Origin of the sequence: Rhodococcus sp. AB351 (genome assembly GCF_049538275.1) — a bacterium.
Classification (GTDB): Bacteria; Actinomycetota; Actinomycetes; order Mycobacteriales; family Mycobacteriaceae; genus Rhodococcus.
Map to the genome: position 1 here is coordinate 170,451 of NZ_JBMVFW010000005.1, position 56,181 is coordinate 226,631.

The 56,181-nt window shown below is 69.5% G+C and carries 54 protein-coding genes, 1 tRNA gene and 1 pseudogene (1 of these 56 cut by a window edge); 27 read left to right on the forward strand and 29 right to left on the reverse strand.

Going from position 1 to position 56,181, the window contains the following annotated elements; translation table 11 throughout:
- The 3 genes in view from ACPCXD_RS13180 to ACPCXD_RS13190 are tightly spaced (at most 32 nt apart) and all read left to right on the forward strand, a layout consistent with a single transcriptional unit that may run on beyond the window.
- Positions 1-271: the 3' end of an AEC family transporter gene (locus tag ACPCXD_RS13180; protein WP_026061586.1), read on the forward strand. Its footprint begins 656 nt before the window's first position; 271 of the gene's 927 nt are visible here — the last part of the coding sequence; its start codon lies beyond the left edge, outside the window; its stop codon occupies positions 269-271.
- A 32-nt stretch (positions 272-303) separates the two neighbouring features.
- Entirely contained in the window at positions 304-726 is a 423-nt protein-coding gene (locus ACPCXD_RS13185; RefSeq protein ID WP_160873859.1) for a hypothetical protein, read from the forward strand.
- 3 nt (positions 727-729) lie between these two features.
- Entirely contained in the window at positions 730-1,902 is a 1,173-nt protein-coding gene (locus tag ACPCXD_RS13190) for an MFS transporter (protein ID WP_160873858.1), read from the forward strand.
- Positions 1,903-1,908: 6 nt separating this feature from the next.
- On the opposite strand, the gene ACPCXD_RS13195 is transcribed toward ACPCXD_RS13190, so the two are convergent.
- Positions 1,909-3,846 carry a vWA domain-containing protein gene (locus ACPCXD_RS13195; protein ID WP_423659879.1) on the reverse strand — a complete coding sequence of 646 codons (1,938 nt, stop codon included), beginning with the start codon at positions 3,844-3,846 and terminating at the stop codon, positions 1,909-1,911.
- Positions 3,843-5,231 (reverse strand): ATP-binding protein, encoded by a 1,389-nt coding sequence (locus ACPCXD_RS13200; RefSeq protein ID WP_088899247.1) that lies wholly within the window; start codon positions 5,229-5,231, stop codon positions 3,843-3,845. Before ACPCXD_RS13200 ends, ACPCXD_RS13195 begins: the two co-directional genes overlap by 4 nt.
- A 72-nt stretch (positions 5,232-5,303) precedes the next feature.
- On the opposite strand from ACPCXD_RS13200, the gene ACPCXD_RS13205 reads away from it, so the two are divergent.
- The 3 genes from ACPCXD_RS13205 (at position 5,304) to ACPCXD_RS13215 (ending at position 7,462) form a co-directional block, all read left to right on the forward strand.
- Complete coding sequence (locus tag ACPCXD_RS13205; RefSeq protein ID WP_016693416.1) at positions 5,304-5,933, forward strand: DUF4126 domain-containing protein; 630 nt, start codon at positions 5,304-5,306, stop codon at positions 5,931-5,933.
- Between the two features lie 12 nt (positions 5,934-5,945).
- Positions 5,946-6,911, forward strand: coding sequence for an alpha/beta hydrolase (locus tag ACPCXD_RS13210; RefSeq protein ID WP_160873855.1), 966 nt, complete (start codon positions 5,946-5,948; stop codon positions 6,909-6,911).
- A 308-nt stretch (positions 6,912-7,219) separates the two neighbouring features.
- Positions 7,220-7,462, forward strand: coding sequence for a hypothetical protein (locus ACPCXD_RS13215; RefSeq protein WP_016693414.1), 243 nt, complete (start codon positions 7,220-7,222; stop codon positions 7,460-7,462).
- Between the two features lie 35 nt (positions 7,463-7,497).
- On the opposite strand, the gene purH is transcribed toward ACPCXD_RS13215, so the two are convergent.
- The 4 genes from purH to ACPCXD_RS13235 are packed head-to-tail and all read right to left on the reverse strand — an operon-like array spanning position 7,498 to position 12,549.
- Entirely contained in the window at positions 7,498-9,060 is a 1,563-nt protein-coding gene (gene purH / locus ACPCXD_RS13220; protein WP_064255721.1) for a bifunctional phosphoribosylaminoimidazolecarboxamide formyltransferase/IMP cyclohydrolase, read from the reverse strand.
- Positions 9,047-9,694 carry a phosphoribosylglycinamide formyltransferase gene (gene purN / locus ACPCXD_RS13225; RefSeq protein WP_024103172.1) on the reverse strand — a complete coding sequence of 216 codons (648 nt, stop codon included), beginning with the start codon at positions 9,692-9,694 and terminating at the stop codon, positions 9,047-9,049. The genes purH and purN overlap by 14 nt, the downstream gene beginning before the upstream one ends.
- A gap of 55 nt (positions 9,695-9,749) precedes the next feature.
- The gene (locus ACPCXD_RS13230; protein WP_160873854.1) at positions 9,750-11,408 is read right to left on the reverse strand and encodes a cell division protein PerM; all 1,659 of its coding nucleotides are present in this window, start codon (positions 11,406-11,408) and stop codon (positions 9,750-9,752) included.
- A gap of 49 nt (positions 11,409-11,457) precedes the next feature.
- Complete coding sequence (locus ACPCXD_RS13235; protein WP_160873853.1) at positions 11,458-12,549, reverse strand: DUF5336 domain-containing protein; 1,092 nt, start codon at positions 12,547-12,549, stop codon at positions 11,458-11,460.
- Between the two features lie 83 nt (positions 12,550-12,632).
- Between ACPCXD_RS13235 and ACPCXD_RS13240 the strand changes: the two genes are divergently transcribed.
- Complete coding sequence (locus ACPCXD_RS13240; protein ID WP_160873852.1) at positions 12,633-13,256, forward strand: IMPACT family protein; 624 nt, start codon at positions 12,633-12,635, stop codon at positions 13,254-13,256.
- An 83-nt stretch (positions 13,257-13,339) separates the two neighbouring features.
- Here ACPCXD_RS13240 and sucD read toward each other — a convergent pair whose 3' ends face one another.
- Together sucD and sucC are read right to left on the reverse strand one after the other, a co-directional pair.
- On the reverse strand, positions 13,340-14,242 hold the full coding sequence (gene sucD, locus ACPCXD_RS13245) for a succinate--CoA ligase subunit alpha (RefSeq protein WP_006553762.1): 903 nt from the start codon (positions 14,240-14,242) through the stop codon (positions 13,340-13,342).
- A 16-nt stretch (positions 14,243-14,258) separates the two neighbouring features.
- On the reverse strand, positions 14,259-15,428 hold the full coding sequence (sucC, locus tag ACPCXD_RS13250; protein ID WP_016693408.1) for an ADP-forming succinate--CoA ligase subunit beta: 1,170 nt from the start codon (positions 15,426-15,428) through the stop codon (positions 14,259-14,261).
- Between the two features lie 442 nt (positions 15,429-15,870).
- On the opposite strand from sucC, the gene ACPCXD_RS13255 reads away from it, so the two are divergent.
- Positions 15,871-16,860 (forward strand): M23 family metallopeptidase, encoded by a 990-nt coding sequence (locus ACPCXD_RS13255; RefSeq protein WP_390889806.1) that lies wholly within the window; start codon positions 15,871-15,873, stop codon positions 16,858-16,860.
- 111 nt (positions 16,861-16,971) lie between these two features.
- Here ACPCXD_RS13255 and pcrA read toward each other — a convergent pair whose 3' ends face one another.
- Complete coding sequence (pcrA, locus tag ACPCXD_RS13260) at positions 16,972-19,350, reverse strand: DNA helicase PcrA (RefSeq protein WP_160873851.1); 2,379 nt, start codon at positions 19,348-19,350, stop codon at positions 16,972-16,974.
- Between the two features lie 234 nt (positions 19,351-19,584).
- Here pcrA and ACPCXD_RS13265 point away from each other — a divergent pair, with 234 nt between their 5' ends.
- A complete protein-coding gene (locus tag ACPCXD_RS13265; protein ID WP_016693405.1) occupies positions 19,585-19,920 on the forward strand; it encodes a chorismate mutase in 336 nt (111 codons plus the stop codon).
- 56 nt (positions 19,921-19,976) lie between these two features.
- Here the strand turns inward: ACPCXD_RS13265 and ACPCXD_RS13270 are convergent, their stop codons facing one another.
- Positions 19,977-21,428, reverse strand: a complete 1,452-nt coding sequence (locus tag ACPCXD_RS13270) for an NAD-dependent succinate-semialdehyde dehydrogenase (protein ID WP_026061403.1) — start codon at positions 21,426-21,428, stop codon at positions 19,977-19,979.
- Positions 21,429-21,577: 149 nt separating this feature from the next.
- Here ACPCXD_RS13270 and pgi point away from each other — a divergent pair, with 149 nt between their 5' ends.
- On the forward strand, positions 21,578-23,215 hold the full coding sequence (gene pgi, locus ACPCXD_RS13275; protein WP_423659886.1) for a glucose-6-phosphate isomerase: 1,638 nt from the start codon (positions 21,578-21,580) through the stop codon (positions 23,213-23,215).
- A 19-nt stretch (positions 23,216-23,234) separates the two neighbouring features.
- Here pgi and ACPCXD_RS13280 read toward each other — a convergent pair whose 3' ends face one another.
- The 3 genes from ACPCXD_RS13280 to ACPCXD_RS13290 all read right to left on the reverse strand — a co-directional run bounded on the left by ACPCXD_RS13280 (position 23,235) and on the right by ACPCXD_RS13290 (position 26,385).
- Entirely contained in the window at positions 23,235-24,026 is a 792-nt protein-coding gene (locus ACPCXD_RS13280) for an FAD:protein FMN transferase (protein WP_423659888.1), read from the reverse strand.
- A 96-nt stretch (positions 24,027-24,122) separates the two neighbouring features.
- Positions 24,123-25,745 carry an acyl-CoA dehydrogenase family protein gene (locus tag ACPCXD_RS13285; protein ID WP_160873848.1) on the reverse strand — a complete coding sequence of 541 codons (1,623 nt, stop codon included), beginning with the start codon at positions 25,743-25,745 and terminating at the stop codon, positions 24,123-24,125.
- Positions 25,746-25,749: 4 nt separating this feature from the next.
- Entirely contained in the window at positions 25,750-26,385 is a 636-nt protein-coding gene (locus ACPCXD_RS13290; protein ID WP_160873847.1) for a TetR/AcrR family transcriptional regulator, read from the reverse strand.
- A 59-nt stretch (positions 26,386-26,444) separates the two neighbouring features.
- Here ACPCXD_RS13290 and ACPCXD_RS13295 point away from each other — a divergent pair, with 59 nt between their 5' ends.
- Positions 26,445-27,668, forward strand: coding sequence for a hypothetical protein (locus ACPCXD_RS13295; RefSeq protein ID WP_160873846.1), 1,224 nt, complete (start codon positions 26,445-26,447; stop codon positions 27,666-27,668).
- Between the two features lie 55 nt (positions 27,669-27,723).
- Positions 27,724-29,250 (forward strand): carboxylesterase/lipase family protein, encoded by a 1,527-nt coding sequence (locus tag ACPCXD_RS13300; protein WP_423659890.1) that lies wholly within the window; start codon positions 27,724-27,726, stop codon positions 29,248-29,250.
- A 32-nt stretch (positions 29,251-29,282) separates the two neighbouring features.
- Here ACPCXD_RS13300 and ACPCXD_RS13305 read toward each other — a convergent pair whose 3' ends face one another.
- Genes ACPCXD_RS13305 through ACPCXD_RS13315 form a run of 3 tightly spaced genes read right to left on the reverse strand, consistent with a single transcriptional unit; the run spans position 29,283 to position 30,930 of the window.
- Complete coding sequence (locus tag ACPCXD_RS13305; protein ID WP_016692188.1) at positions 29,283-29,609, reverse strand: cupin domain-containing protein; 327 nt, start codon at positions 29,607-29,609, stop codon at positions 29,283-29,285.
- Between the two features lie 35 nt (positions 29,610-29,644).
- On the reverse strand, positions 29,645-30,130 hold the full coding sequence (locus ACPCXD_RS13310; protein ID WP_301846197.1) for a dihydrofolate reductase: 486 nt from the start codon (positions 30,128-30,130) through the stop codon (positions 29,645-29,647).
- Complete coding sequence (locus ACPCXD_RS13315) at positions 30,130-30,930, reverse strand: thymidylate synthase (protein WP_301846196.1); 801 nt, start codon at positions 30,928-30,930, stop codon at positions 30,130-30,132. Before ACPCXD_RS13315 ends, ACPCXD_RS13310 begins: the two co-directional genes overlap by 1 nt.
- A gap of 73 nt (positions 30,931-31,003) precedes the next feature.
- Here ACPCXD_RS13315 and ACPCXD_RS13320 point away from each other — a divergent pair, with 73 nt between their 5' ends.
- Positions 31,004-31,870, forward strand: coding sequence for an Fpg/Nei family DNA glycosylase (locus ACPCXD_RS13320; RefSeq protein WP_088897741.1), 867 nt, complete (start codon positions 31,004-31,006; stop codon positions 31,868-31,870).
- Position 31,871: 1 nt separating this feature from the next.
- A complete protein-coding gene (locus ACPCXD_RS13325; protein WP_186455325.1) occupies positions 31,872-32,933 on the forward strand; it encodes a tellurite resistance/C4-dicarboxylate transporter family protein in 1,062 nt (353 codons plus the stop codon).
- Here ACPCXD_RS13325 and ACPCXD_RS13330 read toward each other — a convergent pair.
- Positions 32,902-33,756 (reverse strand): cytochrome c oxidase assembly protein, encoded by an 855-nt coding sequence (locus ACPCXD_RS13330; protein WP_145693419.1) that lies wholly within the window; start codon positions 33,754-33,756, stop codon positions 32,902-32,904. The genes ACPCXD_RS13325 and ACPCXD_RS13330 overlap by 32 nt on opposite strands.
- Before the next feature lie 9 nt (positions 33,757-33,765).
- The gene (locus tag ACPCXD_RS13335; protein WP_145693420.1) at positions 33,766-34,260 is read right to left on the reverse strand and encodes a DUF2243 domain-containing protein; all 495 of its coding nucleotides are present in this window, start codon (positions 34,258-34,260) and stop codon (positions 33,766-33,768) included.
- A gap of 81 nt (positions 34,261-34,341) precedes the next feature.
- Here ACPCXD_RS13335 and ACPCXD_RS13340 point away from each other — a divergent pair, with 81 nt between their 5' ends.
- From ACPCXD_RS13340 to ACPCXD_RS13350, 3 genes are all read left to right on the forward strand, one after another.
- Positions 34,342-34,875: a hypothetical protein gene (locus tag ACPCXD_RS13340; RefSeq protein ID WP_145693421.1), complete on the forward strand. Its 534-nt coding sequence runs from the start codon at positions 34,342-34,344 to the stop codon at positions 34,873-34,875.
- A 105-nt stretch (positions 34,876-34,980) separates the two neighbouring features.
- On the forward strand, positions 34,981-35,628 hold the full coding sequence (locus ACPCXD_RS13345; protein ID WP_145693422.1) for an alpha/beta hydrolase family protein: 648 nt from the start codon (positions 34,981-34,983) through the stop codon (positions 35,626-35,628).
- Complete coding sequence (locus ACPCXD_RS13350) at positions 35,625-37,283, forward strand: sensor histidine kinase (RefSeq protein ID WP_016692197.1); 1,659 nt, start codon at positions 35,625-35,627, stop codon at positions 37,281-37,283. Before ACPCXD_RS13345 ends, ACPCXD_RS13350 begins: the two co-directional genes overlap by 4 nt.
- A gap of 25 nt (positions 37,284-37,308) precedes the next feature.
- Here ACPCXD_RS13350 and ACPCXD_RS13355 read toward each other — a convergent pair whose 3' ends face one another.
- A complete protein-coding gene (locus ACPCXD_RS13355) occupies positions 37,309-37,956 on the reverse strand; it encodes a response regulator transcription factor (protein WP_033096942.1) in 648 nt (215 codons plus the stop codon).
- A 151-nt stretch (positions 37,957-38,107) separates the two neighbouring features.
- Between ACPCXD_RS13355 and ACPCXD_RS13360 the strand changes: the two genes are divergently transcribed.
- Entirely contained in the window at positions 38,108-39,064 is a 957-nt protein-coding gene (locus ACPCXD_RS13360) for a nitroreductase family protein (protein WP_051032983.1), read from the forward strand.
- A 17-nt stretch (positions 39,065-39,081) separates the two neighbouring features.
- Positions 39,082-39,351 (forward strand): hypothetical protein, encoded by a 270-nt coding sequence (locus ACPCXD_RS13365; RefSeq protein ID WP_016692199.1) that lies wholly within the window; start codon positions 39,082-39,084, stop codon positions 39,349-39,351.
- 42 nt (positions 39,352-39,393) lie between these two features.
- Here the strand turns inward: ACPCXD_RS13365 and ACPCXD_RS13370 are convergent, their stop codons facing one another.
- The 3 genes from ACPCXD_RS13370 to ACPCXD_RS13380 form a co-directional block, all read right to left on the reverse strand.
- On the reverse strand, positions 39,394-40,305 hold the full coding sequence (locus ACPCXD_RS13370) for a universal stress protein (RefSeq protein WP_016692200.1): 912 nt from the start codon (positions 40,303-40,305) through the stop codon (positions 39,394-39,396).
- A 25-nt stretch (positions 40,306-40,330) separates the two neighbouring features.
- A complete protein-coding gene (locus tag ACPCXD_RS13375; protein WP_088897747.1) occupies positions 40,331-41,371 on the reverse strand; it encodes an LLM class F420-dependent oxidoreductase in 1,041 nt (346 codons plus the stop codon).
- 71 nt (positions 41,372-41,442) lie between these two features.
- Complete coding sequence (locus tag ACPCXD_RS13380) at positions 41,443-42,351, reverse strand: universal stress protein (RefSeq protein WP_423659897.1); 909 nt, start codon at positions 42,349-42,351, stop codon at positions 41,443-41,445.
- Positions 42,352-42,497: 146 nt separating this feature from the next.
- Here ACPCXD_RS13380 and ACPCXD_RS13385 point away from each other — a divergent pair, with 146 nt between their 5' ends.
- The 3 genes from ACPCXD_RS13385 (at position 42,498) to ACPCXD_RS13395 (ending at position 46,585) form a co-directional block, all read left to right on the forward strand.
- Entirely contained in the window at positions 42,498-42,941 is a 444-nt protein-coding gene (locus ACPCXD_RS13385; RefSeq protein ID WP_026061139.1) for an RrF2 family transcriptional regulator, read from the forward strand.
- A gap of 54 nt (positions 42,942-42,995) precedes the next feature.
- Complete coding sequence (locus tag ACPCXD_RS13390; protein WP_423659900.1) at positions 42,996-44,219, forward strand: globin domain-containing protein; 1,224 nt, start codon at positions 42,996-42,998, stop codon at positions 44,217-44,219.
- A 74-nt stretch (positions 44,220-44,293) separates the two neighbouring features.
- Positions 44,294-46,585, forward strand: a complete 2,292-nt coding sequence (locus ACPCXD_RS13395) for a M28 family peptidase (protein WP_423659902.1) — start codon at positions 44,294-44,296, stop codon at positions 46,583-46,585.
- Positions 46,586-46,590: 5 nt separating this feature from the next.
- On the opposite strand, the gene ACPCXD_RS13400 is transcribed toward ACPCXD_RS13395, so the two are convergent.
- Both ACPCXD_RS13400 and ACPCXD_RS13405 read right to left on the reverse strand, forming a co-directional pair.
- The gene (locus ACPCXD_RS13400) at positions 46,591-48,099 is read right to left on the reverse strand and encodes a glutamate-cysteine ligase family protein (protein ID WP_172414911.1); all 1,509 of its coding nucleotides are present in this window, start codon (positions 48,097-48,099) and stop codon (positions 46,591-46,593) included.
- Positions 48,100-48,251: 152 nt separating this feature from the next.
- Positions 48,252-49,073: a M23 family metallopeptidase gene (locus tag ACPCXD_RS13405; RefSeq protein WP_160873835.1), complete on the reverse strand. Its 822-nt coding sequence runs from the start codon at positions 49,071-49,073 to the stop codon at positions 48,252-48,254.
- A gap of 235 nt (positions 49,074-49,308) precedes the next feature.
- Here ACPCXD_RS13405 and ACPCXD_RS13410 point away from each other — a divergent pair.
- Both ACPCXD_RS13410 and ACPCXD_RS13415 read left to right on the forward strand, forming a co-directional pair.
- A tRNA-Arg gene (locus tag ACPCXD_RS13410) sits at positions 49,309-49,381 on the forward strand.
- 171 nt (positions 49,382-49,552) lie between these two features.
- Entirely contained in the window at positions 49,553-50,368 is an 816-nt protein-coding gene (locus ACPCXD_RS13415; protein WP_229567351.1) for a DUF5602 domain-containing protein, read from the forward strand.
- A gap of 21 nt (positions 50,369-50,389) precedes the next feature.
- Here the strand turns inward: ACPCXD_RS13415 and ACPCXD_RS13420 are convergent, their stop codons facing one another.
- The gene (locus tag ACPCXD_RS13420) at positions 50,390-50,761 is read right to left on the reverse strand and encodes a VOC family protein (RefSeq protein ID WP_229567350.1); all 372 of its coding nucleotides are present in this window, start codon (positions 50,759-50,761) and stop codon (positions 50,390-50,392) included.
- Positions 50,762-50,860: 99 nt separating this feature from the next.
- Here ACPCXD_RS13420 and ACPCXD_RS13425 point away from each other — a divergent pair, with 99 nt between their 5' ends.
- The 3 genes and pseudogenes from ACPCXD_RS13425 (at position 50,861) to ACPCXD_RS13435 (ending at position 53,221) form a co-directional block, all read left to right on the forward strand.
- The gene (locus ACPCXD_RS13425; RefSeq protein WP_160873833.1) at positions 50,861-51,844 is read left to right on the forward strand and encodes a helix-turn-helix transcriptional regulator; all 984 of its coding nucleotides are present in this window, start codon (positions 50,861-50,863) and stop codon (positions 51,842-51,844) included.
- Positions 51,845-51,899: 55 nt separating this feature from the next.
- Positions 51,900-52,674, forward strand: a pseudogene (locus tag ACPCXD_RS13430) (amidohydrolase family protein).
- A 94-nt stretch (positions 52,675-52,768) separates the two neighbouring features.
- The gene (locus tag ACPCXD_RS13435) at positions 52,769-53,221 is read left to right on the forward strand and encodes a hypothetical protein (protein ID WP_159416534.1); all 453 of its coding nucleotides are present in this window, start codon (positions 52,769-52,771) and stop codon (positions 53,219-53,221) included.
- Positions 53,222-53,263: 42 nt separating this feature from the next.
- Here ACPCXD_RS13435 and ACPCXD_RS13440 read toward each other — a convergent pair whose 3' ends face one another.
- From ACPCXD_RS13440 to ACPCXD_RS13455, 4 genes are read right to left on the reverse strand one after another with little or no spacing between them, the layout of a single operon-like run.
- A complete protein-coding gene (locus ACPCXD_RS13440; RefSeq protein ID WP_006551592.1) occupies positions 53,264-53,593 on the reverse strand; it encodes a YnfA family protein in 330 nt (109 codons plus the stop codon).
- 11 nt (positions 53,594-53,604) lie between these two features.
- A complete protein-coding gene (locus tag ACPCXD_RS13445) occupies positions 53,605-54,618 on the reverse strand; it encodes a DUF8320 family protein (RefSeq protein ID WP_145693428.1) in 1,014 nt (337 codons plus the stop codon).
- Positions 54,615-55,781 (reverse strand): ATP-binding protein, encoded by a 1,167-nt coding sequence (locus ACPCXD_RS13450; protein ID WP_229567336.1) that lies wholly within the window; start codon positions 55,779-55,781, stop codon positions 54,615-54,617. Before ACPCXD_RS13450 ends, ACPCXD_RS13445 begins: the two co-directional genes overlap by 4 nt.
- Before the next feature lie 44 nt (positions 55,782-55,825).
- Positions 55,826-56,098 carry a LuxR C-terminal-related transcriptional regulator gene (locus ACPCXD_RS13455; RefSeq protein ID WP_016692216.1) on the reverse strand — a complete coding sequence of 91 codons (273 nt, stop codon included), beginning with the start codon at positions 56,096-56,098 and terminating at the stop codon, positions 55,826-55,828.
- Positions 56,099-56,181: the final 83 nt, after the last annotated feature.

Sequence of the window (56,181 nt, forward strand, 5' to 3'; positions counted from 1 at the left end):
GACGAGCCCGCGCCGCGACATCGCGCTCGCCTCGGTGCTCAAGATCCTCGCCCAGCCCGTGCTCGCGTACCTGATGGGGCGTTTCGTGTTCGGCCTCGACGGCCATGCGCTGTTCGCCGTCGTGGTGGTCGCGGCACTGCCGACCGCGCAGAACGTGTTCGTCTACGCCAGTGCCTACGGTCGCGGCACGGTGCTCGCCCGCGACGCCGCACTCGTCACCACCCTCGCCTCCATCCCTGCGATCGGCGTGACCGCCGCCCTGCTGGCATGAGGAACACACGACACGGGAATACCGTGGGAACCATGCGTTCCGTCGTCCGTGTCTGCCGGGGAATCACCGTCCTCGCGATGTACCTGATCATCGCGGCCTGCGGATCGAGTTCGGGTACACCGGACGTCCCTGCACTGCCCGAGGAACCGGTTCCGGCAGGGGCGACGGCGTTCTCGCCGCGACCCGACATCGTCGACGCACATCCGCTGACGATCCTGTCGTGGTCGCGGGTGAGCGACGACCGGATCGCCCTGCACTTCGAGACGGGCACCCCCGAGTGCTTCGGCGTCGACGCGACCGTCACCGAAACGGACGACGCGGTGACGGTGACGCTGCTCGGCGGCACGCTGCCGGAGATGCAGGACCGCATGTGCATCATGGTCGCCGTCGCCGGCACCCTCGAGGTCTCCTTGCAGTCGCCGCTCGGCGACCGGGTCGTGACGGCCGGCGTCTGACATATGCCGCATCCTCCGCGTCACTGGCTGCTGTACCTGTGCTTGTCCACAGCCCTGCTGCACGCGGCATTCCAGTCGATCCGCGTCCTGGTCTCCTACCGGATCCTCGCGCTCGGCGGTGACGCGACGACCATCGGTGCCGTCACCGCGCTCTACGCCATCGTCCCACTGATCGCGGCGGTGCGGATGGGACGCGCCGTGGACCGCGGCCACGCGACCGCCATTCTCCGTTCGGGCATCGTCGTCACCACGGTCGGCGCCGGGTTGATCGCTCTCAGTTCGGGATTGCCCGTGCTCGCCGCCGGCAACGTCGTGCTCGGTCTCGGGCAGTTGCTCGTCACGGTGTCGGGACAGGCGTTCGTGTCGATCCTGTCGCCGCCGGGTCAACTGGATCGCGGGTTCGCCGGTCTCACGCTGGGTGTATCGGTCGGGCAGGCCGTCGGTGTGCCGGTCTCCGGCGTGATCGCCGCGACCACCGGTGACGGCAACGGTTCCGTCGAGACCACCGGCGCACTGCTGGCCATGACGGTGGTCTCGCTGCTCTCCCTTCCACTCGTGCTGGGACTTCGTGAACCGCCCGGCTCCGGCCGCACCGCGGAGGACGGCGCGCCCCAGTCGATCCTGTCGATGCTCGGGACGAAGGGCATGAAGCCCGCGATGCTGTCGAGCCTGGTGGTCCTCGCCTCGGTCGACCTCGTCGTCGCCTACCTGCCGTTGCTCGGCGAGCAGTTCGGGTTCGGTGTGCTGCTGGTGTCGATCCTGCTCACCGCCCGCACCGTGGCGTCCATCGTCTCGCGTGCCCTGCTGCCGTGGGCGCTGCGCCGGATTCCGCGCAGGTGGCTGCTCGTCTCCGCGACCGCCGGGACCATCGTGCCCGTCGCGCTGCTGCCGCTCGTGCCGAACCCGTGGGTCATCGGCGCCTTGCTGGCCGTGTGCGGAATGTTCTGGGGCGTCGGCCAACCCCTGACCATGACGTGGGTGGTCGAACTCGTCGCACCGGCCGACCGCGCGTCGGCGCTGGCGGTGCGATTGACCGGCAACCGTCTCGGGCAGGTCGCGGTGCCCATGGTGGCCGGCGCGATCGCCGGGGTCGCCGGGGTCGCGTCGATCTTCTGGGTGACCGCCGCCCTGCTGTCCGCCGCCGCGACGACCACGTGGCGATCCGTGCGCCGCTGAGAGTTCCTACGACCGCCGACGGGCCCGCACGTAGTCGGCGACGACCGCCGCCCCGAGACCGTCGACGTCGGGCGCGACCACCCGTCCCCCGACGCGACGCGCCAGCACGTCGACGACCCGCGCGAGCCCCGGATCGCTGCCGAGCCGGAAGATCGTGACCTGGGCGCCGAGCCGCGCGATGTGGTCGAGTTCGCGCACCGTCAGCCCCAGAGTGCGTGCGCTCGGCGGGTAGTCGAAGGCCGCGAAGCCGTCCGGTTCGAGGTGGGCGGTGGGTTCACCGTCGGTGACGACGAAGACCACCGGTTGCGCGTTGGGATGTCGACGCAGGTGACGACCCGCGAGCATCAGGGCGTGGTGCAGGTTGGTGCCCTGCTCGTAGACGCCGTCGAGCCCGGCGAGTTCGGGCGCCGACACCACACGAGCGTGCCGGCCGAACGCGATGAGCTGCAGCGCATCCCCGCGGAAGCGCGTGGACACGAGATGGTTGAGCGCGAGGGCCGTGCGTTTCATCGGCACCCAGCGACCGTCCATGACCATCGAGAACGACGTGTCGACGAGTAGCGCGACGGCCGCCTGCGTCCGCTGTTCGGTCTCGATCACCTCGACGTCCTGCACCGACATCCGCACCGGCAGACCGGGACTGCGCAGGGTCGCGTTGGTGAGGGTCCGCACGACGTCCCACGGTTCGGTGTCGCCGAACTCCCATGTCTTCGACGCGCCGGTCGGTTCGCCGAGCACGCCCGCCCGCCGCGACTCGCGTTGCCCGGTGCGCGACGAGATGCGATTCACGACGTCGCGCAGAGCCGCCTCGCCGAGCCGGCGCATGGCTTTGGGCGACAGTCGCCACTGTCCGTCGGCACCCCGGTCGAAGAAGCCCTGCCGCTGCAGTTCCTTCTCGAGTTCGGCGAGGGTGCGTGCATCGGCCGCGGCCTCGGGCCCGAGATGACGGGCGAGCGCGTCGAGGTCGATGTCGTCGAGCGACGCCCCGGCGTACTGCTGCGACAGCTGCTCGGCGAGCTGGTCGAGTTCGGACAGCTCCTGCAGCGCCGAGGTGGCCTCACCGAGACCCATGCCCTGTTCGCCGCGCACCTGCTCGGAGCCGGTCCAGTCCTCGCCGGGACGCGCGGCACGCAGGTGGCCGTCGAGACGGTCGAGCTGGCTCATCAGATCCGGGGATCCGAAGGCCTGCTGCGCGAGGGCGTCGAGTTCGTCGCGCTGCTCGGGGGTGAGCGAGTTGCGCAGCCGCTGCGCAGCCGCGGCCCGCTGCGCGAGGGAGTCGAGCAGTTCCTCCACGTTCTGCGGGTTCTCCGGGAAGAACTCGCCGTGCTCGGCCATGAACTGCTCGAAGTCCTCCTCGGTGTCCTCACCGCGGGAGTGCTTGTCGAGCAGATCGTTGAGGTCGTTCAGCATCTCCGAGATGCGTTGCCGGTCTTCGTCGGTGGCCCCTTCGAGCGCCTGCTTCATCCCGGTGAAGCGCTGGTCGAGCATCTCGCGGCCGAGCAGGTCGCGGATCTTCTCGTAGTCCTGCCGGGCCTGCGCGCTGCGCCAGTCGTAGTCGGCCAGTTCCTGCACGGCCTGCGCCGTCGACGGCGGTAGTTCCTCGATCCGCATCTCCGCGAACCGCGCGTCGTCGTCGAGGGCACGGGCCAGCTCCTTGCGCTCCTCGAGCACGGCGCGGTCGAGGAGTTCGCGCACCTCGCGCAGGGTGCCGTCGAGGTTGGTGCGGTCGAGCAGCTGACGTCGACGCCGGTTCGCCTGCGCGGCAAGCTTGTCGAGGCCGCGCATACCGTCCTGTCCGCGGCGCAGCAACTCCCGCAGGGCGCGCTTGGGTGACGCGCCGGCCATGACGTCGTCGCCGATCGCGGCGAGCGCGTCGCGCAGGTCCACCGGCGGGGCGAGCGGATCGCCCCCGGCATACGGACCGTAGCGGGCCGACCTGCTCATCGGGAGTACACCGCCGATCCGTCGTCGCCGGTGTCCTTGGCGATGCGCCGCGCCAGGTACAGACCCTCGAGGGCGAGTTCCACTGCCGCGGCGCGGGTTCCGGTGTCGGTGGCGCCGAGCCGCTCGGCGACGGCGTCGAGGACGGGCAGTTCGGGCAGTTCGTCGAGCAGCACCTTCGCGGTGATCCGCTCACCGGTGACCACCGGATCACCCTGTTCGACGGCGGCGACCAGCGGCCCGAGGTCGACGCCCGCGAGCCGCGAGCGGGCGGTCTCGGCCGTGGCGCGCCGGAGGAGGTGATCGAGGATCTCGAATTCCCTTCCCTCCTCGCCGGATTCGAACTCCACCTTGCCGCGGAGCACCTCGACGACCGTGCCGAGGTCGACGGGACGCGCGACCGGATCGTCCTCACCGAGGACCGCACCGCGGTGCAGTGCCGCGGCCGAGACGGTCTCGGCGCCGGCGACGGCGAACCGTGCCGAGACACCCGAACGCTGGTCGACGGAGGTCGATTCGCGCAGCAGCCTGGTGAACCGGGCGAGGATCTCGAAGAGATAGTCGGGCACGCGGGACTGCAGGTGCGCCTCCTGCTCGATGACGGCGATCTCGTCCTCGAGCCGGGTCGGGTAGTGCGTGCGGATCTCCGCGCCGAAACGGTCCTTGAGCGGGGTGATGATGCGACCGCGGTTCGTGTAGTCCTCGGGGTTCGCGCTCGCGACGAGCAGCACGTCGAGGGGCAGGCGCAGCGTGTAGCCACGGACCTGGATGTCGCGTTCCTCCATGACGTTGAGCAGCGACACCTGGATGCGTTCGGCGAGGTCGGGCAGTTCGTTGACGGCGACGATGCCGCGGTGCGCGCGGGGCACGAGACCGAAGTGGATCGTCTCCGGGTCGCCGAGGCTGCGACCCTCCGCGACCTTCACGGGGTCGACGTCGCCGACGAGGTCGGCGACCGAGGTGTCGGGGGTCGCGAGCTTCTCGGCGTACCGCTCGCTGCGGTGCCGCCACGCGACGGGCAGGTCGTCGCCGAGTTCGGCGGCACGGCGGATCGACGCCGGGGTGATGGGTTCGTAGGGGTGCTCGCCGAGTTCGGAGCCGGCGATGACCGGGGTCCATTCGTCGAGCAGCAGCGGCAGGGTGCGCAGCAGGCGCGTCTTGCCCTGGCCGCGTTCGCCGAGCAGGACCACGTCGTGGCCGGCGATGAGGGCGCGTTCGAGCTGCGGGACGACGGTGTCCTCGAAACCGAGGATTCCGGGCCACGGATCGGTACCGTCGCGCAGCGCAGCGAGCAGGTTGTGCCGGATCTCGTCCTTGACGGACCGTTGCACGTGGCCGGAGGCGCGGAGCTCGCCGACCGTGGAGGGGCGCGGTGTGGGTGACGTCACCTCACCCAAGGTACGACCGAACCGCAGTTTCGGCATCCGTGATCCCGCGACCGGTCCGCCTACACTCGCCGCATGGACACCTGGATCCTGGCGGCCCTGCTCGGGCTGGGGCTCGCGGCCGCCACCGGGCTGCGCACCTTCCTGCCGCTGCTGCTCCTGTCGGCCGCGGTCCACTTCGAACTCTTCGGAGTCGTCCTCAACGAATCGATGCAGTGGCTCGGGTCCACCTCGGCGCTCGTCGCCCTGACGATCGCCACCGCCGTGGAGGTCGTCGCCGACCTCGTGCCGCTCGTGGACAACGCGCTGTCCGCCGTCGGCACGGTCACCCGGCCGGTCGCGGGTGCGCTCGCGGCGTGGGCGGCCTTCGCGAGCCTCGATCCGGCGATGGCGGCGCTCGCGGGCATCGTCATCGGCGCCCCGACCGCCCTGGCGGTGAGCACGGCGCAGACGGGTACGCGGGTCGCGAGCACCGCGACCACCGCCGGTTTCGGCAATCCGGTGCTGTCGATCGTCGAGAGCGTCACCTCGTTCGTCACATCGCTGATCGCGTTGCTCGCTCCCCTGCTCGTCATCCCCCTGCTGGCGCTGTTCGGGTGGCTCGGAGTGCGGGGTTACCGCCGGGTGCGCCGTGCCCGTTCGTCACGGACGAAACCGACGCCACACCGCGGCGCCCTCGATACGGGCCGGCCCGGCGACTTCTGATAGACACATGACATGTCGGACACCGAGATCACCTTTTCCAGCGGCGACGTCACCCTGCACGGCAGCCTGCGGGTCCCCGTCTCCATGAGGGGTCCGGTGCCCGCCGTCCTGCTGCTCGCCGGCAGCGGCCCCACCGACCGCAACGGTGACAGCGCACTGCTCCCGGGATCGATCGGGACCCTGCGGCACCTCGCCGACGTGCTCGAACGCAAGGGCTTCGCGAGCCTGCGCTACGACAAGTTCGGCAGCGGTGTCACCGGCCTCGGCCCGTACAGCGTCGAGGACGTCGCCGATCTCGGCTTCTCGACGTTCATCGACGGCGCCGCCGACGCGCTCGCCTTCCTCGGTTCGCAGCGCGGGGTCGACCCGGAGCGGCTCTACGTCGTCGGGCACAGCGAAGGCGCGCTGATCGCGCTGTCGCTCGCCCAGGACAACGACGCGGTCGCCGGACTCGGTCTGCTCGAACCGCTCGCCGTGCGCCTGCTCGACCTGCTGACCGCCCAGATCGACGCGCAGCTCGACGCCGTCGTCGCCGCGGGACAGCTCCCCGTCCAGATCGCCGACGAACTGCGGGTCGCGCTCACGGGTGCGGTCGAGTCGCTCCGCGCCGACGGCACCCTCAGCGACACCCTGCCCGAGCCGTTGCGCAATGCCGGGCTCGTCCCCGCCAACGCGAAGGCGCTCGCCGAGGAGGACGCGCTCGATCCGCGGATGCTCGCCGCACAGGTCGCCGGCGACCTGCCGGTGCTCACCGCGGTCTCCTCGAAGGACATCCAGGTGCGGGTCGAGGACGTCGACGCGCTCGACGCGGCACTCGTCCACACCCGCCTGACGTCGCTGCGCATGACGCGCACCAACCACGTGCTCAAGGACATCGGCGACCAGCAGTCGACGGGCGCCGATTACGTCGCCGACCTGCCCTTCTCCGACGAGTTCACGTCCGGTTTCGAGGCGTGGCTCGAGAAGCTGAGGGGCTGAGCACCCGACCCCACGCACGGACGACGCAGAAATAACAAATGTCCATTCCGCGTTGTTCGTGTATGGTCATCCGTTAACCAACTGGTTCACACGAGAAAGGTACGGTCCGATGCGATACAAGCACATGTACGTAGCCGGTTGTTCCGTACCGTTTTCTCACTTCTTCTTCCACTTCGCGGCGGAGCGATCCCGAGAATAGAAGTCACACGACGACTCGTTCTCGGGCACTCGGGGCACATACGCCCCGGGTGCCCTTTCTCTATCCCCGACCGCGACCCGTACAAGATCACCTCGACAGGAGAAACACCATGAAACTGCGAATCGAATCCGGCGGCACCGTGTCGACCGAACTGCCCGACGACCTCACCGGTCACGCCATCACCATCGACCTGAGCCGGGTCGGCGGTACCGAGAGCGGCGCCGCCTCCGCGGATCTCATCCGCGAGCTGCTCGACCGTGGCGCCGCCAAGCTCGTCATCTCCGAGGGCCGCGGCAAGCGCACCGTCGAACACACCGCACACGACAACGGCACCCACGCGCACGCCGCCTGAGCGACGGTGCGCGCGGGTGCCGCGCGTGGTCGTGACTAGTGCGCGAAGTGCCGCGCGCCGGTGAGGTACAGCGTCACGCCCGCCTCGCGAGCGGCCTCGATGACCTCGTTGTCGCGCACCGAGCCACCCGGCTGCACGATCGCCTTCACGCCGGCCTCGGTCAGCACCTGCAGACCGTCGGCGAACGGGAAGAAGGCATCCGACGCGGCCACCGACCCGGCGACACGATCACCCGCACGGGTCACGGCGAGTCGCGCCGAGTCGACGCGGTTGACCTGACCCATGCCGACACCGACGGTCGCGCCGCCCGAAGCCAGCAGGATCGCGTTGGACTTCACGGCACGGCATGCGCGCCAGGCGAATTCGAGATCGCGCAGCGTGGCCTCGTCGGCAGCCTCGCCGCACGCGAGCTGCCAGTTGGCGGTGGAGTCGCCGTCCGCGGTGAGCACGTCGCGCTCCTGCAGCAGCAGCCCACCGGAGATCTGACGGATCTCGACCGGAGCCGACTTCGGCGAATCGGCGCGCAGGATGCGGATGTTCTTCTTGCGGGAGAGCACGTCGACGGCACCGTCGGCGTACGACGGGGCGATGATCACCTCGGTGAAGATCTCGGCGACCTGCTCGGCCATCTCGACGCTCACCTCACGGTTGGCGGCGATGACGCCACCGAAGGCCGAGACCGGATCGCACTCGTGCGCGTTGCGGTGTGCCGTGGCGATGTCGTCGGCGATCGCGATACCGCACGGGTTGGCGTGCTTGATGATCGCGACGCACGGCTCGCTGTGGTCGTGCGCGGCGCGCCAGGCGGCGTCGGCGTCCTGGTAGTTGTTGTAGGACATCTCCTTGCCGTGGAACTGCTCGGCCTGCGCGAGCCCCGGCTCGCCGGCCTCGTTCACGTACAGGGCTGCGGCCTGGTGCGGGTTCTCGCCGTAGCGAAGGACGTTCGCGCGGGTCCAGGTCGCGCCGGTCCACGCCGGGAACTGCGACTCGTCGCCCTCGGGCGCTGCGTAGCCGCTGTTCATCCAGCTCGCGACGGCGACGTCGTAGGCGGCGGTGTGCTGGAACGCCTGCGCGGCAAGACGCTTGCGCTGCTCGAGGGTGAAACCGCCGCCCTCGACGGCGGCGAGCACGTCACCGTAGGCGGCCGGGTCGACGACGACCGCGACGGACGGGTGGTTCTTCGCCGCAGCGCGCACCATCGACGGACCGCCGATGTCGATCTGCTCGACGCACTCGTCGGGGCTCGCACCCGAGGCGACCGTCTGCGTGAACGGGTAGAGGTTCACGACGACGAGCTCGAACGCCTCGATGCCGAGATCGGCGATCTGGTCGAGGTGGTCCTGCTTGCGGGTGTCGGCGAGGATGCCGGCGTGCACGCGCGGGTGCAGGGTCTTGACCCGGCCCTCGAGGCACTCGGGGAAGCCGGTCAGTTCTTCGACCTTCGTCACCGGCACGCCTGCGTCGGCGATGGTCTTGGCCGTGGAGCCGGTCGAGACCAGCTCGACACCTGCCGCGTGGAGCCCTGTCGCCAGCTCCACCAGCCCGCTCTTGTCGTACACGCTGACCAGCGCGCGGCGCACAGTCTTACGTTCGGTCACCGGGGATCACGGCCTTTCGTCCATCGGAAACAACTCCACGGGTGGCGACGGCGGCGACCATCTCGGCCAGCAGCCGTCGCTCCACAACCTTGATGCGCTCGTGCAGGGTGTCCTCGTCGTCGTCGTCGAGCACCTGCACGGCTTCCTGCGCGAGGATCGGCCCGGTGTCGACTCCCCCGTCGACGAGATGCACCGTCGAACCGGTGACCTTGACGCCGTAGGCCAGGGCGTCGGCGACGGCGTGCGCGCCGGGGAACGACGGCAGCAGCGCGGGATGCGTGTTGATGATGCGGCCGGCGAACCGCTCCAGGAAGGCCGAACCCAGGATCTTCATGAAGCCCGCGGACACCACGAGGTCGGGTTCGTGGGCGGCGACCGCGTCGGTCAGCGCGCGGTCCCACGCGGTGCGGTCCTCGAAGTCGCGCAACGCGACGCGGAACGACGGGATCCCCTCGTCCGCGGCATGTCCTTCGGCGGGACATTCGCGGTCGACACCGACAGCGACGACCGTGGCGGGATATCCGTCGGTCCGGGTGGCGTCGAGCAGCGAACGCAAGAGGCTGCCCGTGCCCGAGGCGAGGACGACGAGCCGCGCCGGCGCGGTGGGCGGCAGCTGGTCACGCGAGGCAGTCAGGGTCCACTCCTGTGAAGTCGAGGTGGGTCGGCCGATCGACCGGCCGTAGGAGAGCCTAGTCGGCGCCCTTCTCGGCCTTGTTCGCGACCTCCTCGTCGGGCTCGCTGTCGTCCTCGGCATCATCCTCGTCGACGACCTCGATCACCTCGGCGTCGATGACGTCGTCGTCCTCGGCGGCGTCGGTCGCATCGCCTTCGTCGGCCTCGTCCTCGTCGACTTCTGCGACCTCGCGCTCGGCGGCGGTGGTGTCCTCGACGGAGGATTCCTCCTCGTCGGCATCCGCGTCCTCGACATCCTCGCCGTCGACATCCGCACTGTCGACATCAGCGGCCTCGGAGTCCTCCGCCGCAGGAGCCTCGAGTACCGGGGTCTCACTCTCGGCCGCCTCGAGTTCTGCGTCGGTCTCTCCGTCGGCGGTGTTGTCGGACGGGGCCGCGTCTGCCGCATCCTCCGAGATCTCCTCGTCCACCTCGATGTCGGCGCGCAGCGCCGCCGCGGCCAATCGTCCTTCGCGCCACACAAGCAGCTGGGCCGTGATGATGCCGAGCAGTCCCGACCAGGCGAAGACGAGGATTCCGGCGAGCCACCAATTGGCGCCGACCGTGCCGAAGACGCCGAGCGGACCGCCCGCGACCCAGGTCGCCAGCGCCGTGACGAGTCCGGCTCCCGCTGCGGCAGCGAGCACCGTCCATGCCGCATCGGCGCTGCCGACCGGAGCACCGTCGGCCTTCGCCTGCAGGGTTCGCTGCGCGGCGAAACGGCCGAGCAGCGCACCGATCGTCGCCGGAACGGCCAGCAGCACCGGCCAGAACGCTGCGGCCGGGCCCGAGGGGACCGCCGCGAGCACCGGCAGTGCCGGGAGGTCGCCGCCCGTCGCCTCGAACAGGCTCAGATGGATGTCGCCGAAGTGCACGGTGCTGCCCGCCAGGACGGCAGCGGCACCGATGATGACGTTGGGCAGGTACAGGATCGACATCACCGTCAGCCCCAGCACGCCGGTCCAGTGATCCCCGCGCGCGAGCAGTTCACCGACGACGTTCCACGACCACAGCAGTCCGGCGACGACCACCACCCCACCGAGGGCGAACATTCCCAGCAGCACCCGCAGTGCCGGACGGAAGGCGAGCACGAGCCAGTCGGGCGCTGCGTAATAGCGCACCAGCGGCCTCCACACGCGGGACCCGATGCCGATGAGGGCCGCGAGGAGGTAGATGCCGGTGACCCACGCGAGCGCGGCACCGGCGTTCGGGGGCGTTACCGGCAGCACGCTCGCCGCATCCTGCAGCACGATCAGCGACGCCGCGGTCACGAGCAGCGGGCCGGCGAGGACGGCGACGGTGATGCGCGAGACGTCCTGACGATCGAGGGCGTAACCGCTGTTCTCGACGAGCGCGTCGGCCGCGGACGCGCATCCGCGCGCCGCCTGCCACACCAGGACCGCGGTGGGCAGCAGCGGCAGCACACCCAACGACGTGCCGTCGATCGTGAGCGTCACCTGGTGCAGAGCGAGCCACGTGCCGGCGATCGCGGCGTAGATGCCGGTGAGGTCGCTGTTGGCGACGACCATCGTCGTCACCACGATGGTGGCCACGACGGCGAGCGTCACCGCCGGAACGCGGGCCGCGGTGCCGAGCAGGATGCGGAACCGCTCCGGGTCCAGGCTGTCGTCGTCGGTGGGAACGTGCCGGGTGGACCGGCCGAGCGTCGAAGTCATCGGTTCGAGAGTGTCACCGACACGGCGGTCGTGGTGTCAGGCGCGCCGATCACCGCTGGTCGTCCGGTGCGCGGAAGGCCTGCGTGGCCTCCTGGTCGCCGGTCGCAGTGGTCCCGGTCTCCTCGCGACGTTCCGTGCCCGTCGTGTCGTCATCGGACACTGTGCCGTCCGCCCGGGTGACTGTGCCGTCCGCCCGCGTGTCGGTGTGGTCCGTCGGGTCCTGAGCGCCGTGCGGTTCCTGAACCGGATACTGCTGGGTCGGCTGCGCACCGGTGTACTGCTGTCCGCCGTACTGCTGGGCACCGGGATACTGCGCTCCCCCGCCGTACTGCTGGGCGCCCGGGAACTGCTGTGAACCGGGGAACTGCTGGGCTCCGCTGTACTGCTGCCCGCCGTACTGCTGCGCGCCCGGATACTGCTGGGACCCACCGTACTGTTGCGACCCCGAGTACTGCTGCGCTCCGGAGTACTCCCCCGAGGTCTGCTGTCCGGGATACGCCTGGTGGCCGGGATGGGGCGCACCGAACTGGGACTGCCCGCCGGTGACTCCCTGCTGCGCGCCGTAGGGCTGGCCGTATCCCTGCGGGCCGTAACCCTGCGGCGAACCATAACCCTGCGGCGCCCCGGAGCCCTGGGGCTGACCGGTTCCCGGACCGGTCCCGAATCCCTGGTACTGCCCGGCGCCCTGCGGCGAACCGAAGGAGCTCCGCTCACCCGACCGGCCGGACACAAGGATGCCGAGGCCGAACAGCAGCGCGACGAGCGCCAGCGCGAACTGCAGGAAACCGAGGACGAGGATCGTCACGCCGCCCCACGCGATCCCGGTGTCCTCGGGCAGATGGAACAGCTGGAACAGGGACGTCACGAAACCGACGCCCGACGCCGCGACGGCCACGGCACGCAGATCCTGGCCGGGGAGCAGCGACAGTGCCGCGCTCACACCGCCGAAGAGCAGGAAGGCCAGCGGCACGACGGCGAAGCCGAAATCGAAGGACGTGAGCGCCACCTGGGAGCCGAAGGTGATGTTCACGAAGGGTGTGAGGCCGAGCAGGAAGTTCACGGCACCGAGCACGGCCACCGCGAGTGGCAGCAGCAACGGCACCACCTTGCTCTGGGCGGATGCGCCTGCGGGGAATGTCATCGATTCTCCTGCCGTCGATCGGTGTGTGTCGGTCACTCGTCCTGCAGTCAACAGCCTAGGGACTACCCGAGAGAATGGGGTCCATGCCGCACACTCTCGCCCCGGGCCCCGACGTCGTGGTCGAGACGGAGGTGAAGCACTCGCGTTTCCTCGCGGCGGTTCGTCGTGTCGACACGGCCGACGCCGCGCTCGCCTTCGTCGACGAACAACGCCGACTGTATCCCGATGCCCGACACCATTGCTGGGCGTTCGTGGTGGGTGACGCCCCGTCGGCACGCGCCGAGCGGTCGAGCGACGACGGGGAGCCGGGCGGCACGGCCGGTATCCCGATGCTGCAGGTCCTGCACCACCGGGATCTGGTGAACGTCGCGGTGGTGGTGACCCGGTGGTTCGGGGGGATCAAGCTCGGCGCGGGCGGGCTGGTGCGCGCGTATTCGGGTGCGGTCGCGACGGCATTGGACGAGGCGCCTCTCGTCGAGCGCAGGCAGCAGGAGAAGTTCACCCTCGCGATCGATCACGGCGAGGCGGGTCGCGTGGAGGCGGAACTGCGCGGGCGCGGGGTCGCGGTGCTCGACGTGGCCTATGCGGACCGGGTCGTCTTCACCGTCGCGGGGCGTGAGCGGAGCGAACTGGAGGGCTGGGTGGCGTCGTTGACGTCAGGGGCGGGCGAACTCGAACCCGCGGGAGTCGACTGGATCGACATCTGACCGGATTTACGCCGGAAAAAGCGCGTGCGCGCCTCCCGATGGCCGGAGCCACCGGAAGGCGCGCACGGAAGGCGACGCTGCTGTCAGAGCGACTGCAGGATCTCGCGAGCGAGCGCAGCGGTCTCGGACGGCGTCTTGCCGACCTTCACGCCGGCCGCCTCGAGAGCGTCCTTCTTGGCCTGAGCGGTGCCCGAGGAGCCCGAGACGATGGCGCCGGCGTGGCCCATGGTCTTGCCCTCGGGAGCGGTGAAGCCCGCGACGTAGCCGACGACCGGCTTGGTCACGTTGGCCTTGATGTAGTCGGCTGCGCGCTCCTCGGCGTCGCCGCCGATCTCGCCGATCATGACGATGACCTTGGTCTCCGGGTCCTTCTCGAACGCCTCGATGGCGTCGATGTGGGTGGTGCCGATGACCGGGTCGCCGCCGATGCCGATGGCGGTCGAGAAGCCGTACTCGCGCAGCTCGAACATCATCTGGTAGGTCAGGGTGCCCGACTTGGAGACGAGGCCGACCGGGCCCTTGCCGGCGATGTTCGCCGGGGTGATGCCGACGAGCGCCTCACCCGGGGTGATGATGCCGGGGCAGTTGGGGCCGATGATGCGGGTCTTGTTGCCCTTCTGGACGTTGTAGGCCCAGGCGTAGGCGGAGTCCTGCACGGGGATGCCCTCGGTGATGACCACGAGCAGCGGGATCTCCGCGTCGATGGCCTCGACGATGGCGTCCTTCGAGAAGGCCGGGGGAACGAACGCGATCGAGACGTCGGCGCCGGTCTCCTTCATGGCCTCGGCGACGGAGCCGAAGACGGGGAGCTCGACGGGGTTGCCGTCCTTGTCGGTGTGCGAGACCGTCGTGCCGGCCTTGCGGGCGTTCACGCCGCCGACGACCTGGGTGCCGGCCTTGAGCATGAGCGCGGTGTGCTTGGTGCCCTCGCCGCCGGTGATGCCCTGGACGATGACCTTGGAATCCTTGGTAAGGAAGATTGCCATTGTTCTGTGTGTCCCTTTACTTCGCTGCGAAGGCGAGTTCGGCCGCCTTGTCGGCAGCCTCGTCCATGGTGGCGACGACCGTGACCAGCGGGTGGTCGGCCTCGGCGAGGATGCGGCGACCCTCGTCGACGTTGTTGCCGTCGAGGCGGACGACCAGCGGCTTGTTGGCCTCGTCGCCGAGGATCTCGAGGGCCTTGACGATGCCGTTCGCGACCGCGTCGCACGCGGTGATGCCACCGAAGACGTTGACGAACACGCTCTTGACCTGAGCGTCGTTCAGGATGACGTCGAGACCGGCGGCCATGACGGCTGCCGAGGCGCCGCCACCGATGTCGAGGAAGTTGGCGGGCTTGACGCCGCCGTGCTTCTCGCCTGCGTAGGCGACGACGTCGAGGGTCGACATGACCAGGCCGGCGCCGTTACCGATGATGCCGACCTCGCCGTCGAGCTTGACGTAGTTGAGGTCGTTCTCCTTGGCCTTGAGCTCGAGGGGATCCGTGGCGTCCTTGTCCTCGAACTCGGCGTGGCCGGGCTGACGGAAGTCGGCGTTGGCATCCAGGGTGACCTTGCCGTCGAGGGCGAGGATCTGATCGTCCGGGGTACGGACGAGGGGGTTGACCTCCACGAGGAGAGCGTCTTCCTTGACGAAGACCTCCCACAGCTTCTGGATGGTCACGGCTGCGGCGTCGAGGACCTCGGCGGGCAGGTGGCCCTTCTCGGCGATCTCACGCGCGAACGCGAGGTCTACGCCCTTGACGGCGTCGACGGGGACCTTGGCGAGGCGCTCCGGCTTGGTGGCGGCGACCTCTTCGATCTCCATGCCGCCCTCGACCGAGCACATCGCCAGGTAGGTGCGGTTGGTGCGGTCGAGCAGGAAGGAGATGTAGTACTCCTCCGCGATGTCGCTGGCCTCGGCGACCAGGAGCTTCTTGACGATGTGACCCTTGATGTCGAGGCCGAGGATGTTCTCGGCGTGGGTCTGCGCGTCGTCTGCGGTGGCGGCGTACTTCACGCCACCGGCCTTGCCGCGGCCGCCGACCTTGACCTGGGCCTTGACCATGACCGGCTTGCCGATTTCCTCCGCGATCTCGCGGGCACCGGCGACAGTGTCGGTAACACGGCCGGCCGACGTCGGCACGTCATGCTTGGCGAAGAGTTCCTTCGCCTGATATTCGAAGAGATCCATCTGCTCACCGTCTCGTCTGCGTTCACGCCCGCTCCGGGGTATCGAGCGGGTCGTTTCGGACTCTAGTTTCTCGGCCGGGCCGCGGATCACGCGCGGCAGTCCCATGTGGCACAGGTCACGCGCGCGTAGGTCCGGGAACGACTTCGCAGTTCCCCTCCCGGAACGTGGCGGACGCCACGTTCGAGCGGAGCACTCGGTTCAGAATGACAGGTACCCACTCGCCCTCCGACACCGGATCCCACGCTGCCGCGACGCAACGGACTCGTGACATGTCGGAAAACAGTGTTTGGGACGCCGACCGCTGGGGCATGTCCCAATTTGCCCCGGTTTGCACTGTGATGCCACTCACATAACGTCCGCCGGACGAACTACGGCTTGCCACCCCCGCGATCGCTTCGTTACCGTCGCCTGGTCGAAGTAACGATGAGGTCACGAACGGAGGATGGCGATGCGCTCTGGTAACCCGAGTGCCGAGAGCCGAACCCGCCGTCCCGAATCGGCACCCGAAGACTGGAACGCCTGGGAAGCCGCCACGATGGACTTCCGCAACACCGGCCCCGGTCCCGAGCCCACCTACTACTCCGACTCCTTCGGCCACGCCGTCCGCGACGACCGCTTCGCGCAGGATCGTCCCGACGAGAGCACCGACGTCACCGCTCCCGCGTCCCGCGGTGGAGCCCATCGACTTCCCACTCCCCCCACCGCCCTCAAGGGCCGCGCCGCGGTCTTCGCGGTTGCCGCAGGCGCCGTGGTCGCCGCGGGCCAGGCCGCAGCCAACGGTGGTCCGGGACAGAACACCGAGCACTCCGAGGTCGCTCTCGCCGCCGGCGAAGCCGATTCCTCGATCATCACCGCCACTGCAGTGCCCCAGGCCGCGCAGTTCGCGCCGAGCGCCGACGCCGAGCCGTCGCAGGCCCCGCAGGTGCTCAACATCGCCGACCCGAACGACCTGTCGCAGTTCTCGAATCTCCTGGCCAAGGGCCAGCGGTTCAGCGAGGAACGCGCTGCGCGCGAGGCCGCGGCCCGTCGCCCGCTGTTCGTCCTCCCCGCCGTGGGGTCGTTCACCTCGAACTTCGGCGCCCGCTGGGGCACCCTCCACGCCGGCGTCGACATCGCAGGCCCCATCGGCACCCCGATCCTCGCGGTCGCCGACGGTGAGGTCATCGATTCCGGTCCGGCCTCCGGCTTCGGCATGTGGGTCCGCCTCCTCCACGCCGACGGCACCGTCACCGTGTACGGGCACATCGACCAGTCGCTGGTGACCGTGGGTCAGCACGTCATGGCCGGCGACCAGATCGCCACCATGGGCAACCGCGGCTTCTCCACCGGCCCGCACCTGCACTTCGAGGTGCACCTCAACGGCGTCGACAAGATCGACCCCGTTCCGTGGCTCGCCACCCGCGGTATCGCCCTCGGCGTCCAGCGCGACTGACCGACCTCGCCGCCGTACGTTGGGCACTGCGTCCCGTTCCACCCTCTTGCCCGTTTCGGCGCGGACCCGCTCCTGCGTGCGAATCCGCGCCTGCCACAGGCTTTCAGGGCATCACAGCTTGATCATCGGCACACCGCCGACGAGCATCAACCGCACCTTGCCGGCACTGCCGAAGTCGATCACGACGGTGGCCGTGGGGCCCGAACCCCGGGTTTCGAGAACCGTTCCCAGACCGTACTTGTCGTGGCTGACGCGGTCGCCGACGTCGAGCACCAACTGGTTGTTGCGTCCGCGCGCCGCACCGAAACTCGGTGTGCCCGACGAACCGCGCCGCTCGCCCGCACCGAAGCGCGAACCGGTGCCCGAGCCGATCGCCTGACCACGCGCGGGTGTGGGCTCGAGGCGCCGCCAGTCGATGAGATGCTGCGGAATCTCTTGTAGGAAGCGGGATTCCGGATTGGTGAGCGGCTGACCCCAGGACGACCGCAGCACGGCACGTGTGAGGTAGAGACGCCGCCGCGCGCGCGTGATGCCGACATACGCGAGTCGCCGTTCCTCGGACAGTTCGGCGGGATCACCCAGGGCGCGCATGTGCGGGAACTGGCCGTCCTCCCAACCGGTGACGAAGACGACCGGGAACTCGAGGCCCTTCGCGGTGTGCAGCGTCATCAGCGTGACCACGCCGGCCTCGCTCTCCGGGATCTGGTCGGCGTCGGCGACGAGCGAGACCTTCTCGAGGAACGCCGCGAGCGAGCCCGGTTCGGGATCCCCCTCTTCGCGCTCGTCGTCGACGATCCCGGCCGAATTGCGGACGTCGGCACTGAATTCCCTTGCCACGCTGACGAGTTCGTGGAGATTGTCGAGACGGGCACCGTCCTGCGGATCGTCGCTCGCCGACAACTCGGCGCTGTACCCGGTACGTTCGAGGATCGCCTCGACGACGTCGCCGATGTCGACCATGTCGTTGCCGTCGGCGTCGCTCGCGACGAGCATCGCCCGCAGGCCGTCCATCATCTCGACGAAACCGGCGATCGCCTTCTGCGCCCGCGTGTTCAGCAACGCGACCTTGCCGGCTGCGGCGTCGGTGAGGGCCTGCCCGAAGCTCACACCGAGCCGCTCGGCGTGCACCGCCACGCACGCCTCGGCGCGATCGCCGATACCGCGGCGAGGGGTGTTGAGGATGCGGCGCAGGCTCACCGTGTCGTCGGGGTTGTCGAGCACCTTCAGGTACGCGACGACGTCGCGCACCTCCTTGCGCTCGTAGAACCGCACACCGCCGACGACCTTGTAGGGCACACCGTGCCGGATGAAGACGTCCTCGAACGCGCGGGAGGCGTTGTTGGTGCGGTAGAACACCGCGATGTCGGAGTAGGTGGTGTCGCCGCCGTCGACGAGCCGGTCGATCTCGGCGGCGACGAACCGCGCCTCGTCGTGCTCGTTGTCGGCGACGTAGCCGGTGATGAGTTCGCCCTCGCCCGAATCGGTCCACAACCGCTTCTCGCGGCGACCCGTGTTCTTGGAGATGACGGAATTGGCCGCCGACAGGATGTTCTGGGTGGAGCGGTAGTTCTGCTCGAGCAGGATCGTCCGCGCCTGCGGATAGTCGCGCTCGAACTCCTCGATGTTGCGGATCGTGGCGCCGCGGAAGGCGTAGATCGACTGGTCGGCGTCGCCCACCACGCACAGTTCGCTCGGGGAGACTGCGGATTCCTCCTCCGGATCGCCCACGAGGGTGCGCACCAGCACGTACTGCGCGTGGTTGGTGTCCTGGTACTCGTCGACCAGCACGTGGCGGAACCGGCGCCGGTAGTACTCGGCGACCTGCGGATGCGCCTGCAGCAGCGCCACCGTCTCGCCGATGAGGTCGTCGAAGTCGAAGGCGTTCGCCGTGCGCAGGCGCTGCTGGTAGTGCGCGTAGACCCGGGCGACGACACGGGTGAGTTCGGTGGCCGCCGAATCGGTCTCCGCCTCGTGAGCGGCTTCCTCCGGCCCGATCAGTTCGTTCTTCAGGTTCGAGATCTGCGTGGACAGCAACCGGGCGGAGTACTTCTTGCTGTCGAGTTCGAGATCCTTCGCGATCATCGTGAGCAGACGACGGGAATCGTCGGCGTCGTAGATCGTGAAATTCGAATTCATGCCCTGGAGCAGACCCGCCTGCGCGCGCAGGATCCGGACGCAGCTCGAGTGGAAGGTCGAGACCCACATCGCATTCGCGCGCGGCCCCACCAGGGCCGCCACCCGCTCGCGCATCTCGGCCGCGGCCTTGTTGGTGAACGTGATTGCGAGCACCTGACCAGGGGCGACGCCGCGCTCGGCCAGTAGATAGGCGATGCGGCGCGTGAGCACCGCAGTCTTGCCGGAGCCCGCGCCCGCGACGATCAGCAGCGGGGCCCCTTCGTGCGTGACCGCTTCCCGCTGCTGCGGATTGAGCCCTTCGAGAAGAGCATCGGATCCGGGACGGGAGTGTGCGAGCGCGACGGGAGTGTTCATCGTTTCACCAAACTACCGGACCGCTCGGACAACGGATCCGAACCACGAAGTCGATCAAGCCGAGTGGCAGGGCCTACAGGGTGAGTGGCAAACTGGAGGCCATGTCTTCTGTCCTTTGCAGGCTCGGATCGAGTTCCGGTTGTCGCTGTCGATTCCCGACTGCCGGCCCGACCCGATACCGGTAACAGCCGCTCCCATACGGGCGATCCATCAGAGCAGATGCGAGGAGACGACATGAGCACGCACATCGATTCTTCCCTTTCCGGCGAGCCGGGCCAGGCGAACGCCGGAACACCGGCCGAGGCCGACGACACCGGAGTGCCCACCGAGGCCGAGATCGAGGAGCTCCGCAAGGAGATCGATCGTCTCGACGCCGAGATCCTGGCCGCGGTCAAGCGGCGCACCGAGGTCTCCCGCATGATCGGGCGTACCCGGATGGCGTCCGGCGGCACCCGTCTCGTGCACAGCCGCGAGATGAAGGTCCTCGAGCGGTTCAGCGAACTGGGCCAGGAAGGCCACACCCTGGCGATGCTGCTGCTCCGCCTCGGGCGTGGCCGCCTGGGTCACTGACGGCGGGGCCGTCCGAGTCACTGACGGCGGGGCCGTCCGGCCCATCGCTGAGTTCCCTACTGCAGGGCGATGTACTTGGTCTCGAGGAATTCCTCGATGCCCTCGGTACCACCTTCGCGTCCCAGCCCGGAATCCTTGATTCCGCCGAACGGGGCGGCGACATCCGAGACGACACCGCGGTTCACACCGACGATGCCCGTTTCGAGCGCGTGCGACACGCGCAGGGCCCGGTCGAGGTCGCGCGTGAAGATGTAGGCGGCGAGCCCGTAGCGGGTGTCGTTCGCCGCCGCGAGCGCTTCCTCCTCGGTGTCGAAGCCGGTGACGGCCGCGACCGGCCCGAACACTTCTTCCTGCAGGATGCGGGCCTGCTTGGGCACGTCGTCGAGGACGGTGGCCGGGTAGAACCATCCCGGGCCGTCCGCGGGTTCACCGCCCAGTCGTACCGAGGCACCCGCCGACACCGCGTCCTGCACGAGTTCGATCACGGTCTTCTTCTGGTTCTCGTTGACCAGGGGGCCCAGCGTCGCGTCGGGGTCCGTTCCCGGTCCGAGCTTGTACGAGGCCATGCGCTCGGTGAGCTTGGCGACGAAGGCGTCGCGCACCGAGTTGTGGACGTGGAAGCGGTTCGCGGCCGTGCAGGCCTCTCCCCCGTTGCGCAGCTTGGCTGCCACCGCACCCTCGACCGCTGCGTCGAGATCGGCGTCCTCGAAGACGACGAACGGCGCGTTGCCGCCGAGTTCGAGCGAGGTGCGCAGCAGCGAACGACCGGCCTTCTCGGCGAGCATGCGCCCGACCTCGGTGGAGCCGGTGAAGGTGAGCTTGCGCAGCCGGGGATCCTCGAGGAGCGGCCCGGTGACCTCACCGGCATGCGAGGACGGCAGCACCGACAGGACCCCCTTGGGCAGTCCTGCCTCGTCGAAGAGTTGCGCGAGCAGCTGGATCGTGAGGGGTGTCTCGGACGCGGGCTTGACGATGATCGTGCACCCGGCCGCGAGGGCGGGACCGATCTTGCGGGTTCCCATCGCGAGCGGGAAGTTCCACGGCGTGATGGCCAGGCAGGGACCGACGGGTTGTTTCGTCACGAGAACGCGTCCGGTGCCGGCCGGGGCGGGCGTGTAGCGACCGGCGATGCGGACCGCCTCCTCGGAGAACCATCGCAGGAATTCGGCGCCGTAGGTCACCTCCGATCGGCTCTCCGGTAGTGCCTTGCCCATCTCGAGTGTCATAAGCAGCGCGAAGTCGTCGGCGCGCTCGGTGATCTTCTGCCAGACCGCTCGCAGCAGTTCGGCGCGTTCGCGCGGCGGGGTCGCTGCCCATTCCGGACCGGCCGCGACGGCCGCATCGAGGGCCCGTAGGGCATCGCCGGGCGCGGCATCGGCGACTCGGGTGAGTTCGTCGCCGGTCGCGGGATCGTGGACTCCGAAGGTGGCTCCGTTCTCGGCCGCCACCCATTCACCGCCGAGGAACAGGTCGGTGGGGACGGACCGAATCAGTTCTGCAGCATCCATATGCCCCATCATGCGCGCCGCGGTCGCTCGCTGTGGGAAACCGAGGGATCCCTTCGTCACACCGGGCACAGTCACACCGGGCACGGTCACATCGGGGGGCACGGTCGCATACCGGGCGCACCGTGTCGGGGCGCACTACTGTCGACGACATGAGCGACGTAACCGCAACGGCACCGTGGAAAGCTCTGGAAGACCATCGCGACCGGCTCGAATCGGTGTCGCTGCGGCAGTTGTTCACCACCGAACCCGACAGGGTCTCGGCGTTGACGGTCCGTGCCGGGGATCTGGTGATCGATTGCAGCAAGCAGCGCCTCGACACCCCCGTCCTGCAGGCTCTGCTCGAGCTCGCCGACACCGCCGGAATCGCCACCGCTCGGGAGGCGATGTTCTCGGGGGCGCACATCAACGTCACCGAGGACCGCGCGGTGCTGCACACCGCCCTGCGCCTACCCCGCGAGGCGGACCTGATCGTCGACGGGGTCGATGTCGTCGCCGACGTCCACACCGTGCTCGACCGGATGGGCGAGTTCACCGACCGCCTCCGCACCGGGGCTTGGCGCGGCGCCACCGGGCAGAAGATCGCCACGGTCGTCAACATCGGCATCGGCGGCTCCGATCTGGGCCCGGCCATGGTCACCCGCGCCCTGCGCCGTTTCCACGAGGGCCCGGCGGCGCGGTTCGTCTCCAACGTCGACCCCGCCGATCTGACCGCCGCCCTGGCCGACCTGGACCCGGCCACCACCTTGTTCGTCGTCGCGTCGAAGACCTTCTCCACCCTCGAAACCCTCTCCAATGCCACCGCCGCCCGGCGGTGGCTCGTCGACGCCCTCGGCGAGGACGCCGTGGCGAAGCATTTCGTCGCCGTGTCGACCCATACGGAGCGGGTGGTCGAGTTCGGCATCGACCCGGCGAACATGTTCGAGTTCTGGGACTGGGTCGGCGGGCGGTATTCGGTGGGTTCGGCGATCGGCCTGGCGGTCATGTGCGCGATCGGCCGCGAGCGGTTCGGCGAGTTCCTCGCCGGCATGCACGCGATCGACACCCACTTCGCCACCGCGGCCCCGGCACAGAACGCACCGTTGCTGGCCGGGTTGATCGGGGTGTGGAACGCGAGCATCCTCGGCCACCGGTCGCGGGCGGTGGTGCCCTATGCGCAGGATCTGGCGCGGCTGCCGGCCTATCTGCAGCAGCTGACCATGGAATCGAACGGCAAATCCGTGCGCGCCGACGGCACCGCGGTCTCGTGCCCGACCGGGGAGGTGTTCTGGGGCGAACCCGGTACCAACGGCCAGCACGCCTTCTTCCAGTTGCTGCACCAGGGCACCGAGATCGTGCCGGTCGATTTCCTCGGCCTGGCCCGTTCCGGCGACGACCTGCCCGCCCGCGACGGCACCACCAGCATGCAGGTGCTGGTGCTGGCGAACATGTTCGCCCAGGCCAAGGTCCTCGCCTTCGGCCACGATGCCGACGAGGTCCGCGCCGAGGGCGTCGACGAGACGTTGGTGGCGCACAAGGTGATGCCCGGCAATCGGCCGTCGACGACGATCCTCGCCCCGGAACTGACCCCCTCGGTGGTGGGGCAGATCATCGCCTTCTACGAACACCAGACCTTCGTCCAAGGCGTCGTGTGGGGGATCGACTCGTTCGATCAGTGGGGCGTCGAACTCGGCAAGACCCAGGCCACCGCCCTGCAAGCCGTGCTCGCCGGCGACGACACCCCCGATACCGGCGACGCGTCCACCGACCACCTGATCGAGATCTACCGCCGCCTGCGCGACGGAGCCTGACCGCGCCCTGCCCGAGACGTCAGGCAGCCTTCGGATCGGACCAGGCCGTAGTGGTCCGGACCCGTCCGTGCGTGTCGACGAGACGCGCCGGCAGGTCGTACTGCTCGAGCCAGGACAGGGCTCCGATCCCCCGCTGCAACGCCGTCGCCGCGGCCGCATCGGCCCACACCGCGTCGGGAGCGATGACGCTGACGAGACGCCACCGCTCTGGATCGGCGACGTCGCTGGCGTGCGACGCCATCGCCGATCCGGCCGGCAGTTCGACCGAGCCCCGATCCGGGAGCGGCACCTGCCATCCCCCGGCCGGCGCGTGCCCCGCGGTGGCCATGACGTCGCCGATGCGCACGAGCGCCCCGCATTCGAGCAGGTTCGCGACGAGCGTCGCGGAGTAGTCGACGGTGTCGGCCACGGCCGTCGCGCCGAGCTCGAGGCTCACCCCGAACGGGGCGAGCACGATGTCTCCGTCGATCTGCACATCGCGGAAGGTGGGGATGGGGTGGATCGGTGGGATGGCTCCGGCGTCGACCGCGGCGTCGTCGGAGTCGACCGGGGTGACGGCCCCGCCCGTCATGCGGGCCGCCCACAGCGCCGACCGCACCATGGACGCCAGTCGGGGGCTCATCGTGACCGGAGTGCCCTGCGCGAGGTTCACGGAGTGGATCTCGGCGTCGCCCCGGCGGCTGTCGCTCACCGCCTCGGACTCGGCGACGACGCCGCGCACGATCATGCGGGCACGGTGCAGTGCATGCGGCTCGGTCACCGCGAGTGCGATCTGCCGACCCCACTCCCACCATTCGTTGCTGCCGATCATGACGGGCTCCACCCGTGGTCGATTCCTCGCAGGACGTATTCCAGTATGCCCGCGACCTGCGACAGGTGACAGCGCCGCAGAATCGGACCCGCGCCGTCAGATCCGGTCGAGGATCGCGGCGGTGTCCACGCCGGTCGGCAGTGTGCCCATCGCGATGCCCCAGTCGTCGTCGAGCCGGCTGCGGCAGAAGGCCTCCGCGACGGCGGGATGCCCGTGCCGGACGAGCTGCGCGCCCTGCAGGACCAGGGCCATGAGCTCCACGACCCGCCGTGCCCGGTACTCGGCGTCCTCGAGGTCGGCGAGCTCCTTGCCCACCCGGGCGATGGCCGAATCGAGCCGCGGATCGGCGCCTTCCGCAAGTCGGACCTCGGTGAAGAACGCCTCGACCGTGTCGGGTTGGCGGGCCATGGCGCGCAGCGCGTCGAGTGCCGCGACGTTGCCGGATCCTTCCCAGATCGACATGAGCGGCGACTCGCGATACAGCCGCGGCATGCCCGATTCCTCGGCGTAGCCGTTGCCGCCGAGACATTCGAGCGCTTCGGCGGCGACTGCGGGCGCCCGCTTGCACACCCAGTACTTGGTGACGGCCAGCGCGATGCGGCGCAGGGCGGCTTCCTGCTCGTCCCCGGCGGCGCGGTCGGTGGCCCCGGCCAGGCGCATCATCATCGTCGTCGCGGCATCGGATTCGACGACGAGATCGGAGAGGACGTTGCGCATGAGCGGCTGGTCGACGAGCAACGCGCCGAACGCCTTCCGGTGACGGGCGTGATGGACCGCGCGCAGCGTCGCGACCCGCATGTTCACGGCCGAGCCGATGACGCAGTCGAGTCGCGTCATGTTCACCATCTCGATGATGGTGTTGATGCCGCGGCCTTCCGGGCCGACGAGCCAGCCGATCGCGTTCTCGTACTCGATCTCGGACGAGGCGTTCGACTTGTTGCCGAGCTTGTCCTTCAGTCGCTGGATGCGGATGGCGTTGCGGGTGCCGTCGGGCAGGACGCGCGGGAGCAGGAAGCACGACGGCCCGTGCTCGGTCTGCGCGAGCGTGAGGAACAGGTCGGACATCGGCGCGGACGTGAACCACTTGTGCCCGACGATCGTGTACGAGCCGTCGGCGTTGGGGGTCGCGGTGGTGGTGTTGGCGCGGACGTCGGAACCGCCCTGCTTCTCGGTCATCGACATCCCGGCGATGAGACCGAGCTTCGTGGAGGGTTCGCGCAGCCCGAAGTCGTAGTGCGGCGCGGCCAGCAGCGGCTCGTAGCGCTCGGCGAGTTCGGCGTTGTGGCGCAGGGCCGGGACCGCAGCGTAGGTCATCGAGATGGGGCACATGTGCCCGGCGTCGGTGTGCCCCCACACGTAGAACTTCGCGGCGCGGGCGACGTGCGCGCCGGGACGCGGGTCGCGCCAGGGTGCCGCGTGCAGGCCGTTCTCGACGGCGACGGTCATCAGGTCGTGCCAGTGCGGATGGAACTCGACCTCGTCGACGCGGTGACCGCAGCGGTCGTGGGTGTGCAGCACGGGCGGGTACTCGTTGGCGAGCCGCCCCCAGTCCTGGGCACGGGCGGTGCCGGCGAGCGCGCCGAGTTCGCGGACCTCGTCCTCGGCCCAGCTCGCGCCCTCGCGTCGCAGTCCTTCGAGCAGGGCCGCATCGTCGGCGGCCGGGTACGGCTCGAGATCCGGTACCTGGTTGAACACCTCGTGGGTGGCGGGGAAATTCACGGCTTCACTCCTGAGTCGTTCCGGAAGGCAGGTGCCCCGCCGCTCGCAGTGCGAGGGCGACGAGGTCGGGGACGGTGGATCCGGCCGCGCTGTCTCGAAGGCGACCGTCGGCCGCGCCGGGCAGACGGCCGGTGAGCACCTCGCCGACGGCCCCGACGAGCGCGGCGGCGGTGAGTTCGACATCCTGTTCGGGGAATTCACCGGTCGCGATGCCGTGGCGCACGGCGTTCGCGAAGGCCGCCGCGAAGGCGCGGCGCAGCACGAGCCGTTCGGCGTCGACCGCGACGTCGACCGGTTCGGCGAGCAGCGCGTAGGCGAGGGTGGGATTGCGCAGAGCACGGCGGGAGAAGGTGTCGACCACCGCGCTCACCCGGTCGGCTCCGGATCCGGTTGCGGCCGCGGACGTCACGGCCTCGACCTCCCGTTCGCACAGTTCCCGGAAGATCCGCACCACGAGATCGGACTTGTCGACGTAGTGCCGGTAGACGCTGCCGGTGGCGACACCGGCCCGTTCGGCGACCGCCGAGACGGACAGTCCGCTGTACCCGCGTTCGCTGAGCAGAGCGACCGCGGCGGCAGCGATCGCCTCGCGCTGTGCGTCGAGTCGCTCCTGCACTGCGGGTGTCCGCCGGTACGCCACACCAAGGATTGAACCTCGGTTCAGTGCTTCGGTCAACGGTCGGCGCTACGGTCGGGATTGTGAATCGCCTGAGCGTCGTGGACGAGATGTTCCTCCACCGCCACAAAGGAACCGGCCTGCCGTCGGTGATGCAGGGTCTGTGGCGCACCGACGAGACCGTGGACGCGACCCTGTTGCTGTCCCTTCACGACGTACTGTCCGAAGGCCCGCTCGGTCGCCGCGTGGTCCGTCCCCGTGTTCCCGGCGCACGCCCCCGGTTCGAACCCAACACGCACGTCCATCCGCTGCGCTATCCCGCGACCCCCATCCCCGACGAGGAGCTCCTCGATTGGGCCGACGAGCACGCGAACGTGAACGTCGATCCCGAGCTCGGTCCCGGCTGGGCTCTCGCCGCGACCCGCCTCACGAGTGGCGGCACCGCACTGTCGATCGTGTGCTCACATGTCCTGACCGACGCGCGGGGATTCGTCCGCGCGGTCGCCGACGCGCTCGCCGACCGGCCGCGACGACCCGACCCCGGTCGCCATTCCGATCTGCGCGATGCGATGCAGCTGTTCCGGAAGGTCGGCAGCGGGCTGCGCCGCGTGAAGTACACGCCCCGCACGGAGAAGCCACCCGCGCCGCAGACGGTGCGCTCGCGACCGCGCACCGCGCTCGTCGACGTCGACGCGGCGCAGTGGAAGGCCGTCGCCGCCGCGGAGGACGGCAGCCCGAACGCCCTGCTGCTCGCCGTGTCCGCCGGTGTCGCGCGACGCGCCCGGATCCCGTTCCCCGTGCGCATCTCCGTTCCGGTCGACGACCGGAAGGACGGAACCGTCTCCAACGGCGTGTCGATGGTGGGGATCTCCGTCGACGACGGCGACACGCTCGCCTCCATCCGCGCCAGCGCCGCGCACGCCTACTCGCAGCCGCGGGAAGGAGCGCCGCACAACATGCCGGCCGAGATCCTGCAGCTCCTCCCCGACCGCCTCGCCGCCCGTGTCGCGCGAGGTGCGGGCGAGCGGGACCTGTTGTGTTCCAACATCGGTGCGGTGCCCCGCGAACTCACGACACTGGGCCCGTACCGCACCACCGGGATCGCGATGCGCGCGATGCACCCGGGTCTCGACACCCGGCCGGCCCGCACCGCGACCCGCCTGTCGGTCTACGCCTGCCACACCGACGAGCGGTACACCCTCGCGTTCGTCGCCCTCGACGAGGAGCGCTTCCCCGACACCGCGACGCTGCGCACCTACGTGCTGGCCGAGCTCGCGGACCGGGGACTCGAGGCCCACTCCTGGTGACGCCGACGGTGGAGGCGGCGGCTACCGTGACGCGCCGTCACGTACAGTGCGGAGCATGACGCCCGAGACCCACGTCACATTCGCCGACGGGACCGTCCGCGGCACCCGGCTCGGCGACCTCCTCACCTGGCGCGGCATCCCCTACGCCGCTCCCCCGGTCGGGCCGCTGCGGTTGCGCGCCCCGCAACCGGTCGAGCCCTGGACGGGGGTGCGCGATGCGACACGGTTCGGCAATGCCGCCCCACAGCGTCCGCGCTACGCCGAGACCGGGCGTCGCGGAGTGCGCGTGCGTCCCGACGAGGACTGCCTGACCCTCAACGTGCTCGCCCCCGCAGGTCGTGTCCACGCGCCGCGACCGGTGATGGTGTTCATCCACGGCGGCGCGTTCACCCTCGGCACGAGTGCCCTGTCGGTCTACGGCGGCGAGTCGCTGGTCCGGCGCGGCGACGTCGTCTACGTGTCGATCAACTACCGCCTCGGATCGCTCGGCTATCTCGACTTCGGGTCCTTCTCCACCGACGACGTGCGTTTCGATTCCAATCTCGGTCTGCGCGACCAGGTGGCGGCGCTCGAATGGGTGCAGCGCAACATCGCGGCCTTCGGCGGCGACCCCGACAACGTGACGATCTTCGGCGAGTCCGCCGGCGGCACCTCGGTGACGACCCTGCTCGCGACCCCCGCCGCGCGCGGACTGTTCTCCGCCGCGATCGCGCAGAGCCCGGCGCCGAATCTCGTCGTCACCGCCGACCGCTCGGCCGAATGGGGCCGCAAGTTCGTCGAACTGCTCGGTGCCGATCCGGATACCGCCGCTCGGGCGCTGCTCGACGCCTCCCCCGTCGAACTCGGGCGGGTCGGATCGCGGCTCGGGGCGCAGGTGCTGCGCGCGACCCCGGGTCTGCATCCCTTCGGCCCGGTCGTCGACGGCGATTTCGTTCCGCTCCAGCCGCTCGAGGCGTACGAGACGGGCGCGGCACATCCCGTTCCGCTCGTGCTCGGGACGAACGACCGCGAAGGTGCGCTGTTCCCGAAGTTCCTCGACGCGCTTCCGACGAACCCGCGGCGGATCGACGCGCTGTTCGCCGCGACCGATCCGGAGGCGAAGGATCGCATCACGGCGGTCTATCCGGGATATCCGGACGAGCGTGCCGCGATCGATCTCGGCGGCGACCTCACCTTCTGGTATCCGTCCGTGCAGATCGCGCAGGCACATTCGCGTTTCGCGCCGACCTTCATGTACCGCTTCGATCTCGCGCCGCGACTGCTGCGGTGGACGGGCTTCGACGCGACGCACGCGGTGGAGTTGCTCGCCGTCTTCGACCAGACCGACGAACCGCTCGGCCGGGCGCTCACGGCGCTCGGTGGGCGACGTGGTCTGCGGAGGGTCGCCGGGTCGATGCAGCGCCAGTGGCTGAACGTGGCCCGGCACGGTGAACCACTGCCGTCGTGGCCGCGCTACGACGAGAAGGACCGCGCAACAGTGATTTTCGACGAGGTCACGCGCATCGAGCACGATCCGCGCCGCCAGCGCCGACTCGCGTGGGAGGGCTACCGCGGGTACACCGCTCCGGCACCTGTGCAGTAAGCGTCGCTACTCGACGCGTGCAGTGAGCGCCGCTACTTGGCGACGGTGAGCAGGAAGGCGACGTCCTCGATGGCGCTGACGCTGTGCCGGACCAGCGGGATGATGATCATGTCGCCGGCCGAGCCCTTCCACACGTCGTTGCCGGCGACGAGCTGGAGCTGGCCCGACAGCACCTGCAGGGTCGCCTCGCCGGGGCTGTCGTGCTCGCCGAGTTCGTGGCCGGCGAGCAACGCGACGACGGTCTGCCGCAGGTGCTTGGTATGCCCACCGAAAACCGTCTGGGAGCTGCGTCCGCTGCTGGACGCCGCTGCGAGTTTGAGCTGCTGCCGTGCCAGGGCGGTCAACGAGAGCTTGTCCATGTACCGCAGTATCGCTCAGATGCCGCCGCGAGAACTCAGCTTCGCGCGTACCGGATCCAGCGGAACCTGATTCCCTTGGTGGAGGTCATCCATTCCCCGGCCTCGGCCACCCACTCGGCGCCGATCGGGGGTGCGGTCGCATCTCCTGCGACGTCGAGGTCCACCTCGGTCACGAGCAACTGCGTCGCGAACGGCATCGCCTGCGCGTAGATCTGGCCCCCGCCCATCACGACGACCTCGTCCTCACCGGCGAGCGTCAGCGCGTCCTCGAGGCTCATCGCGGTCTCCGCGCCCTCGGCCGACCACTCGACGTTGCGGGTGACGACGATGTTCCGGCGGCCCGGCAGCGGCCGGAACCGCACCGGGAGCGAATCCCAGGTGAGCCGGCCCATGATCACCGGCTTGCCCATCGTGGCGTCCTTGAAGAACACCATGTCCTCGGGGATGTGCCACGGGATGGTGTTGTCGCGGCCGATCACCCCGCCGCGTGCCTGGGCCCAGACGAGGGTGACATCCCCCATCAGACGGCCACCGGCGCCTTGATCGCCGGATGGTGCCGGTAGCCGACGACCTCGACGTCCTCGTAGTGGTAGTCGAAGATCGAGTCGCGCGGGTGCAGCTTCAGCGTCGGGTAGGGATACGGCTCGCGGGTGAGCTGTTCGGTGACCTGCTCGATGTGGTTCGAGTAGATGTGGCAGTCGCCGCCGGTCCAGATGAACTCTCCCGGCTCGAGTCCGGTCTGCTGCGCGACCATGTGGGTGAGCAGCGCGTAGCTGGCCATATTGAACGGCACACCGAGGAACATGTCGGCGCTGCGCTGGTAGAGCTGGCAGCTGAGCTTGCCGTCGGCCACGTAGAACTGGAAGAAGGCGTGGCACGGCATCAGTGCCATCCGGTCGAGCTCGGCCACGTTCCACGCCGAGACGAGGATGCGCCGTGAGTCGGGGTTGCTGCGCAGGGTCTCGATCACCTGGCCGATCTGGTCGATGTGCTGCCCGTCGGGGGTCGGCCACGAGCGCCACTGCACGCCGTAGACCGGGCCGAGGTCACCGTCGGGTGCGGCCCACTCGTCCCAGATCGTCACGCCGTGCTCCTGCAGCCACTTGACGTTGGAGTCGCCGCGCAGGAACCACAGCAGTTCGTAGACGATGGACTTCAGGTGCACCTTCTTCGTGGTGATCAGCGGGAAGCCCTCGGACAGATCGAAGCGCATCTGGTGGCCGAACAGGCTCCGCGTGCCGGTTCCGGTACGGTCGGCCTTCTCCGCGCCGGTCTCGAGGATCAGGCGCAGCAGGTCTTCGTAGGGCGTCGACACAGTCACGAGCGCAGTCTATCGGGGGCTCGAAGGTGTCCGTCGCCACCCGCGAACGGCCCGGCGACCGTAGCCTGTTCCCATGCCCGAGCTCCCCGAGGTGGAAGCACTTGCGGTGTTCCTGCGCGAGCACGCGGTCGGCAGCGTCGTCGGACGCATCGACGTCGCGGCGCTGAGCGTGCTGCAGACGGCCGACCCGCCGATCACGGCGCTGCAGGGACGCGACATCACCGGAGCGGCGCGCTTCGGCAAGTTCCTCGCGATCGACTGCTCCGGGCTGCATCTGATCACGCACCTGTCGCGCGGCGGCTGGTTGCGCTGGCTCGACGAACCGTCGCAGACTCCCCCGAAACTCGGTCGCGGTCCGCTCGCCCTCCGCGTGCACCTGTTCGCCCCCGACGCGACGACACCGGCCTTCGATCTCACCGAGGCCGGCACGAAGAAACGCCTCGCGGTCTGGGTCGTCGACGATCCGCAGCAGGTGCCGGGCATCGCCCGCCTCGGCCCAGATGCACTCGCCCTCACCCGCGACGAGTTCGCCGAGCTCCTGACCGACAGCACCTCGCGTCTCAAGACGCTGCTCACCGATCAGAAGGTTCTCGCGGGGATCGGCAACGCCTACTCCGACGAGATCCTGCACGTCGCGCAGCAGTCGCCGTTCGCGGCGGCCGGCAAGCTCACCGACGACGAGGTGACCACGCTGTACGGGACGATGCGGTCGGTGCTCACCGACGCCGTCACCCGCTCGGTCGGGCAGGACGCGGCGCGCCTCAAGGGAGAGAAACGGTCGGGGCTGCGCGTGCACGGGCGTACCGGCGAGCCGTGCCCGGTGTGCGGCGACACCGTCCGCGAGGTCTCCTACACAGACCGCTCGTTCCAGTACTGCCCCACCTGCCAGACCGGAGGGAAGGTCCTCGCCGACCGGCGGATGTCCCGCCTGCTGAAGTAGCGTGCGCGCCGTGCAGGCCCGTCCCCGTCTCCGCGAAGAAGTGCGCACCCTGGCGCCGGGTTACTTCGCCTTCGTCATGGCCGGCGGCATCGTCTCCACCGGCCTCCATCTCCGCGGTTTCCACTTCGCATCGGCCGCGCTGCTGATCGTGTCCGTGATCGGATACGCGACGCTCGTGGCCATGTCGGTGTGGCGGTTCCTCGCGTTCCGCGACGAGGTCCGCGCCGATCTCGCCGATTCCGGGCGGGCGTTCGGCTTCTTCACCTTCGTCGCGGGCAGCAACGTGCTCGGCGTACGGCTGATGATGGACGGCCGGCATTCCACCGCGGCGGTGCTGCTCGCGGGCGCGGCGGCGACCTGGCTGGTACTGGGATATGTCGTCCCGTGGACCGCCGTGCTCGGCACGGCGGAGCGTCCCGTCCTCGCAAAGGCCAACGGGACGTGGTTCATCTGGGTCGTTGCCAGCGAATCGGTGGCCATCGCCGCGGCCACGCTCCAGCCCGTCTACCGCGAACTCGACCGGCTCCTCGCCGCCGTCGCGGTGTTCACCTGGGGTGTGGGCCTGTTCCTGTACGCGGCGGCGGGCATCTTCGTCGCGGCGCGGATGCTGCAGTACCCGCTGCGTCCCACCGACCTGACCGCACCGTACTGGGTGTCGATGGGAGCGTGCTCGATCACCGTCGTGGCGGGCTCACGCATCGTCGAGATGGACGACGCCCCGATGGTGGACGCGACCCGCGGACTGATCGCGGGCCTCGCCGTCGTCATCTGGGCCTTCGCGACGTGGCTGCTGCCGCCTCTCGTCGCGGCCGGTTGGTGGCGTCACCGCGTCCATCGGGTGCCGCTGACCTACGACTCGGCCCTGTGGTCGATCGTCTTCCCACTCGGCATGTACGCGGTCGCGGGGATGTATCTGGGTCGCGCCGACGATCTGCCGCTGGTCGGGGCGATCGGTGCCGCCGAATTGTGGGTCGCGGTGGCGGCCTGGGTCGTGGTGTTCGCCGCGATGCTGCACCGCATGTGGGTCCGGCTCACGCGGCCGGTCGAGCGCGACCGACCGTGACCGCCCGCGCGCGGGCACGCCCCATCTCGCCGTACCAGCGGACGGCGAGCACGACGGCCAGGGCCACACCGACCACGTCGCCGCCGTAGTACATCAGCTGGGCACCCGCCTGCAGATCGGACGCGGCGAACATCGTGCCGGGAGGTGACTGCGCGTACAGCGTCTTCGCCAGCACTGCATGAGCCGCGCCGGCCACGAGCAACACCACCGCGAGATGCGCGAGACCGTACCGGCGGCGGAGCGGATCGAGGCGGCAGATCGCGACGGTGAACAGCATCCCGGCGGCGAAGACGTGCAGGTGGACGACGGTCGCGACGAGCGGGTCGTCGTGCATGGCAGCGAACAGCGGCGTCCGGTAGAGCACCCACAGCCCACCCATGTCCAGCACGGCCGCGACGGCCGGCGCCGTGAGCAGTGCGGCCGGTCGCGAATGCAGCACGGTGAGCAGACCCGCACGTGCGCCTCCCACCGGGACGGTCCTCAGCAGCAGCGTCATCGGCCTGCCCAGCACGATCAGCAGGGGTCCGACCATCCCGACGAGCAGATGCCCGGCCATGTGCGCGGTGAACGGACCACCGGACAGAGGGAACACCGCCGCCGTGCCGAGAGGCAGCACCGCTGCCGTGCCGAGAGGCAGCACCGCTGCCGCAGCGACGGCGCCGGCACCTGCGGCGACACTCGCGTCACGCCACCACGGCCAGGCGTCGCCGCGTCGACGCAGCCGCACGGCCGCTCCGATGTACAGCGCGACGGCCACCGCTGCCGCGAACAGAACGACGAGAGCGAGCGCTCCCGGTCCCGCCTGTGTCGGATGGTCGTGCACCGACGGCTCCTATCCGTCCGAGAGCCCGGTGGGGCGCGCGCTCCGTCGCGCCGACCACCACAGGAGCGCACCGGCGACGAGGAACACGAGAGCCCCTGCGATCCAGGCCAGGTCGTAGGGCCACACGTCGACGTCGTAGCGGATCTGGTGGACGCGGAACACCTTGTGGTTCACCAGCCCGTCGAACAACTGGAACGCGCCCGCTCCCATGAGCAGCGCCGCCCAGAAGTGCCGTACCGCCAGGGCGTGCCTGCGGCGCACATCCGCGAGCAACGCGAATCCCGCTACGAGAACGAGCAACTCGGCGGTGTGCAGCAGACCGTCGGACGCGAGACCGACCGCGGGTGTGGAGCGATCGTAGAAGTGGTGCCAGCCGAGGATCTGGTGGAAGACGATCTCGTCGATCGCCGCCATGAGCGCCACACCGAGCAGGGCACCGCTGATCGCGGAGTGCCGCACCGAGATTCCGCCGTGTGTGTCTCCGGGTCGTGTCGCTCCCGTCATCGCTCCTTCACCGTGCCGTCCGTAGGACTCCGCCCTGGGAATACGGGTTGTTCCGATCCCGCGGCGGGTACCCGAGCGGTCATGCTGAGAAACGCACTGTGGGAAGGCCTGGTCGCCGGTGCGGCCGGCGTCGCCGCCATGACCGTCGGGGAGAAGATCGAGCAGGCCGTCACCGGGCGACCGAACTCCCACGTGCCGGGCCGCGTACTCGCACGGCTGACGGGCGCGTCCGAATCGGCCGGGCAGCACTCGACCGCCCTGAACTGGGCGATGCACTTCGGGCAGGGCATCGCACTCGGCGTCCTGCGTTCGGTCATGGCCGAGGTCGGCCTGCGGGGGCCGCTCGCATCGTCGAAGTTCACCGTCGTCCGTCTCACCAACGATCAGATCCTCGAGAACGCGACCGGCGTGGGAGCACCGCCGCAGACGTGGCCCCGTTCGGAACTGGCGATCGACGTCCTCCACAAGAGCGTCTACGGCTTCGTCACCGGTGCCGTTGCCGACGCACTGGCCGCCCGCCGCGGTCCCGGCCCGGGCGGGCGGCATGCCGAGCTCGTGCCCGGTCGCCATTCCGACATCGGCCCGATCCCCCGCAGCGCGGCGGCCGGCCGGTAGAGGTACGGAGCAGCACGCGCGACCTGCGGCACGGAGCACAGGCGACCTGCTGCGGAGCACGGAGGCCCGAGGAGACGTCGCCGACGCGGCGGTTACCGTATCGGTGTGAGTGTCGAACCGCTGGACACCGGCACCGTGGCCGGTCACCTGCATCTTCCCGAGGGCAGCCCGCGGGGTGCCGTCGCGTTGACGCACGGCGCCGGCGGCAACTGCGACGCCCGGATCCTGCAGTCGATGTGCTGCCGGTTCTCCGACGCCGGCTTCCTCGCCCTGCGCTACGACCTGCCGTTCCGCCGTCGCAAGCCGAAGGGTCCTCCGCAGCCGTCCCGCGCCCCGGAGGACCGCGAGGGGGTGGCCGCCGCCGCCGCGGAGCTGCGCGAACGCGTGTCCGGGCCCCTGCTGCTCGGCGGCGTCTCCTACGGCGGCCGCCAGACGTCGATGCTGGCGGCCGACGAACCCGGCATCGCCGACGCCCTCGTCCTGCTGTCCTATCCTCTCCATCCCCCGGGCAAGCCGGAGAAGCTGCGCACCGAGCACCTGCCGAAGATCTCGATGCCCACGGTGTTCGTCCACGGCGACCGCGACCCCTTCGGTACCTTCGACGAACTGCGGGAGGCACTCGATCTCCTGCCCGCGGCCACGACCCTCGTCGAGGTCACCGGGGCCGCACACGACCTGAGCCGCGCGAAGACGGATCCCTCGGAATCCGCCGTATCCGCCGCGCTGCACCTGCTGGAAGAGAAGAAGTCATGATCGAACCCACCGACGTCGCCATCGACACGCTGCTCGCCGAGCTCCGCGACCGGCTCGACGACTCCGTCGACGCCCCGACGACCCTGCGCGGACTGCTCGAAGCGGTGCTCGTCGTGGGATCGGGTCTCGAACTCGACTCCATGCTCCAGCGCATCGTCACCGCCGCGACCGCCCTCCTCGACGCCCGCTACGGCGCGCTCGGTGTGCGCGCCGCCGACGGTGGCCTGTCGGAGTTCGTGTACGTCGGGATCAATCCGACGCAGCGCGAGGTGATGGGCCACCTGCCCGAGGGTCGGGGCATCCTTGGTCTGCTCATCAACGATCCCCGGCCGGTCCGCCTCGGCGACCTGTCGAAGCATCCCGCCTCCATCGGCTTCCCGCCCAACCATCCGCCCATGAAGAGCTTCCTCGGCACACCGATCATGGTGCGCGGCAAGGTCTTCGGCAGCATCTATCTCACCGAGAAGCTGGGCGCACCCGAGTTCACCGAAGAGGACGAGGTGATCCTCAAGGTGCTCGCGATGTCCGCCGGCGTGGCCGTCGAGAACGCGCGCCTGTTCGAGGGCTCCCTTGCCCGCGAGAGATGGCTCACCGCAATGGCATCCATCAACTCCCGGTTGCTGATGGGTGGGTCGGTGGACGAGACGCTGTCGATGCTCACCGGCCAGGTCCGCGAACTCGCCCGGTGTGCGGGCGCCTATGTGGTGCTCGTCGACGGGCATCACGGCCGCCTGCAGGCCGCGTCCCCCGCGATCCCGTGCGGGAAGGACAAGCGTTTCGATCTCACCGGATCGCCTGTGCTCAAAGCACTCAAGAGCCGGCAGCCGATGCACCTCGACACTCTCGAGGGACTGCCGCCGACGGAACAGGGCGACGAGGGCCACGCGGTGGTGCTGCCGCTGTCGGCGACGTCGACGGTCACGGGCGTGCTCGTCGCGACCCGCGAGGCCGGTACCGAACCGTGGGACGACGAGGACGTGGCCCGCTTCGAATCCATGGCGAACCTCGCGGCCGTGGCCCTCGAATTCGCCGAACAGCAACGCAAGAAGCGGTTGCTCGACGTGCTGGCCGATCGCGATCGCATCGCACAGGACCTGCACGACAACGTCATCCAGCGCCTGTTCGCCACGGGTATGAGTCTGCAGAGCGCGACCGCGGACGGAGCGGACAACGAACGCATCGTGGAGGTGATCCGCCACGCGATCGAGCAACTCGACCGGACGGTGCGCGAGATCCGCACGACCATCTTCGATCTGCACACCACCGGCGCGGCGGCGTCGAACAGCCTGCGCCGGAGACTGCTGGACGTCGTGGGCGATCTGAGCATCCACTCCGCGGTGGCACCCAACGTGCAGTTCGTCGGCCCCATCGACACACTGGTGCCGATGCGCATCCACCCGCACGCCGAAGCCGTGCTCCGCGAGGGGCTGAGCAACGCGCTGCGTCATTCGCAGTCCGACAACATCTCGGTGTCGGTCTCGGTTCAGGACGACTTCCGGATCGAGATCCTCGACGACGGCACGGGTCTGCCCGACACGCCTCGCCGCAGCGGCCTGGCGAACCTCGAGCGGCGCGCCGTGCAGTGCGGCGGGACGTGCGAGATCGGCCCCGCCGATCCGCGCGGCACCCGGGTGCTGTGGGCGGTCCCGCTCTGACGGGACCGGTCCCGCACCCGTCGGACTAGGACGTCGGCTTGCCGCGCTCGTTGCGCAGTTCGGTGGCGAGCACCGCGGCCTGAGTGCGGCGCTGCATGCCGAGCTTCGCCAGCAGGCGCGAGACGTAGTTCTTCACGGTCTTCTCCGCGAGGAACAGCCGTTCGGCGATCTCCCGGTTGGTCAGGCCCTCACCGATGAGCTCGAAGACGGCGCGTTCCTGCTCCGACAGCTCGGCCAGCGGATCGGCCGTACGCGACGCCCGGATCCGTTCCATGAGGGCGGCGGTGGCACGGCTGTCGAGCAGCGAGCCGCCCTCACCGACGGTGCGGATCGCCGAGACGAGATCGGTGCCGAGGATCTGCTTGAGCACGAAACCCGAGGCACCGGCCATGATCGCGTCGAAGAGCGCCTCGTCGTCGGCGTAGGAGGTGAGCATCAGGGCGCGCAGGCCCGGCATGCGGGTACGCAGCTCGCGGCACAGTTCGACACCGTTGCCGTCGGGGAGCCGCACGTCGAGCACCGCGACGTCGGCGCCGCTCTCGGGCACGCGGGCCAGGGCCTCGCCCACCGAGGCGGCCTCACCGACGACGGTGAAGTCGGGCACGCTGCTCAGCAGATCCACCAGGCCGCGCCGCACGATCTCGTGATCGTCGACGAGGAACACGCGGGTCATCTCGGGCACCTTTCGTTGACATGCTGTCCCGTCATTGTCCCAGGTGTACCGCGATACCCACGTCCTCGGGGCCGTTCGACACCCATCTGGGGACCTTCTCCCCCTGCCCCGCGGGCGCCGCTCGGGAGACGCTGGAGGGGCAGAGGTGGACATGTGGGACGAACGAGCCGACGAGGAGGATGTCGTGACTGTCGATGCCGGAACCTGGTCGCTCGGTGACACCGAGATCATTGCGCGTGCGGTGGTGGAGGCACCCTCGGTGCACGACACGCAACCGTGGAATCTGCGCCTGCCCGATCACAGCGCCGAACTGGAGGAACGCCTCGAGTTCGCCGAGCCGGGCCCGGACCCGCTGCGAGTCGACCGGTTGATCTCGTGCGGTACGGCCCTTGCGAATCTCGAGCTCGCGATCCGGGTCCTCGGCAACCGATCGCGCACCTCCGTGCTGCCCGATCCGCAACGTCCGGAACTCATCGCCCGGATCGAGACGCTCGGCTCGGGCACCCCGAGCAGCCGCGACCTGCGGTTGTACGCCGCCATCTCGCACCGTCGCAGCCACCGCGAATCGTTCACCGATATCCCGGTGCCGACGGAGACGCTCGCCGACGTCGTCGCCGCGGCCGGGGAGGTACCCGACATCGACGTGCGCCTGCTCGCCGCCGACGAGTCCGCCGCCCTCGCCCAGGTGCTCGCCTACGCGGCGGAGGCCCGCCGGCGTCACCCGCACTATCAGCGGGAGATGTTCTCGTGGACGTCCCACTGGCAGCCGCGCGGCAACGCCGAGGTGGTCACCACGTGGAGCGCGACCCTCGACGAACACGGCGCGGCCGGCGAGGCCATGGTCACCACCGGGATCCCCGACATCGATGCGCTGGCGGCGGCGATCGCGCGCGAATCGGTGCTGCTGTTCTCCGCCCCGTCGACGTCACCGGCGGATCTGGTCCGGGTGGGTGCGGCGGTGGAACGGTGCTGGCTCGCGGCCATCGACGCGCGACTGTCGGCGTCGGTCGTGACGCATCCCCTGCGCGTCGAAGACGCCGGTTCGCGCCTGGCCGAGATGCTCGACCTGCCGGTCGTGCCGCTGGTGATCCTGCGCGTGGGTTTCTGACGAGAAGAGAGATCGAGGTGACGATGAGCGCACCGACCGAGGATCCGATCGACGATCCGACCCGCGAGTTGTTCCACACGGCGCTGGACATGGCGCAGGCCGCCAAGGCCGGGAACGTCTCCGGGTGGCTGACCGCCCGCTACGAGTGCGGACGCGTCGAGGACGTCGCGTTCGTCCTCTCGCAGATGCTCGGGGTGCTCATCGAGAACGGGGCGATCAGCCGGGGTGTGCATCCGGCCGACGCGTGGAGGGAACTGCGCGAGCGGGGCGTCGACGACTTCGGGTGACGCCCCGCATCGCTCGTCCGCCGGATCGATCCCCGTCCGGGATCAGTCCTCGGTCTCCTTCGACCGGACGACGAGGACCGGGCAGTCCGCGGTCTGGATCAGCGCGTTGCTCGTGGAGCCGAGCAGCAGTCCCTTGAATCCACCACGTCCGCGGGTTCCGACCACGAGAAGCTGTGCGGCCTCGGCATATTCGCTGAGCACTCGCACCGGCCGGTCGCGGGCGACGACCCGTTCGACGGTGACGTCCGGGTACCGCTCCTGGTATCCGGCGAGACGTTCGGCGAGCACGATCTCCTCACCGGTCTGGATCCGGCTCCAGTGCGGGTCCTCGGGGACGGCGCCGAGCGAGGGCTGGACGCTCACGTCGCTCCACACGTTCACCGCGACGAGCGTCGCCCCGCGTGCGGAGGCCTCCTCGAACGCGACCTCCACCGCGTCGCGGCACGAGACCGATCCGTCGACACCGACCACGACGGGCCCCTCCGCCGGCGGCGCACCGTCGAGGGTGCGGCCCCGCACCACGACGACGGGCGCCGTCGCGTGCGAGACGACCGCCGTGGAGACCGAACCGGCGAGCAGACCCTTCACCTCGCCGAGACCGCGCGAGCCGACGACCAGCCGGTCGGCGTGCTCGGCCTCCGCGATGAGCGTGGGCACGACCTTGCCTTCGAGCTGCGCGGTGGTGACCTCGACGTTCCCGTGACGGTTCTCGTCGATGATCTGCCGGGCGAGCACGGCCGCGTTGTCGAGCCGGTCGCGGGCCGTCGCCTTCATCTCCTCGTGGAAGCTCTGCGCGAGGTAGGGCTCGGAGTAGTAGAAGGCGGGGATGTGCACGACGGTGACGATGCGCAACGGCAGGCCGCGGATCGCAGCCGTCCGTGCCGCCCAGCTCACCGCGGTCGTGGACGCGTCGGATCCGTCGACGGCCACGACGATCGGCTTGTTCTCGGTCATCGCACGCGGAACCTTTCTCGGTGGGTCAGCCGCAGATCTGTCGCAGCTGTTCGATCAGTCGCACACGACCTGCGGTGTCGGCCGCGAAGGGGGTGACGTTGAGGGTGGTGACCCCGGCCTCCGCGAAGGCCGCGATACGTTCGCGCACGAAGCCCTCCGAGCCGATCAGGGAGATCGAGCGCAGCAGTTCGACAGGCACCGCCGCGGCCGCCTCCTCCTTCTTGCCGGCCAGGTAGAGCTCCTGGATGGTCTCGGCTTCCTTCGCGTAGCCGTAGCGGATCGCGAGGTCGTTGTAGAAGTTCTTGCCCTTGGCACCCATGCCGCCGACGTAGAGCGCGACCATGGGGCGGACCCAGTCGAGCATATGGTCGACGTCGTCGCCGATCGCGAGCGGGGTCTGGGCGTAGATCTGCAGGTCGCCGAGAGCCGGATCGCGCTTGGCCTTGCCCTTGGCGATCGACTCGCCCCACACCTCGGCGGCCTTCTCCGGGTAGTAGAACAGCGGTTGCCAGCCCTCGGCGATCTCGGCGGTCATCTCGACGTTCTTCGGGCCGAGCGACGCGATGATGATCGGGATGCGCTCGCGCACAGGCTTGTTGATGATCTTCAGCGGCTTGCCGAGACCGGTGCCGCGCTCGGCGGGCAGCGGGATCTGGTAGTGCTTGCCCTGGTGCTCGACCTTCTCGCGGCGCCACACCTGGCGGCAGATGTCGACGATCTCGCGCGTGCGGCCCAGCGGCGCGTTGTAGGGAACGCCGTGGAACCCCTCGATGACCTGCGGACCGGATGCGCCGATGCCGAGCACGAAGCGTCCGTCGGAGACGAAGTCCAGGCCGGCCGCCGTCATGGCCGTGAGCGTCGGTGTCCGGGTGAACAACTGGAGGATGCCGGAGGCGAGCTCGACGCGGGAGGTCTTCGCCGCCAGATAACCGAGCTGGCTCACCGCATCGAACGAGTAGGCCTCGGGCACGAACACGATGTCGAGACCGGCCTTCTCCAGGTCGGCCACCTCCGCCGCGGTCTCCGCGAAACCTCCGCTGTAGTTCAGTCCCATTCCGATGCGCATGCGCCACCTTCGTTCCTGCTGCACACCCCGTTCGGGGCGCGTTCGTCCACGTGCCCCGAACACTACCGCCGTCAGGTAGTGACCGGTCGCACCACCATCACCGGGCACTGCGCCTCGCGCATGAGCGCGTTTCCGGTGGAGCCGAGCACCATCCCCTTGAAGCCACCCCTGCCCCGGGTACCGACCACGACTAGCTGGGCTTTCCCGCTCCAGGACCGCAGGTGGGCGCGGGGGCCGTCGACGTAGACCTTCCGGTGGACCGTCACGTCCGGATAGCGCTCGCCGTAGCCCGCGAAGCACTCCGACAGCAGGGAGTGCTCGTACTCCTCGAACGCGCGGGGATCGAAGTCGAGGGGCGACTCGTCGATCTCCCCGACCTTCAGGTCGCTCCAGACGTGGACGGCGACGAGGTCGACCCCGCGCCAGGACGCCTCCTCGAACGCCAGGTCGACCGCGTGGCGGCTCGCGGGGCTGCCGTCCACACCGACGACGACGGGACGCTCGTCGGGGACGGGCCCTTCCGGTCCCCGCACCACGACGACCGGGCATTCGGCATGACCGGCGACGGAGACCGGGGTGGAACCGAGGAAGGCCTCCCCCAGCTTGGTGCTCCCGGTGGCACCGAGGACGATCATCCGCGACGTGCGGGACAGCTCGACGAGCCACTTGGCGCTTCCGGTGAGCGCGAGCTCTGCGGTGATCTCGAGATCCGGCGCCACCGACTCGGCGGTCTCCGCGGCCTCCTTCAGGAGCGCCTGCGCCTCGGCCTCACTCCACTCGAAGACCTGCGAGGGACGGAAGAAGGGAAGTTTCGTCCAGCCCGACGGCGCGAAGTCCACCGCGTGGACGAGATGCAGCGGAATCTTCCGGCCGGCCGCGGTGGCCGCGGCCCACCTCACCGCCCGCTCGGAGGCCGGGGAGCCGTCCGCACCGACGGTCACGTGGTTGTGGTCGCGGGGTGCCTCACCGAGTGGTTTCACGCCCCCGAGACTAGTCGGATCCGCTACGTCCGGATACGGACTTTGGTCATCGTGTCGAGATTCCTTTGATTGCAATGCATTCCGGCAACAGCGATCTACGTCACATCAAATTGTCATTTGGGATGCGAATTTACTACCGTGAGGTCATGCAACTCACCCGGTTCACCGATCTAGGACTGAGAGTTGTGATGCATCTCGTCGCCGGCCCGGCGGAGAGTATGCCCAGCACCAGAACGATTGCAGACCAGCTCGATCTGTCGTACGCACATACGACGAAGGTCGTCGCCCGGCTCGGCGAGCTCGGAGTGGTCACCACCCGCCGCGGACGCGGTGGAGGCCTGACCATCACCGAACTCGGCCGCACGGCGAGCCTCGGTTGGCTCGCCCGAGCCCTCGAGGGTGAAGAAGAGGTCGTCGAGTGCGAAGGAGCGAAGCCGTGCCCCATGCGTGGCGGTTGCAGCCTCCGCTCCAGGCTCCGCGCCGCACAGGACGCCTTCTACGCCGCTCTCGACGACGTCACGATCGCCGACCTGGCGACCCCTGACGCCGGCCCGGTCCTGCTCACTCTCGAACCACCCACCGGCCGCTGACCCACGGCGAGGCCGCCGGTGCAGCCCGTCACGACACACACGAGGAGACACACCATGCCGCTCTCACCCGAATCCAAGGACGTCATCGCCGCGACCCTCCCGGCGGTGGGAGCCGCCATCGGCGACATCACCCCGCTGTTCTACAGCAAGATGTTCGCCGCCCACCCCGAGCTCGAACGCGATCTGTTCAACCGCGGCAACCAGAAGCAGGGTGAGCAGCAGAAGGCACTCGCCGGATCGATCGCGGCGTTCGCGACGCTCCAGCTCGATCCCGATCCCGCCCGTGTCGAGGCGATCCTGTCCCGCATCGCCCACAAGCACGCCTCGCTCGGTATCAAGCCCGACGAGTACTGGATCGTCCACAAGCACCTCTTCGAGGCGATCGTCGAAATCCTCGGAGATGCAGTGACTCCCGAGGTCGCGAAGGCATGGGACGAGCTGTACTGGCTGATGGCCAACACTCTCATCTCGATGGAGGCCGATCTGTACCGGGCCGCGGGTGTCGAGGCCGGCGACGTCTGGCGCACCGTCCGCGTCGCCGACCGCGTCCACCAGTCCGCCGACACCGTCTCGTTCGTCCTCACCTCGCTCGACGGCTCCCCGCTGCCCACCTTCCGTCCGGGCCAGTACCTCTCGGTCGGCGTCCACCTCCCCGACGGCGCCCGCCAGATCCGTCAGTACAGCCTGTCGAGCGCACCCGCGAAGGGCGACTGGCGCATCACCGTCAAGCGGGTCCTCGCGACCACCGCACCCGACGGCACCGCGCTTCCCGCCGGTGAAGTGTCGAACTTCCTGTACAACAATGTCTTCGAGGGCGACGAGCTGGAGGTCACCACCCCCTTCGGTGATCTCGTGCTCACCGAGGACGACACTCCGCTCCTGCTGGCGTCGGCCGGTATCGGATGCACCCCGATGATCGGCATGCTCGATCACCTCGCCGGCGTCGGCGACGAACGTCCCGTCGCGGTCCTGCACGCCGACCGGTCGGTCGCGAGCCACGCCCACCGCCGCGAGCTCGAGACCCTCGCCGAGAAGATCCCGTCGGCCCAGCTGTACCGCTGGTACGAGGATCTCGGCAACCGTCAGCCGCTCGAGACGGTCCGCGTCGGACGCGCCGACATCTCCGATCTGCCGCTCGACCCGAAGACCCAGGCCTACCTGTGCGGCCCGCTGCCGTTCATGCTCTCGCTGCGCGAGGCCCTGATCGAGCGCAACGTCCCGGCCGAGAACATCCACTACGAAGTGTTCGGACCCGACAGCTGGGCGCCTGCCTCCTGATCCGACCCGATCCGATCGCGGTGCCCCGGCCGAGTCTGCCGGGGCACCGCTGCATTCGCGGCTAGGCTGCACCCATGGACTCCGCCGCGGCTGTTCGCCACCCGGCCCCGTCCCGGCGTAGCAGTGTTCTGGCACTGATCGGAGTCCTCCTCGTGGCGGGCCTCGTCGCCTTGTTCCCCGGATCCGACGAGCCGCTCGGTGCAGACGCTCCCGCCGATGTCTTCAGCGCCGCCCGCGCCGGCGAACACATCGACGCGATCGCCGGCGGCCCACGACCGCTCGGGTCGCCTGCCCACGCCGATGCCCGTGACCATCTCGTCGCCGTCCTCGAGGAACTCGGGTGGTCGACCCGCGTCGACTCCGGTGTCGGATGGATGGCGCGGTCCGGTGAGACGACCCAACGCGGCGCCCGCGTGCAGAACATCGTGGCGACCCGGGACGGTACCGATCCCACGGGCACCGTCGTGCTCGCCGCCCACTACGACACGGTCCGGGGCTCCCCCGGCGCGGGCGACGACGGGATCGGCGTCGGCACGGTCCTCGAGGTCGCTCGTGCGATCGACTCCGGCCCTCCCCCACGGAACGACGTCGTCGTCCTGCTCACCGACGGTGAGGAGAACGGTCTGCTCGGCGCCCACCGGTTCGTGGGCACGGAATCCGTCCGGGCCGGTCCCGTCGTCGTGCTCAACCACGAGGCCCGCGGGAACGCCGGTACGCCGACGACCTTCCGGATCACCTCACCGAACGGCGTCCTGATCGACAGCCTGGCGGGGGCACCGGGCGCGAACGCGGATTCCCTCACCGAACTGATCTTCGAGGCGCTGCCGAACGACACCGATTTCCGTCGCTTCGCCGAGCACGGCCACCACGCCCTCGACACGGCGATCTCCGCGGGATCGGCGTACTACCACAGCCCTCTCGACACCCCCGACCGTCTCAGCAGGACGTCGCTGCAGCACATGGGCGACACCTCCCTCGCGACCGCCCGCACGCTCGCCGGATCGGATCTCGCGACCGTCGACGACGGCGGCGACCAGGTCGTGACGACCGCGCCCTGGGGACTGCTCCACATGCCGCGCTGGGCCGAGGTGGTCGGCGCGATCGTGCTGGCCGCCATCGTGGGGGCGATCGTCGTGCTGCGGGTGCGCCGCGGTGAGGCCTCGGCCTGGCAGGTCGGCGCGGCCGTGGCCGTGGCCCTGCTCGCCGCCGTGCTCGCGGCGGGCGCGGCGTGGCTGCCCTGGTGGATCGTGCAGACCGTCGATCCGGGCACGGCCGCGCCGGTCGCCGACGAGCCCTACCGGCCGGGTGTCTTCCAGTTCGCGGCGGTCGTCGCGGCTCTCGGAGTACTGCTGATCGCGCGATCGTGGTGGGGCCGTGCCCGTCCGGCCGCCGCGCTCACGTGCGGAGCGTTCACGCTCGTCGCGGTGCTCGCTCTCGCCGGTATCCCCTTCGCCGGTGTGCCGCTGACGCTGCTCGTACTCGTCCTGCCGACAGCGCTGGGTCTGCTGGTGGCGCTGCTGCTCCCGCAGCGCGACACGGTGTGGCCGCTCGTCGCGATCGCGCTCGGTGCGCTCGGCTCGGTGATCTTCGGCCTGCCCGCCGTGCTGGTGTCGTTCGACGCCGGACTCCTCTACGGGGCACCGGTGGCCGGTCTGTTCGTCGCCTTCACGTTCGCCGCGGTGCTCCCGCTGTGCGAGCCGTTCGCGTCGACCACCCGCGGGCTCGTCGTCTCCGCGACCGGCACGATCGCGATCGTCGTGGTGGGCACGCTGCTCGCCGGCTATCTCAACCGGGACGGTGCGACCGATCCCCGGCAGGAATACCTCTGGTACTCGCTCGACGCCGACCGGAGTGCCGCGGTGTGGGGATCGCCCGACGGCCCGCGATCCGACTGGAGCGAAGGCCTGCTCACCACCGGGCCCGAACCGCTCCCCACCGCCTTCCCGTGGCGGGAGCACCGGCCGATGTACCACGGGCCTGCCCCGGTCGCCGAGCTCGAGGCGCCCGAGGTCGAGATCCTCGAGGACACGACCGGCGGAAGCGCCCGGAAGATACGACTGCGGTTGAGTTCACCGAGGGACGCCCAGGCCGTCGGACTGTGGATCGACAACACCACCGCCCACGTCCACGGCGCAACGGTGGACGGCTTCCGCGCCGAACCGTCCGACGACTTCGGTTTCCTGTTCTGGGCTCCCGGCCCCGACGGGATCGAGGTCGAGCTGACGCTGAGCATGCTCGAGAGCCGTCTCGGCATCCGCGTCGCCGATCTCGGTGACGATCTCGGCGAGGTACCCGGTTTCGAGCCGCCCGCCGATCGCGTCGTCGTCCAGCCGACGGTGGCCGTGACGCGGACCCTGCAACTGTAGGGTCGTCACTCCCACTCGTGGACGGGAGTGCCCGAGGCCATGTTCTGCACGTAGTCCTTCATCATCCCGAGCAGGGCGGTGCGCCGGTTCTCGCCGGCAGCCTCACGCCGGGCCACCTGCCGTCGCTGCCACGCCGCTCCGGTCTGCCGGGTCAGCGCACGTCCCTCGACGATGCCGAGATAGCGGTCGCGGACCGCTGCCGACAGCCCGTAGGCCTCGAGGCCCTGGTGCGCGAGCGGCAACAGGCACCGCAGTACGAGTTCGTCGGCGCCGACCCATCCGGTGCGCGGCCAGTACAGCTTCGCGTCGAGACCGAACTTCGCACCGAGCACGAGGTTCCGCTCGGCGGCGTCGAAGCTGAGGTCGCGCCAGAGCGGCTCGTCGGAGTCGGTCAGGGCGCGCAGCGTCCCGTAGTAGAAGGCCGCATTGGCCATGGTGTCGAGGACGGTCGGTCCCGCAGGGAGCACACGGTTCTCGACGCGCAGGTGCGGATGGCCGTCGCTGATGTCGTAGACAGGCCGGTTCCACCGGTAGATGGTGCCGTTGTGCATCTGCAGTTCGCGCAGTTCGGGAACCCGGCCGGCGTCGAGTTCGGACATCGGATCGACGTCCGAGACCTCCGGCAGGAGAGCCGTGAAGTAGCGGGAGTTCTCCTCGAACAGGTCGAGGACGGAGTCGATCCACCGCTCACCGAACCACACGCGGGGACGAACGCCCTGGTTCCGCAATTCGAGCGGGCGTGTGTCGGTGGCCTGCGCGAACAACGGGATCCGGCTCTCGTGCCACAGCGCCTTGCCGGCGAGGAAGGGCGAGTTCGCCGCGAGCGCGACCTGCGCTCCGGCCAGGCACTGGGCAGCGTTCCAGTGCGTCGCGAAATCTTCGGGGGCGATCCGCAGGTGCAGCTGCAGGGACGTGCAGGCCGCCTCGGGGACCACCGAATTCATGTCGGCGCGAAGGGTTTCCACGGCATCACTGCCGGGCAACGGCACACCGTCGAGATCGAGTTCGATGTCCTCGCCGCGCGCCGCGAAGATCTGCTCGTTGAGCGCTTCGTACCGAGGATTGGCGGTGATCCGGCCCCGTTCGAGATCGTCGAGTTCGAGCGTGGGCAGCATGCCGATCATGACCAGCTGCGCGTCGTGCAGGTGCATCCGCTCGTCGGCGCGCCGCAGCGACGACCGCAGCGACTCTTCGAGTTCGAAGGGTTCGTCGCCGGTGAGACGTCGTGGCTCGACGTTCATCTCGACGTTGAACTGGCCGAGTTCGGTCTGGAAGACCGCGTGATCGTCGATCGCCTGAAGTACCTCGAGGTTCGACATCGCGGGCGACATGTCGTCGCGGACGAGGTTGAACTCGATCTCCATGCCGAGATGCGGTTCGGGTGACGAGTGCACGTCGACGAAGACGTCCTCTCGAAGCATCCGCTCGAGCGCCTTCATGCAGTCGCGAACCTTGCTCCGGAACATCCGCCGGTCTTCCCCGGTGAACGAACGAGCGGATATCTCAGCTCCCAATGGAACCCCCGGGTCGGCGCGCGGTCTGTCGAGCCAAGCCTAGCGCGCGCTCACGCTGCGGGTGGGATCGACGGCGTGCCGTCGGGTGGGATCGAACACTGCGGTGGGATCGACGGCGTGCCGTCGGGTGGGATCCGATACCGCGGGTGGGATCAGACGGCGCGGTAGCCGCCCCAGTCGGTGACGACGCCGCGATCGCTCAGCCACGCGTTGGGGTTGATCTTGGTGCCTTCGGTGTCCCAGACCTCGAAGTGCAGGTGCGGTCCGGTGGACCAGCCCTCGTTGCCGACGGTGGCGATCTGCTGGCCGGCGTTGACACGCTGACCGGCCGAGACCTGGTAGGTGCTCACGTGGCCGTAGACGGCGGTGGTGCCGTCGTCGTTCAGGACGCGGACCCACTGACCGAAACCGGAAGCCGGTCCGGCGTCGAGGACCGTGCCGTTGGCCGCGGACTTGATGGGCGTGCCGAGCGGAGCGGCGATGTCGATGCCGCCGTGGTGTGCGCCCCAGCGCGGACCCCAGTCGGAGGTGAGGGTGCCGGAGACGGGCTGCACAGCAGAAGGAGCAGCGGGGTTCAGCTGGTCGAGCCAGCTGGGACCGGAGAACTGGTCGAGGAAGTTCGTGACCTCGGCGGGCAGCTCGGGCGCGCCCTGCTCGGCCGGGGTGGTGATGCCGGGGATGGCCGGGATCTCGACACCCTCGGGCAGCAGGCCCGCGGGAAGCTCGAAGGGCAGGCTGGGCGCGGGGGCCTCGGCCTGGACGTGGTCGTGGCCGGGATGCGCGGCAGCGGTGCCGGCGCCGATCTGCGAGCCGACGGCAAAGAAGGCACCCGTGGCAGCGGCGACGGTGGCGGCCTTGACCGGAGCGGACGTACCGGTGGGCTCTACGCGGTGACGGCCCTTGCCGGAGGACGGCACGCGAATCGTCTCGAGGTCGAATGCTTCGTCTTCGCGTGTGCGCTGATGGCGTCCCACAGTGTGTCCCTTGTTTCGTCCCGACTTCGACCGGGTATCCCCCGGCCGCTCCTGGCGACCCAAGGTAACAAAACGGTATAGGGAAAGGCCAGTGTTACCTTTCCTTGATCTCAATCGGCGGGAACCTGCAGGTCGTACGCCCGGCCTCGAGAGCCTCGAGAGCGGGCGCTTGGTTACGGCACGCGTCCGGCGGCTACACTCACAACGCGCCAAGGTCGGCTCCGCCCGGCCGGACGCCTCCGTAGCTCAGGGGATAGAGCACCGCTCTCCTAAAGCGGGTGTCGCAGGTTCGAATCCTGCCGGGGGCACAGATCGGGTTCCGCCGCATCCGCGAGCACTGGCGGACCCACTTCCTCGAACATCACGGGCATCTTCCCGCCCACGCATCACGGTTCGATCTAGTCGGCCATCCACCGTCCGCGCGACAGTTAGCATCCACAACGATGCCGCTCGACGACGACGGAAATCGAGGACCTCACATGGACATTCGGCCTCGTGCCCGACATCTCGCCGTGATCGTCTCGGCGGCGGTCCTCGGATTGTTCGTCCCTCCCGCCCCCGCGGTCGCCGGGGGCGTCTCGGGCCTCGTCGAAGGACCCGCTCATCCCGTCGGGGCGGGCAACGCCCGCACGTACGTCACCGTCGACGAGGAGGGCACGCCGGCCACCATCGGGGTGCGACTCGATGCGGCCGCCCTCGACGACCTACCCAGTGCCCTGATGCCGGTCACCGAGGCCTACGTGCTCGAGTTGCCCGAGGAGGCGGCCGCCACCGCGTTCGACCACGTCACGGTCGACTGGAACTCGCACGGCCACGATCCCCAGCACGGCTTCGACGTCCCGCACTTCGACGTCCACTTCTATCTCCTGGATCGGCCCACGGTGGAGTCGATCCATCCCTTCGCCCCCGGCTACATCCCGGCCGCGGTCCGCGTGCCCGACCCGCGTTACATACCGGAGGGGTACGCACCGTCCGGGGATCCGCTGACGTCGACCGTCGCGGGCATGGGACTGCACTGGGTGGACACCACCGAGGCGGAGCACGATCCGGCGGCGGGACACCACCTCACCGAGACCGTGCTCTACGGCACGTGGGACGGACGGCAGGCGTTCATCGAACCCATGCTGAGCCGCGAGTGGCTCGCGACGCGGCCCGCGCACCACGAGGAACTCCGCCTGCCCGAGGCGTACCAGCGCGGAGGCCTCTACCCCACCACCTACTCGGTGTGGTGGGACGAGGCATCGCAGACGTACACGGTCGAACTCGGCGGGCTCACGATGCGCGAGGCGTCGTAGACCGGTCGGCCGAACGGGGACTCAGTCCAGCGGGGAGACACGGATGAGGTTCCCGTCCGGGTCCGACACCACGAACGTCCGCCCGAACACCTCGTCGTGTGGCGCCTCCACGACCGTCGCCCCCTTTCCTACCCACTCGTCGTGGATCGCATCGACTGCGGCGGCCGATCCCGGCACCATCAGGCCCACCTCCGAGAACCGCGGCGCGTTCGTATCCACCGTCTCCGCGTGACCCGACCACAGTGCGAACAGCACTCCCGGCGTCACTTCGAAGGACACGTAGCGCGGGGTCGTCAGCTGCGGGGTCATGCCGAACAGCTCGCTGTAGAAGCGGGTCGCGCGGTCGACGTCGGTCACGTAGATCAGGAACAGATTGGGCGACGACACGGTCATCGACATCTCCTTCCGGTAGGCGGTGAAGGCTTCGAGGACTACCGTGACACCGAAACCCGACAGTTCCTGTCGTGTTTTCGGAAGGAGATCGGACAGTCGATGAACCGGCCGCAGCGGTTGCTGAGCATGCTGGTCGTCCTGCAGGCCCGCAGACGGGTCACGGCCGCCGAACTCGCGGAGGAATTCGGCGTCTCCGAGCGCACCGTGCTGCGCGATGTGGAAACGCTTGCTGCCGCGGATCTTCCGGTGGTCGCCGAACGCGGCAGGTACGGCGGCATCGTGATGCTCCCCGGCCGGCAGACCGACCTGAACCGGCTCAACGCGTCCGAGGTGGACGTCCTGCGCGCCCTGGGGGTCGACATGGGCCGGGCCCGGCAACTCGGTGTCGACGCCGCCGCGAGGGACGCCGTCCACAAGCTCACCGCACGTGCCCGGCGCACGCCCTCCACCGCACGCGAGAACGACCTGCTGCCGCTGACCGAGGTGGTCACCGTCGACAACCGGGGATGGTTCGCCACCGAGGACCGGGCCGACGTCGCGGCACTCACCCACGACCTGCGGCGCGGCCGGCAACTCGCCATCACCTACCGCTCGAGCGGGCACCGCGACGAACGCGAGATCGTCGTCGATCCCTACGGTGTGCTCTCCCGCGCGGGCCGTTGGTATCTCGTGGCCGACGACCAGGGGCGACCACGACTGTTCGCGCTGACCCGCCTGAATGCGTGGACAGTGCTCGACCGGCCTCGACACCTGTCCCCCGGCCGGACCCTGCCCGCCCTGGCACGCGAACTGGGCGACGCGCTCGAACGACGCGAGGACGTCGTCGTCACCGCCGATCTCGCGACGAACCGCCTCGACCTCGCCCGGCGCATCCTCGGTGCCCGCCTGCGCGGGAGCAGCGCGGGGCCGCGACCGGACGTCTCGCGGATCACGGTGGCCTACGACTCGATCGACGGTGTGCGGCAACTGCTGCAGTTCGGCGAGCACATCGAGATCGTCGGGCCACCCGAGGCACGGGACCTCGTGGCGGGACTGGCCGAGTCGCTCCTCCGCCGCCATACCGCGCATCGCCGCGGCGAGTGAACTCCCGTCGAGCCGAACCCTGTCCCGACCGGACCGGGCTTCCTATCGTGGGGAGATGTTCGACGCCCACCTGCACATCATCGATCCGCGTTTCCCTCTCGTCGAGAACGACGGCTATCTGCCCGAACCGTTCACCGTCGACGACTATCTCGCGCGGGTCGCACATTTGGGGTGTCACCGGCGGCGCGGTGGTGTCGGGCTCGTTCCAGGCCTTCGACCACAGTTATCTCCTCGACGCGCTCGACCGGCTCGGGCCCACTTTCGTCGGCGTCGTACAACTTCCGGCCACCGCCTCGGACGACGAAATCGTGCGACTCGACGCGGCGGGAGTGCGCGCCGTGCGGTTCAACGTCAGACGTGGCGGATCGGCGACGCTGTCCGACCTCGACCGCCTCGCCCGGCGGGTCCACGATCTCGTCGGCTGGCACGCCGAGTTGTACATCGATTCGCGCGATCTGGCCGAACTGCACACGACGATCTCCGGACTACCCGCTGTCTCCGTCGACCACCTGGGCCTGTCGCAGGAGGGTCTGCCGTCTCTGTTGCGGCTGGTGGAGGGCGGTATCCACGTGAAGGCCACGGGGTTCGGACGCGTCGACCTGCCCGTGGCCGACACGCTGCGCGCCGTTTCCGACGTGAATCCCGGTGCACTCGTGTTCGGCACCGACCTGCCGTCGACACGGGCACCGCGACCGTTCCGGGACAGCGACATCACCCTCGTCGAGGAGGTCCTCGGCGACGAGCTCGCCGACGCGGTGCTGCGCCGCAATGCTTCCGAGCTGTATCGGATCGAGACCGAAACCGCTCCTGGGACTTCGGTGTCTCGATAGACTCACGCTCGTCATCGGTGCGCGGGACGCGCCGCGGTGTTCTTCGCTGCGGTCGGCTCCCGGACGTGACCTTCCCTTTCCGAGGAGCAGCACCATGCCTGCACTGCGAATTCCACGTCGAGTTCTCGCCCTGGCGGCACCCGTCGCCGCCGCAATCGCATTCACCGGTGTGGCCACCGCTGCACCCCCTCAGCCCCTGGGCACGGCGATCACCATCGGCTGCATCAACCAGGGCAGCCTGGCGTCGTTCACCTCGGTCACGGCGCAACCCGGACCGGACGAGGGCATCCCCGGCGGCCACGTCCTGTTCTCCACGCGGGAGGCCCTGTGGCCGGTCCCGGCAGCCGGACAGGTCAGCGTCGCATGGCTCAACCGCAACAACGGCCGCACCGGCATCGTCGATCTGGGCGGTGCGTACCCGAACCTGTCGACACTGGTCGACACCGGTCCGGGTGAGGTCGTGGCGACGGTGTTCGGTTCGGTGAATCTCGGCAGTGGACCGCTGTGCAACTCGACCCCCGCAGTCGGCGGTGTCGTGGTTCCGTGATGTCCGGACGAGACATCCGGCACCTCTGTGCCGGATGCCCCGTCACCGAGGCGAATACATGATGATGGCGACGCCGGCGAGGCACACGAGCGCGCCCGCGACATCCCACCGGTCCGGCCGGAAGCCGTCCATCACCATGCCCCACACCAGGGAACCCGCCACGAACACACCGCCGTACGCGGCGAGGATGCGACCGAAGTTCGCGTCGGGCTGGAGTGTGGCGACGAAACCGTAAGCGCCGAGAGCGATCACGCCCAGCCCCATCCAGATCCAGCCGCGGTGTTCGCGCACGCCCTGCCACACCAGCCACGCACCACCGATCTCGAACAGGGCGGCAACGGCGAACAGCAGCAACGACTTCAGCACGGTCACGGGAGGTGACTCTAGCCCTGCGACGCGTTGCCCAGCTCGATGCGGCGCACGGAGTCGCCCCGCACGAGGATCGTCACGAGCGCCCGGCGTCCCGGAGGCAGGACCCGCACCGTGACGGAACCGTGTGAGACCGAGTCGAGTTCGTCGGCGACCGCGCGGCGGAGGCGGGCCTGTTCGTGCGGGGGCACCCCGTCCAGGCCGTGATCGTCGAGCATCACCACGTCCACACCTCGCCGGCGCGCGGCGTCGGCCGCCTCGACGACCTGCGGGTCCTGCAGGGCGGGCGCTCGAAGCCCGTCCCGCAGACGCGCTTCGAGCAGCACGCCGGCGCGTCGCTCGCCCGGGTCGAGCAGCTCCCCGGTCGCGATGCGTTCGAGGAGCGGCCGGGCCAGGGAGTCGAGCCGGTCGAGCTGCGCGTCGCGCTCCTCGATCGCTGCCGCCGAGGCCGCCTGTTCCGCGCTGCGCTGCAACGACATCGCCCGCAGCAGGTAGATGGATCCGGCGAGGGGGCGCAGGGTGAAGGCGAAGAAGGTGGACATGAGGACCGGGGCCGCGTTGACGACCGACAGCGACAGGCCGGGTCCGATCCCCTGTCCCGTGACGTAGGTCCAGAAGGTCGCGGTCGCGATCATGCAGGCCAACCCGATCCACGCTGCGAGCGTGCGTCCGCGCACGCACATGAAGGTGAAGACGACGGTGGACATCCCGAGCGGCCAGGTCGCGACGCCTCCCGGGGACGGCACCGGCAGCACCGAGAAGACGAGCGCCGACGAGACCGTCCCGGTGGCGGCGAGCAGGATCGTCGCCGGCATCGGCAGCGGGTCGCCCGGAACGGTGATGAGGGTGAACGCCGCGAACGTGCACACGAGCACAGCGAGGGCGGGAGGCCAGCTCGCGGACGTGTGCTCGGCGCCGAATGCCGCCAGCACGAGGCAGACCAGGGCGTAGAGGCTCACGAGTACACGTGCGGCCGTGGTGCGCATCCCCAGCAGGTCGCGCACGTCGCGGGTCGGTTCGGCGGTCACGGCGCGCGACGCTCTGCCGGATCGCGCCAGAACAGCGTCACCGTCGTGCCTCCGGGACCGGAGGTGATCTGCGAGTCGCCTCCGGCCAGGCTGCGCATGCGTCCGTGGATGCTCGCGCGGATGCCCATCCGGTAGGGATCGACCTGGGCCGGGTCGAATCCGTGGCCGTCGTCGCGGACGACCACGCGGACCGATCCGGAACCGAGGTCGACGTGCACGGCACGCTGCGTGCCCGGGCCGGCGTGGCGAACGCTGTTCCGCACGGCCTCGGCCAGCGCGGCTGCGACCGCCCTGATCACGTCGGCCGGGTAGTGCGGCCCGGCATCGACGCTCGTGGCAGTCGTGAATTCGACGTCCTCGTCCACTTCGGAGGCCGCCGAGCGGAACTGGGCCGCCACCCGGTCGGCGTCGAAGCTGCTCTCGGTGTCGTCGCCGCGCCGCAGCGAGTCGAACATCTCCAGCGCACGACGGGCCTGGGCGGCGACGGGACCGTCGGATGCGCCGCGACCCGAGGCGAGCAGGGTGGACATCACCTGGTCGTGGACGAGCGCATCGAACCGCTCGCGTTCGACCGTCCTGGCCGCGGCCGCGGCCGCCGCGACGACGGATCGCTCGGTGGCCGCGACGGTGGAATCGAGGACGTCGCCCGTGCGGAAGGCGACGATCGCCGCGGCAGCGAAGACCCCGCAGAACATGAGTGCGAACGCGAGTTCCGGGACGAATCGGTATCCCGTCGTGGTGTTCACCAGCAGGTAGTTGGTGGCCTGCACGACGAAGACCACCACCATGAGGTAGGCGAGCGCCGTCCGGGGCCGCCACGCTGCCGCCGCGGACAGTCCTGCCACTCCGGGGAAGAGCGCCTGCCAGGCCGTGCTCGTGGAGGCCTCACCCGTCCAGGCCGGGAACCACAGGACCGCCGCGATCAGGAAGGCCAGGGCGTTGGCGGCTGCGAGTCGTCCGACCCACCGGACATCGCTCAGGAAGGTCGCCACCCCGAGCGCGATTCCGGTGCCGAAGATCGCGAGCAGTGACGTCGACAACCACCACCATGCCGTGAGGTGGGCCTGCGACACCGCTGTGGGGACGACGAACAGCAGGTAGAACACGTAGCCCGCGCTGATGAACCGGCCGAAGACCCGGTGGATCCGGTCGGCCGCGCTCACGGGATCCGTCGTGTGTCCACCCTGTGCGGTGGCAGGCCGACGGGTCACAGCTCGTCGATGGAGACCACACCGTCCTGCAGAGCGCGGGCGAGCAGTGCCGTCTTCGTGGTCGCCGTACGCCCCACGCGGGCGTACTTCTCGCGGATGCGGACGATGTGGGTGCTGACCGTGGCTGCGGTGACGAACAGGCTCGCAGCCGCCTCGGACTTGGACTCGCAGAGCAGCCAGGCCCGCAGGATCTCGATCTCGCGAGCCGAGAGTGCGGGCTTCTGAGGCGCAGGCTTCTGTGCCGGGGAGTGTTCGAGCATCGTCGTCATAGCGCGTCCCTACCGAGATGAATACATGGGATCGAACCGAGTCCCCCGACGAACTCCGTTTCGAGTGGGTACAACGTAACGGT

Coding starts and splice junctions, on each gene's coding strand:
- ACPCXD_RS13185 (WP_160873859.1), top strand. CDS start 304: ATGCGTTCCGTCGTCCGTGTCTGCCGGGGAATCACCGTCCTCGCGATG.
- ACPCXD_RS13190 (WP_160873858.1), top strand. CDS start 730: ATGCCGCATCCTCCGCGTCACTGGCTGCTGTACCTGTGCTTGTCCACA.
- ACPCXD_RS13195 (WP_423659879.1), bottom strand. CDS start 3,846: ATGAGCAGGTCGGCCCGCTACGGTCCGTATGCCGGGGGCGATCCGCTC.
- ACPCXD_RS13205 (WP_016693416.1), top strand. CDS start 5,304: ATGGACACCTGGATCCTGGCGGCCCTGCTCGGGCTGGGGCTCGCGGCC.
- ACPCXD_RS13210 (WP_160873855.1), top strand. CDS start 5,946: ATGTCGGACACCGAGATCACCTTTTCCAGCGGCGACGTCACCCTGCAC.
- ACPCXD_RS13215 (WP_016693414.1), top strand. CDS start 7,220: ATGAAACTGCGAATCGAATCCGGCGGCACCGTGTCGACCGAACTGCCC.
- ACPCXD_RS13230 (WP_160873854.1), bottom strand. CDS start 11,408: ATGACTTCGACGCTCGGCCGGTCCACCCGGCACGTTCCCACCGACGAC.
- ACPCXD_RS13235 (WP_160873853.1), bottom strand. CDS start 12,549: ATGACATTCCCCGCAGGCGCATCCGCCCAGAGCAAGGTGGTGCCGTTG.
- ACPCXD_RS13240 (WP_160873852.1), top strand. CDS start 12,633: ATGCCGCACACTCTCGCCCCGGGCCCCGACGTCGTGGTCGAGACGGAG.
- sucD (WP_006553762.1), bottom strand. CDS start 14,242: ATGGCAATCTTCCTTACCAAGGATTCCAAGGTCATCGTCCAGGGCATC.
- sucC (WP_016693408.1), bottom strand. CDS start 15,428: ATGGATCTCTTCGAATATCAGGCGAAGGAACTCTTCGCCAAGCATGAC.
- ACPCXD_RS13255 (WP_390889806.1), top strand. CDS start 15,871: ATGGCGATGCGCTCTGGTAACCCGAGTGCCGAGAGCCGAACCCGCCGT.
- pcrA (WP_160873851.1), bottom strand. CDS start 19,350: ATGAACACTCCCGTCGCGCTCGCACACTCCCGTCCCGGATCCGATGCT.
- ACPCXD_RS13265 (WP_016693405.1), top strand. CDS start 19,585: ATGAGCACGCACATCGATTCTTCCCTTTCCGGCGAGCCGGGCCAGGCG.
- ACPCXD_RS13270 (WP_026061403.1), bottom strand. CDS start 21,428: ATGGATGCTGCAGAACTGATTCGGTCCGTCCCCACCGACCTGTTCCTC.
- pgi (WP_423659886.1), top strand. CDS start 21,578: ATGAGCGACGTAACCGCAACGGCACCGTGGAAAGCTCTGGAAGACCAT.
- ACPCXD_RS13280 (WP_423659888.1), bottom strand. CDS start 24,026: ATGATCGGCAGCAACGAATGGTGGGAGTGGGGTCGGCAGATCGCACTC.
- ACPCXD_RS13300 (WP_423659890.1), top strand. CDS start 27,724: ATGACGCCCGAGACCCACGTCACATTCGCCGACGGGACCGTCCGCGGC.
- ACPCXD_RS13305 (WP_016692188.1), bottom strand. CDS start 29,609: ATGGACAAGCTCTCGTTGACCGCCCTGGCACGGCAGCAGCTCAAACTC.
- ACPCXD_RS13310 (WP_301846197.1), bottom strand. CDS start 30,130: ATGGGGGATGTCACCCTCGTCTGGGCCCAGGCACGCGGCGGGGTGATC.
- ACPCXD_RS13320 (WP_088897741.1), top strand. CDS start 31,004: ATGCCCGAGCTCCCCGAGGTGGAAGCACTTGCGGTGTTCCTGCGCGAG.
- ACPCXD_RS13335 (WP_145693420.1), bottom strand. CDS start 34,260: ATGACGGGAGCGACACGACCCGGAGACACACACGGCGGAATCTCGGTG.
- ACPCXD_RS13340 (WP_145693421.1), top strand. CDS start 34,342: ATGCTGAGAAACGCACTGTGGGAAGGCCTGGTCGCCGGTGCGGCCGGC.
- ACPCXD_RS13350 (WP_016692197.1), top strand. CDS start 35,625: ATGATCGAACCCACCGACGTCGCCATCGACACGCTGCTCGCCGAGCTC.
- ACPCXD_RS13355 (WP_033096942.1), bottom strand. CDS start 37,956: ATGACCCGCGTGTTCCTCGTCGACGATCACGAGATCGTGCGGCGCGGC.
- ACPCXD_RS13360 (WP_051032983.1), top strand. CDS start 38,108: ATGTGGGACGAACGAGCCGACGAGGAGGATGTCGTGACTGTCGATGCC.
- ACPCXD_RS13370 (WP_016692200.1), bottom strand. CDS start 40,305: ATGACCGAGAACAAGCCGATCGTCGTGGCCGTCGACGGATCCGACGCG.
- ACPCXD_RS13375 (WP_088897747.1), bottom strand. CDS start 41,371: ATGCGCATCGGAATGGGACTGAACTACAGCGGAGGTTTCGCGGAGACC.
- ACPCXD_RS13385 (WP_026061139.1), top strand. CDS start 42,498: ATGCAACTCACCCGGTTCACCGATCTAGGACTGAGAGTTGTGATGCAT.
- ACPCXD_RS13390 (WP_423659900.1), top strand. CDS start 42,996: ATGCCGCTCTCACCCGAATCCAAGGACGTCATCGCCGCGACCCTCCCG.
- ACPCXD_RS13395 (WP_423659902.1), top strand. CDS start 44,294: ATGGACTCCGCCGCGGCTGTTCGCCACCCGGCCCCGTCCCGGCGTAGC.
- ACPCXD_RS13415 (WP_229567351.1), top strand. CDS start 49,553: ATGGACATTCGGCCTCGTGCCCGACATCTCGCCGTGATCGTCTCGGCG.
- ACPCXD_RS13420 (WP_229567350.1), bottom strand. CDS start 50,761: ATGACCGTGTCGTCGCCCAATCTGTTCCTGATCTACGTGACCGACGTC.
- ACPCXD_RS13425 (WP_160873833.1), top strand. CDS start 50,861: ATGAACCGGCCGCAGCGGTTGCTGAGCATGCTGGTCGTCCTGCAGGCC.
- ACPCXD_RS13435 (WP_159416534.1), top strand. CDS start 52,769: ATGCCTGCACTGCGAATTCCACGTCGAGTTCTCGCCCTGGCGGCACCC.
- ACPCXD_RS13455 (WP_016692216.1), bottom strand. CDS start 56,098: ATGACGACGATGCTCGAACACTCCCCGGCACAGAAGCCTGCGCCTCAG.